Origin of the sequence: Pseudomonas sp. C8002 (genome assembly GCF_013385765.1) — a bacterium.
Classification (GTDB): Bacteria; Pseudomonadota; Gammaproteobacteria; order Pseudomonadales; family Pseudomonadaceae; genus Aquipseudomonas.
The window spans coordinates 173,015-215,551 of record NZ_JACAPJ010000015.1; the positions used below are offsets into that span (position 1 = coordinate 173,015).

Consider the following 42,537-nt stretch of genomic DNA (forward strand, 5'->3'; position numbering starts at 1 on the left):
TTTCCAGCACAAGGTGCTGTGGTTCAGCACGCTGGTGTCGAAAGCGTCGAACTTGCCGGCGATCCAGACAGCGCTGAAAAAGGCCGGTGTGCTGGAAAGCCAGGTAGTGGAGATGTCCCAGGGCCAGAAGCAGAGCCGCTTCGTCGCCTGGACGTTCCAGACCCCGAGCGAGCAACAGGTGTGGCGCCAGCGTTGGGCCCGTAAAGACTGATAAATCGCAGGCAACAAAAAACCGTGCCCGGATCGCTCCGGAGCACGGTTTTTTTTGCTGCGTCTTACTTGTTAACAGCGTCGGTCAGGCCTTTGGCCACAACCAGCTTGATAACTTTCTTGGCAGCGATTTCGATGGCAGCGCCAGTCGAAGGGTTACGGCCAGTACGGGCAGGACGCTCGGTCACTTTCAGTTTGCCAACGCCTGGCAGAGTGATTTCGCCGCCGTTTTCCAGCTGATCAGCAACGATCTGGCTCAGTTGGTCCAGCAGAGCACGCACGGTGGTTTTCGGTGCGTCTACAGCTTCAGCCAGATCAGCGATCAGTTGGTCTTTAGTAATAGCCATTGTGGTGTTCCTTCCCTATCAAATTCATTTGGATTGCAGAGTGCAGTGTCAGCCATCGAGCCCTGCCATCAAGGCCTGGCACCCAAGGGCTATAACCACGAAGATCGGGGTTATAGATACCTGAAACCGGGTTTGGTTCGACCTGACAAATGCTGAATGCACGCTTAACGCCCAGACTGCGCGTAAGACGGGGCAAAACTAGCACAGAGACGGGGAAATATCCGCCTCAACATACCCATTTGGTCAGCTTTATCGCTCTAAACCGTGAAAAAAAGGCATATGGCCCGTCGGATGGCGCTCAAAACGCCCTCCGAACAGCGCCATCCCCAGCGGGTGCGGTACACTGGCGACTTTTTCCGGGAGCCCCACCCCTCCCCTTCAACCAGCCGAGAAGCCCATGCCGATCCGTCATTGCATCGTCCACCTGATCGACAAAAAACCCGACGGCACACCCGCAGTTCTCCACGCCCGCGACTCCGAGCTTGCCGAGTCGGCCGCGATCGAGAACATGCTCGCCGACCTCAACGAGAGCTACAACGCCAAACAAGGCAAGGCCTGGGGCTTTTTCCATGCCGAGTCCGGCGCGCACCCGTTCAGCGGCTGGTTGAAGGAGTATTTCGACGGCGGCAAGGATTTCACCGCCTTCAGCCGCATTGCGGTGGAACACCTGCAGAAGCTGATGGAGGAGTCCAACCTCTCCACCGGCGGCCACGTGCTGTTTGCCCACTATCAACAGGGCATGACCGATTACCTGGCGATCGCCCTGCTGCACCACAGTGAAGGCGTGGCCGTGACCGACCAGCTGGACGTGACGCCGTCGCGCCATCTGGATCTTGGCCAACTGCACCTCGCCGCGCGCATCAACGTGTCCGAGTGGCAGAACAACAAGCAATCCAAGCAGTACATCTCGTTTATCAAGGGCAAGAACGGCAAGAAGGTCTCGGAGTACTTCCGCGACTTTATCGGCTGCCAGGAAGGCGTCGACGGCCCGGGCGAGACCCGCACCCTGCTCAAGGCCTTCAGCGACTTCGTCGAGAGCGAAGACCTGCCGGACGAATCCGCCCGCGAGAAAACCAAGACCCTGGTGGACTACGCCAGCAGCCAGGCCAAGCTCGGCGAGCCGATGGGCCTGGAAGAGCTGTCCGGGTTAATCGATGAAGATCGGCCAAAAGCCTTCTACGATCACATCCGCAACAAGGACTACGGCCTGTCGCCGGAAATCCCGGCGGATAAACGCACCCTCAACCAGTTCCGCCGTTTCACCGGGCGTGCCGAAGGCTTGTCCATCAGCTTTGAAGCGCACCTGCTGGGCGACAAGATCGAATACGACGAAGCCGCCGGCACCTTGATCATCAAGGGCCTGCCGACCCAACTGACCGACCAGCTCAAGCGTCGCAACTGATGCTGGGCGGGGTTCTGAAGAAAGTCCTGCTGGTGTTGCTGGTGGTGGTGGTTTTCCAGAACTGGGGCAAGATCGAGCGGTTGTTCAACCCCTCCCAGGTGGTGCCGGAGCAGACACGCGCGGCAGCGCGCGTGGTGCTGTATTCCACCGAGTGGTGCGGCTACTGCAAACAGATCCGGCGTTTTCTGGATTCCAAGGGGATTCCCTACCAGGCGTTTGATATCGAGAAGGACGCCCAGGCGCGCAAGGCGTACGAGGCGTTGGGGGGCGGCGGGATTCCGTTTGTGGACGTGAACGGCACGCTGATTCGCGACTACAACCCTGAAGCGATCATGGCGGCGCTGAAGTAACTCACTCTGTAAAATACCGCAGATCAAATGTGGGAGCGGGCTTGCTCGCGAATGCGCTGGTTCAGTCAATACATCTGGCGACTGACCCACCGCTTTCGCGAGCAAGCCCGCTCCCACATTGGGTTTGCGTACGCGTTAGAAATTGGCCTCCAGGGAAACCATCGCCGTACGCTCTTCACCCACGTTGTAATACGCCGAACTGGCCGCCAGGCCATTCACCGGCGCCGAGTTGAACGACACGGTGCGCGCCGAGCTCAGGTATTCCTTGTCGAACACATTGAGCATCGAGAAGCGCAGCGCGGCCGACTTGAAGACCTTCTTGTCCACCGGCAGGTAGATACCGGCGTTGAGATCAAACACGGTGCGCCCGGAGATTTTCTCGTTGTTGGTCAAATCACCGTAGAACGCCCCGACATACTTGCCGGCAATGTTGCCGTAGTAGCGCTTGTCGTCGTAACCAAACACCAGGTTGAGCATGTTTTCCGGCACGTTGGCCAACTGGTTGCCCTTGGTCGGCAACAACACGTTCTTGCTGACAAAGTCGTCCTGCTGCTCGGACTTGGTATAGGTGTACGACGCGTAGTAGTTGAAGTTGTACGGCAGCAGGCCGCTCCACTCCAACTCCAGGCCTTTGTTGGTCACGTCACCGACGTTGGCCATCACGTAGTCACCGTTCAAGTCGGTGGTCGACAGCTGACGGTCCTTGAAGGTGATGTAGAACAGGGTGGCGCTCAGGGCCATTTTCTCTTCGGTGTAGCGCCAGCCCAGCTCCTGGTTCCAGCTCAGCTCGGGGTTGAGGTTGAGGGAATCGCCCTTGTTGTACAGCACGTAGTTCTGCGGTGTGCGCATGTTGCGAGTGACGTTGTAGAACGCCTGGTTGCTCTCGTCGACCTGGTACTTGGCACTGAAGTTCGGCAGGAACTGATGGTAGCGGGCGTTACGCTTTTCCGGCTTGTCGTACAGGCTGCCCAGGTTGTCGCCGTCACGCTCGACGTACTGGTACGCCAGCCCGCCGACAAAACTCAGGTCTGGGGTGGCTTGCCAGCTGTCCTGCACCCACAGCTTCTGGGCCGGGGTCACGGTGTACTGGTGACGGCCCTGGACGGTCTTGCCGTTCTTGTCGACCACCTGGCCGCCGCTGTTGTAATCCCCCCAGATGTCGTCCGGTGCACCTTCGCTGTTGATCCCGATATACGGCTGGGTCTGGCGCTGGCGAGCGCGCTCGTACCAGTAACCGTAATCCAGGCTGTGCTCCTCGTTGATGTCCCATTTCATTTTGACCGTGACGCCAGGGCGCCAGGTTTCGGTCCACGACGGCCGGTAGTAGTTGGCCGACTGGAGGTTACCCAGGTCGTAGTTACCGGCCTTGTCGGACTTCGGCCCCAGGTTGGTCGCGGTCTGGCCGCTGAAACTGCCGCCGTTGCCCCGGTAGTAGTAAGGCGCAACTGTCAGGGCCAGGTCATCACGCAGGCGCCAGCGCTGGGTGAAGGTGGTCATGACACTTTCAAATGGGTTGCGGTTGAGCTTGTAGGAAGACGACAGCAATCCGTTCTTGTAGACCGGCGTTTCCGCGTAATCCAGGCGGCGGCCCTGTTGCTGGAACTGGCTCTTGCTCAGCGTGTTGTAGTTGTAGTTTTCCTGGGTGTTGTACTTCATGGTGAAGTTGCTGGTGTTGCCGTTGTCGTCTTCGAACAGCGTGCTCCACTCCACCTTGTCGCCCCGCAAGGTGCCCTTGCCGCGCCACTTGTCGCCTTCGGTGTGAGAGGCCGAGACCCAGGTCTTGAAGCCGCCCAGGTCGCCGGTGTTGAGCCGTGCGAAGGACTTTGTCAGGTTGTTCGAGCCGATGGATTGCTTGACGAACAAGCCTGGCTCTTTGGTCGGCCGGATCGTGACCATGCCGATATTGCCGCCGCTGGAACCAATGTGCGGGCCGTCCGCTTCGGAGGAGCCCTGGGTGACAAACACTTCACCGACGTTTTCCGGATCGCCCAGCTGGTTGGCGTACACGCCATAGCTGCCGGAGTCGTTGATCGGCACGCCGTCCATGGAAACCCCGACCTAGTCGGAGTTCATGCCGCGCATGGTGAAGCTGGTGCCGCTCATGCCGCTGGCGTCGTCGTTGGAAACGTTGATGCCCGGGGTGTACTTGAGCTTGTCGATGGCGTTGGCCGTCGGGGACATTTCGTCCATGGCTTCCTTGGTCACCGTGGACCGGGCCTTGGCACTTTCTTCCTGAATCATGTGGCCGGTGCCCAGGGTACGTTCGCCGGCGACGTGCACCGAACCGACATCCTGGGAATCGTCTGCCAGAACCAGCGGCGCAAAGCCGCCCAGGCCCGATGCTAAAAGCAGGGCATAGAGTTTGTTGTAGGTCACGAGTAGATCCCTTACATGCATCTATCTGTTGTTATGGGGGAGGTATTGGCGATCTCGGCTGGGTGAACAGCGCCGCCAATCTTCCTGACCACCTGCTCAGGAATCCGAGGATCATCCGTGCATCACGTAACGATTTGGTTACAGGTTTTGGCGATTGCGATGAAGGTTAAATGAAAGGTCCACACACACGGATGTGCCAAGGCATGGGGATTTTCAAGGGAAGGTGGTGCAAGTAATGACAGCGCCACGCCATTGCGGCGTAGCGCTCTGTATCTAGCGCAATACGATCATCCGACCGAGCAGCGAGTGTTGTTCAAACCCCAAGACCGCCTGCAACGCATTGAGCACCGCCTGGGGGTCCTTGCTCGGGAAACTGCCGCTGACACGCCGGGCGCCGAGGTCTTCGTTGAGCAGCAGAATGCGCCCCGGATAGTAGCGGCCGAGGTCTTGCACCACATCGGCCAGCGGCGCCTTGTAGTAGTTGAGCCAACCATCGCGCCAGGCCAGGCGCGACTCGCTGTCGACCGCGTGCAGCTCATCGGCGACACCGTCGGCGTAGGCCACTTGCTGGCCGGCCGTCAGAATCTGTTGCTGAGCATACTTCGACGGCGTTACCCCAACCCGACCGGACAACACCGTCACCTGCGCACCTGCCGGTTGCAGGCGCACCTCAAACTGCGTGCCGAGCACCCGTGCTTCGCCGCTGCCGGCCTCGACCACAAAGGATTCGCCAGTGTGGGTCACACTGAAAAAACCGGCGCCACGGCGTAGCTGGATATGGCGCTCGCCATGCTTGAAATCCACTGCGATCGCACTGTCGGCGTCCAGGGTGACCTGGCTTTGATCGGCCAGGGTCACGGTCTTCACCTCACCCGGCGCGGTGACGTAATCCGCGCCGAAGTCATCGACCCAGCGTGACGGCTGCCAGCCGGCGCCCATCGAGATCATCACCAGCAGGCAGGCGGCCATGGCCAGGGCACCAGACCAGCGCCGCACGCTGGAGCGTTTCGAGGTATTCATCGCGTTCAAGTAACCCTGCAGCGCCAGGGCATCCTCATCCGCCAACGTTCTGGCCGGTACTTCACTCAATTCCCACAGCACCTGGGCCTGGGCGTAGGCTTCCACATGCGCAGGATCGGCCCGCAGCCAACGGCTGAACGTGGCCTGGTCGCCACTGCTGGGTTGGTCATGCAACAGGCTCAACCAGGCCAGTGCGGCCTGTTCCTGGTCGGGCGTCGGGGTGACGCGGGCAGTGGCGTTCACGGGGCTTTCCTTGGCGATGGTTCACGAAGGCTGGCCTTGCAGGCTTCGAGGGCACGCATCATATGTTTTTCCACGGCGCTTTGGGACAGGCCCATGGCCTTGGCGATTTCCGCGTACTTGCGGCCATGGATGCGGTTGAGCAGGAAAATCTGCCGGGTACGTTCCGGCAGGCTGCGCAAGGCTGCTTCAACGTGACGCAGATCATTGCCCGCCTCCAGCGCGGCCTGGGGTTCGCAGCCCTGGTTATCCTGTTGTTCCGGCAGCCAGCCTTCGCTGCTGCGCACCCGGGCGCCTTCGCTGCGCAGGTGGTCGATGGCGATATTGCCGGCGCAGCGCAGCAGGTAGGTGCTGAGCTCCTCGACCTGCACCAGCGGCCGGCGCCAGAAGCGCAGGAACAAATCCTGCACCAGGTCCGCCGCCGTCGCACGGCAGCCCACGCGGCGGCTGACCAGCGCTTCCATCTGCGAGCGCTGGGACAGGAACACCTGCAGGAAATGCGCCCGTCCGCCCGCCGCGTCTGCGTGCTGCTCTGGATGTTCGGGGGGCGTGGTGATCATCAACGATGGACTCAAAGGGTCGCGAAGGCCGCAACCGGACTGGCCAGCAGGCCGAGGCCCGCCAGGATCAAGGCCAGCCTTGGCCGATACGGCAACAGCAACACCAGCAACAACCCGCTGAGCATCAAGACCGCGCACCACTCCACCAACCCCTGGCTCCACCCGGTCGCGAGCACCGCCGGCCAGATCGAGACAATCAACAGCAGCCAGCCGCCCACGCGCAAACCCAGGCGCCGACGAGGCGAAGGTTTACTGTGCAGCAGTTCGCCATGGTGCCGGTCCATGGACAGGCACAACGCGGTAAACCCTGCGTAACACAGCAGCAGCGCCAGGAGCATTCAGTTCACCTCGCCCTTGAGGGTCAATGGCCGGGCACGTTCGGCCTTGGGCTGAGGGACACGGCGGTGCTGCATTTTCCAGGCAGCCCAGGCGAGGAACACGCCGCTGCCCAGGCACGTCAGGTCAAAACCGGCCATGGCCCAGTCGCCGTTGGCCAGGGACACACCCAAATGCTGGGTCGTGGTCAGCGCGTTGAGCACCGGCACGCCGATAAACAGCAGCGCGCCCACACTCAATTGCTCAACCCAGCCGCGGCGCCCCTGGCGGACAATCGCGTGCAGGACGCTCAAGCCCCAGGCAATAAAGAAGGCTTGTACTTCCCAGTCCGAGCGCCCGGCAAAGCTGGCCGGCAACAGGCGGTTGGCCCAGAAGAATGCAGCGATGGCGATCATCAAGCCGGACATGCTGGCGATGTTCAGCACTTCCACCAGCCGCAGCTCAAAGGGCAGCACACCGGTTTTGGTGTGCTTGAGCTGACGCTTGCCCAGCCACATCACCAGCCCGGTGCCGATCATTGCCGTGCCCGCGAGGCCGCAGATGAAATACAGCCAGCGCAATACCGGGCCGGCGAAATGGCCCATGTGCAAACCGTAGAAGCTGCCACCAATCGCCGCCGGCAGCGACTGCTCGCCGCTCACCCGCAACAGTTCGCCGGTAGTGCCGTTGAATGAGACGGTGCTGCCAAAGTCATGCACCACTCGATCCGACCCGGCGCGGAACACATTGACCGAGGCGTTTACATCGCTTGGATTATTCACCACCAGCCGTCCGACATGCCCGCCGGCCCATTGCTCGCGCGCCTGCTCGTACATCGGACCCAGTGGCAGCAATTGCCCCGGCTGGCCGAGGGCCGGCGCATTGTCGGTGGCCGGAAACACATCGTTGAAGAACGCACGGGTATCGTTGCCGTAGGAAGCGAGGATGCTCGCCGGCATCACCATGCTCATGAAAATCACCAGGCTGCTGTAGGTGATCATCAAGTGGAACGGCAACACCAGCACGCCCACGGCGTTGTGCCCGTCGAGCCAGGACCGCTGGCCCTTGCGCGGGCGGAAGGTGAAGAAGTCCTTGAAGATTTTCTTGTGGGTGATGATCCCGGTGATCAACGCCACGAACATCACCATCGCGGCGATGGTCGACAGCCAGCGCCCCCACGGATAGGGCATTTGCAGCTGGAAGTGGAAACGATAGAAGAATTCGCCGCCCATGCTTTCCCGGGCCTGGACCTGCTGGCCGCTGACGGGATCGAGGAGTTTTTCGACGAAATTGCCGCGTTTGCCCGGGTCGACCTTGTCTTGCCACATCACCGACAGGCCCGGCTCACGGCTGCTCGGCAAGGTGATAAACCAGCGCGCGGCATTGGGCGCCTGGTGTTGCAGATAGGTTTGGGCGGCGGCCAGGCTACGGGCGTCATCGACGGGATGCGCCTGCACTTCGGGCTGCATCCAGTGGGTAATTTCGTCCTTGAAATACGACAGGGTGCCCGTCAGGAAAATCGCAAACAGCAGCCAGCCAAAGATCAGCCCGGCCCAGGTGTGCAACCAGGCCATGGCCTGGCGGAAGCCCTCTTTCATGTGCGCGCCATCCAGTACGCCAACCCGGCGAACGTGGCCATTATCGCGCTGGGCAGCAACACGCCAAACCAGGCGCGCCAGGCCGTGCGGCAGGCGAAGCACCAGATGACTGCCAACAGGTAGAACACAAACGAACTCAGCATGCCGCTGATCACCGCATCGGCGCGGCTGGTGGGCAGCCACAGCGTCATGCACACGCTGGCCAGCGAGGCCAGCAGGTAACCGCCGACCACAGCCGCCAGCACCCGCGACGTCACGGCAAGACGGTAGGAAACGGGAAGTGAGGTTTTGCGTTTCATGCACAAGGCGCCAGGTTCGTCAGTGCGCAATATTAATGATAAAGGTTCTCATAAGCAAAAGAGAACGCATCACTGGCAATTGCCGAACCCGTCTGCGCGCCCTACAATGCGAACAATTCTTGTTCTCTAAAGCATGCCCATGCTGCCGGAGTGTGCGCGTTGCAGCCGTCCAACACCGTCGAAGTCCTGTACCACGACCATCACCACTGGCTTACCGGCTGGTTGCGACGCAAGCTCGGCTGCCCGGAAAGCGCCGCCGACCTGGCCCAGGACACCTTCATCCGCGTGCTCACCGCACGGGAAACACCGACGCTGATCGAACCTCGCGCCTTCCTCACCACCATCGCCAAGCGTGTGCTGTGCAACCATTACCGCCGCCAGGACCTGGAGCGCGCCTACCTCGACGCCCTGGCGCAAATGCCCGAACACGTGGCGCCGTCGGAGGAAGAGCGGGCAATCATCCTGCAAACCCTGATGGAGCTGGACCAGTTGCTGGACGGCTTGGCGCCCCCGGTCAAACGCGCGTTCCTGCTGTCCCAGCTCGACGGCCTGACCTACGCGCAAATCGGCGCGGAACTGGGCATCTCCATCGCCACGGTCAAGCGCCATCTGAATAAAGCGGCGATGCGCTGCTACTTCGCCCTATGAGTTTCTCAACGCAAGTCGCCGAACAAGCGGTGCACTGGCTGATGGAAATGCAGCAGGGCCCGCTCAACCCACGTAAACAGGCGGCCTGGCAACAGTGGCTGGACGCCCACAGCGAACATCAGCGGGCCTGGGAGCACATCCAGCGAGTGAACCAGCGCTTGCGCGGGATGCCATCACCCCTGGCCCACGCCGCCTTGAATGCACCGAAATCCAACAGTCGTCGTCAGGCCCTGAAGTTGTTGCTGATACTCGGCGCCGGGTCGGCAGCGGCCTGGGGTTTGCGCCAGCAACATATATTGCCGCCGTTGAGTGCCGACTACCGCAGCCCCATCGGCCAACGGCGCAAGTTCCAGCTGGCGGATGGCAGCCAGTTGCAGCTCAACACCGGCAGTGCGGTGGATGTGCATTTTGAGGGCCAGCAACGCTTGATCCGCCTGCTCGAAGGCGAAATCCTGCTGACCGCCAAACCCGGCAACGCCCCGCTGCGGGTCATCACTTCCCAGGGCCTGCTCAGCGCCCAGGCCGCGCGGCTGAACGTGCGGCAATTCAACGATCACACACAACTGGCGGTGTTTGATGGGCACGTTGACGTGATGCCCAACACCTATAGCGGTTTGCCGTTGTCGGTGGAGAAAGCCCATCAGGTCAATTTCACCCGCAAAGGCTGGGACACCGCCCGCCCCACCGACGCCGGCAGCGGCGCCTGGGCCGACGGCATGCTGGTGGCGGCCCACATGCGCCTGGAAGATTTCCTCGCCGAATTGAGCCGTTATCGCCGTGGCCAGCTCAATTGCGACCCGCAGGTGGCCAACCTGCTGATTTCCGGCAGCTACCCGCTGGACGACAGCGAACGAATCCTGGACCTGCTGCAAGTCAGCCTGCCGGTCAGGGTCCGGCGGTTTACCCGCTACTGGGTCACTGTCGAAGCCCGTGCCTGAAATATTTTCAAACCCCGTGAGCCGTTTTCCGCACCTCGCGTGACAGAGAAGGAAAGCCACCTTGATCCTTCCTTCTCAGGACCGCACTTCATGCCCCAGCAACCGACTCGCCTGACGCCACTCGCCCGCACCCTGCGCCACTTGTTGCTGGGGGCCAGCCTCAGTTTCAGCACCGTTCCCTACGTAATGGCGGCCGACGCCAAGCCCTACCGCATCGCCCCTACGTCACTGGAAGCGGCGCTGAATCAATTTGGCCGGGAAGCCGGCGTGCTGATTTCATTTGGCTCGGACGTGACCGCCGGCGTGCAAAGCCACGGCCTGTCGGGCAACTACACCGCTGAAGAAGGCTTGAATGCGTTGCTCAAAGGCACCGGCCTGCAAGCCCGTGCCGAGGGCAACAACGCCTTCAGCCTGCAACCGGCGAATGCTCCGGCCACCCTCGAATTGGGCACCTCCAACGTGGTCGGCGACTGGCTGGGGGACGCGGCGCAAACCAACGTCTTCGAGCACCCTGGCGCCCGGGACGTGATCCGCCGCGAAGAATTCGAACGCCAGGGCGCCACCCAGGCCCGCGACGTGCTCAACCGCATTCCCGGGGTCAACGCCCCGGAAAACAACGGCACCGGCAGCCACGACATGGCGCTGAACTTCGGCATTCGCGGGCTCAACCCACGCTTGGCCTCGCGCTCCACGGTCTTGATGGACGGCATCCCGGTGCCGTTCGCGCCGTATGGCCAGCCGCAGTTGTCGTTCGCGCCCATCAGCATGGGCAACATGGATGCCGTGGACGTGGTACGCGGCGGCGGCGCAGTGCGTTATGGCCCGCAGAACGTCGGCGGCATCGTCAACTTCGTCACGCGCGCGATTCCCGATGCGCCAACGGTGAAAGGCGGCCTGCAAACCGAAACCAGCCCGTCTTCCAGCCACGATGGCTTCAAGACCACCGGCAACCTGCTGGCCGGCGGCACGGCGGACAACGGCCTGGGCGGCGCGATCCTGTATTCCGGCACCCGTGGTGGTGATTGGCGCGAGAACAGCGACACCCGCATCGACGACCTGATCCTCAAGGGCAAATACCAGCTGGACGACGCCAACAGCTTCAACGCCATGGCGCAGTACTACGAAGGCAAAGCCGATATGCCCGGTGGTTTGAGCACTGCGGCCTACAAGGCCGACCCGTATCAGTCCACCCGCCCCTACGACCAGTTCTGGGGCCGGCGTACCATGTTCAACGCGGGCTATCGCTACCAGGAAGATCGCCGGGAATTCACGGTCAACAGCTTCTTCACCACCACCCTGCGCAGCGGTTACCTGGACCAGGGCAACTTCCTCTCCCTATCGCCCCGCGAGTATTGGGTACGCGGCCTGGAAACCCGTTTCGCCCAAGGCTTCGACCTCGGCCCAACCAGCCACGAAGTCGGCGTGGGCTACCGCTACATCAACGAGGCCGGCCACGAACTGCGCTACCGCACGCCGATTTCCGCCAATCAGCAACTGCCGACCACCGACAGCCGCAACGACCGCGACACCCGAGGCAGCACCGAAGCCAATGCGTTCTTCGTCGACGACCGGATAGATATCGGCAAGTGGACCATCACCCCGGGCATCCGCTACGAGATGATCGAGTCCCAGCAGACCAACAACCTCAGCAACGTCAAATACAAAGGCGACTACAACACCGCCCTGCCGGCGCTGAACGTGCTCTACCACCTGACCGACGACTGGAACCTCTACGCCAACACCGAAGGTTCGTTCGGCAGCGTGCAGTACAGCCAGATGCCCAACCGCGTGACCAGTGGCGAAGTGAAGCCGGAAAAAGCCCGCACCTGGGAACTCGGCACACGCTATGACAACGGCACCTTGCGCGCCGAGATCGGCGCGTTCCTGATCAACTTCGACAACCAGTACGACAGCAACCAGACCAACGACACCGTGATCGCCCGCGGCGAAACCCGCCATCAGGGCATCGAGTCCAGCATCAACTACGCCCTCGACGGCTTGAGCCCGGCGCTCGCCGGTTTTGATGTGTACGCCACCTACGCCTACGTCGACGCCACCATCCGCGAAGACGGCCCGAACAAAGGCAACCGCGTACCCTTCTCCTCCAAGCACAAGGGCACCCTGGGTGTGGGTTACACCGAAGGTCGCTGGAAGTTGAACGTGGACAGCAGCTACCAGAGCAGCCAGTTTGCCGACAACGCCAACACTGAAGCAGAAAGTGCTGATGGCAGCACCGGACGCATTCCTGGCTACATGCTGTTCAGCAGCCGCGCGGCGTACGACTTTGGCCCGCAGCTGTCGGATTTGAACGTGGCGGTGGGTGTGAAAAACATCTTCAACAAGCAGTACTACACCCGCTCGTTTGACGATAACAACAAGGGCAAATACGTCGGCGAGCCGCGCACGCTGTATGTGCAGACGTCCATCGCGTTCTGATCAGCTACCCGCCAGGCACGACGGTGTGCCGGCCACCAACGCGTCGATGGCGCAACGGGTCTTGGCCGGCATGTGCGTCGCCGTGGGCCAGATGACATGGATCGGCATCGGTTGCTCGCGGTGGCCCGGCAGCACCGCCTGCAGTTGCCCGCGCAACACGTAGTGGGCGATCAGCCAACTGGGCAACCAGGCCAGGCCGACCCCGGCGATGGCGGCATCGGCCACGGCCTGCAGGTCATCGAGGATCAACGGCGAGGCGACTCGCTCGCGGTGCGGGGCATTGCTGCGATAGGCAATGCCCCGGTGCCCGGCCAGGTCGTCGATGGAGTCAATACGAGGTGTGCGCTGCAAGTACGCGGGTGACGCCGCCAGGGCAATCGCCTGTTCGCCGAGGCGACGTGCACTCAAGCGGTCGGTGTCAGGCAATGCGCCAATGCGCACCGCCAGGTCGAAGCCTTCCTGGGCCAGGTCGATCAGTCGGTCGGAGAAGGAAATTTCAATCTCCAGTTGCGGAAAACGGTCCATGAGCCCCCACAACGCCGGCGCCGCATAGTGATGACCGAACGCCAAAGGCAAGCTGGCCCTTAACCGTCCACGTGGCTGCTGACGGCCACTTTCCAGCACGGATTCGGCGGCTTCCAGTTCCGCCAGCGCACGCAGGCAATGCTCGTAATAGGCCTGCCCGTCCTCGGTCAAACGCTGACGCCGGGTGGAGCGTTGCAACAGCGACGTCCCCAACCGCGCCTCCAGCCGCGCCAGGCCTTTGCCCACCGCCGAGCGCGTGAGGTTCAGCCGTTCGGCGGCCTCCGTCAGATTGCCGCTCTCGACGATCTGCAAAAACAGTTCAACACCATCAAAACGCGGAGTGGCCATGGTCGTTTGTCGCCCTATATTCCCTTATCACAGGAAGAAGTATCGCTAATAAAGAATCAGATTCCCGTGAAAATGACACCTTCCCCCATTGAAAGGAAGAGGCCATGCCACCCGACGCCGTTGTATCCGCCATCAACCCGCCACGTACCGCCCGGGACGGCCTTGCGCTCACCGCCGTGTGCCTGGTGGCGCTGATGTTCGGGCTGGAGATTTCCAGCGTACCGGTCATCCTGCCCACCCTCGAGCAGCAACTGGGCACCGGCTTCCAGGACGCCCAATGGATCATGAACGCCTACACCCTGGCCTGCACCAGCGTGCTGATGGCCGCCGGCACATTGGCCGATCGTTTTGGCCGCCGACGCATGCTGGTGCTGTGCCTGTGGGTATTCGGGCTGGCTTCGCTGGCCTGTGGGCTGGCGAACGATGCGTCCACGCTGATCGCGGCGCGTTTTGTCCAGGGCGTGGGAGGCGGGGCGATGATGATCTGCCAGTTCGCGATCCTTTCGCACCAGTTCCGCGAGCCGGCGGCCCGGGCCCGGGCCTTTGCGGTGTGGGGCGTGATCGCCGGGGTGGGCCTGGGTTTCGGGCCGATGGTGGGGGCATTGATCCTGGCGGTGGCGGATTGGCGCTGGGTGTTCCTGGTGCATGTGCCGTTGACCTTGTTCACTCTGGTGTTGCTGCGCATCAGCGTGCAGGAATCCCGTGACCCGGCGGCCCATCGCCTCGATATAGCCGGTATGGCCACCCTCACCCTGGCAGTGTTCGCCCTGGTTTATTTCATCACCCAGGGCACCGAGAGCGGCTTTGCCACCCCGGCCATGCTCGGCTGGGCCGGGTTGTCGGTGGCCAGCCTGCTGTTGTTCATGGTTGTCGAGCGGCGCAGCCCGCACCCGATGTTCGACTTCTCGGTGTTTCGCATCCCGCGCTTCAACGGCGCGCTAATGGGCTCGATCGGCATGAACTTCAGCTTCTGGCCCTTCATGATCTACCTGCCGCTGTATTTCCAGGCCGGCCTGGGCTACGACACCATGCTCACCGGGCTCGCCCTGCTCGCCTATACCCTGCCCACGTTGGTGGTGCCGCCGCTGGCTGAACGCCTGGCCCTGCGCTATGGCGCCGAACGCATCATTCCATTGGGCCTGGGCCTGATGGGCGTGGGGTTTGTGACAATGGCGGCGATCAATCATAGCGGCCAGCCCAGTGTGGTATGGGTCCTGATCGCCTGTGGGATTGCCGGCAGCGGCTTGGCGTTTACCAACTCGCCCACCACCAACACCACCACCGGATCAGTTTCATCCGACCGCGCAGGGATGGCCTCGGGCATCGACTTCAGTGCACGGCTGATCACCCTGGCGCTGAATATCGCGTTGATGGGGTTGGTGTTGATACTCGGGATCGCTCATTACCTGGCTGGCATATTGCCTGGCACGGCACAGTTGGCCACCCTCAGTCAGGACATCGCCGCCGGCAAGCTGGACGTGTTGCCGCAGGGCCCACTGATCGCCCAGGCCGCGCTGCGCAACGGTGCGGGATGGGCCATGTTGTATGCCGGCGTTGGAGCGTGCGCACTGGCGGCCTTGAGCGCCTGTTTTTTCCGGCGCAGCCCGCGCTGACCTTTTGCGCATAAAAAAACGGGCCTGCATCTGCAGGCCCGTTTTCAGTGGGGTTGAAAAAAGTATCAGCTATCAGCCGTTAAGCGCAGCCTGTTCGTTTTCCAGGAATTCCTCTTCTAGCTCGGCCTCGTCGGCCTTGGTATTGGGCAGGCTTTGACCCGCGGCGCGTGGTTTGCCGCGCAGTTTGCCGTACAGATGCTCCAGGGCATGCTCCAGCTTGGTCGCTGCGCCATCGATCGCCTGTTCCAGCGTATCGGCTTTATGGAGGACCGAAAGCGGTTGATGGCCTTTTGGCCGTGCTTCCAGTCGGCAACTCAGATCGTGTGGGCCGGGCTTGTCACCGTTCTCGTCCCGCAGGTAAACCTCGACGCGGGTCAGATCTTCTTCGTAACGTTCGAGCGTGCTCTCAATGGTGGTACGTACCCACTCCTCCAGTCGGATGCTGCTTTCAATATGGTTATCGCTATTGACTTGGATTTGCATAGTTTTCCCTTATTTCAGCTAGCTCGCCGAAGGCCATTCCTGCTTCACCGGATGGGTGAAAACCATGACCTCCTGATTACACAATTGAGCAGACAGAGGAACATTTCAACCCCTTTGCAAAGATAAATCCCACATTACAAATTAACCCTGACTACAACCAAAAACGCTGTTAGGGTGGGGAGTTGGTTACATCTTCTTACCGCCAACTTCCTTACAATTGCCCCTCTCCCAACGGGTGCAATCCGCGAAAAATCTCCGCTTCCTCCACCAGCCAGTCATGCACCGCCCGCACGCCCGGATGGCTCAACGCACCCGGCGCGTACAGCAGCACATAGCGTTTGTGGTTGGGAACGGCGAGGCCGAATGGCACGATCAAGGTGCCGCGTTCCAGTTCGTCATTGAGCAAGGTTCGCCGGGCAATCGCCACGCCCATGCCCGCAATCGCCGCCTCGATAGTCAGGTGGTTGCGGTTGAAGGTATGCCCGCGCCGTACGTCGGCGGCGTCATAGCCGATGGCGTTCAGGTAGAACTCCCACTCTGCGTACTCATAACTCCCACGCCAGGCAGTGATGTCGTGCAGCAGCGGGAAATGCACCAGGTCAGCGGGGCCATGCAGTGGCGGTCGCCCCCGCAGCAGGCTCGGTGCGCACACCGGGAAAATCTGCTCGTCCAGCAAGGCTGTGGACAACAAGCCGGGATAGCTGCCGTCGTTAAGGTCGATGGCCAGGTCGAAGTCGCCCTCGTGCAGGGCGACGCTGCTGTCTTCGGCAACCATGCGCAGCTGGATATCCGGGAAGCGCTGCTGCAAACGTGGCAAACGCGGGGTCAGCCATTTGCCGAGAAACGACGGGATCGAGCGCAGGCGCAAGGTGCCGCTGATCATCCCGGCGTCCAGCCGCTGCAACTCGGCATCGATGTTGCCATAGGCCTCGCCCACGGTGATCGCCAACCGCTGGCCCTCTGCGCTCAGCTCAACCCCGCGTGCGCGCCGATGGAACAGGCGAAACCCCAGACGCTCCTCCAACTGACGGATTTGCTGGCTGACCGCGCCCGGGGTGATGTGCAGTTCCTCGGCGCAGCGGGTGAACGACAAATGCCGTGCCGCGCAGGAAAAAACGTGCAACCAGACGTAGGTCTGGCCATGAAGCGGGCGAGCCATAGGGTTTAGTCCTGCTAAAGGGTGTCTTAGGATAATTCGTTGGTCAGTGCCGATCCAGAGGCTCAGTATCGCGCCAATTCCGCTTGTCCTACAAAACATGGCAGCGATTCCTACTCCATTGCTTGTAAGGGTTTAGCATGGCTATCAGTGTTTTCGATCTATTCAAAGTGGGCATTGGTCCTTCCAGCTCCCATACCGTCGGCCCGATGCGGGCCGCGGCGACCTTCGTCCAAGCGCTTATCGACCAGCAATTGCTCGACGAAACCCGTCGCGTAGAAGTGCGTTTGTACGGCTCGCTGTCCGCCACCGGTGTCGGCCACGCCACCGACCGCGCCTGTGTGATGGGCCTGATGGGCGAATGGCCAGACAGCATCGACCCCACCAGTATCGGCCCACGCATCCAGCAACTGCGCGAGTCCGGCCAATTGCTGCTCGGCGGCCGCACGTCGATTGCCTTCAACTGGCAACACGACCTCCTGCTGCTGGACGAAAGCCTGCCCTACCACCCCAACGCCATGTCCCTGCATGCCTATGGCGAAAACGGCCTGTTGAGCGAACAGACGTACTACTCGGTGGGTGGCGGTTTCATCATCGAAGCGGCGGAAGCCGAGTCCGGTATCGCGCCTACCAGCGAAGTGCAATTGCCTTACGACTTCTCCAGCGCCGTCGAGCTGTTGGCCTTGTGCAACAAGCACGGCCTGCGGGTTTCCGAACTGATGATGGCCAACGAACGGGCCTGGCGCAGCGATGCCGAGATCCGCAGCGGCCTGCTGCATATCTGGTCGGTGATGCGTGAATGCGTCGAACAAGGCCTGCGCCACGAAGGCATCCTGCCCGGCGGTCTGGATGTGCCACGGCGCGCGGCGAAACTGCACCGCAGCCTGCTGGAAATCGGCAAACCCAACGTCATCACCTCGACCTTGTCGGCCATGGAATGGGTCAACCTGTTCGCCCTCGCCGTCAACGAAGAAAACGCCGCCGGCGGGCGCATGGTGACGGCGCCGACCAATGGCGCGGCGGGAATCATCCCGGCGGTGCTGCACTACTACATGAAGTTCAACCCGGACGCGTCCGACGATGACGTGGTGAATTTCTTCCTGGCTGCCGCCGCCGTCGGCATCCTCTGCAAGAAAAACGCCTCGATCTCCGGCGCCGAAGTCGGCTGCCAGGGCGAAGTCGGTTCCGCCTGCGCCATGGCCGCTGCCGGCCTTGCAGACGTGCTCGGCGCATCCCCGGAGCAACTGGAAAACGCCGCCGAAATCGGCCTGGAACATAACCTTGGGTTGACCTGCGACCCGGTTGGCGGCCTGGTCCAGGTGCCGTGCATCGAGCGCAACGCCATCGCCGCGGTCAAGGCGATCAACGCCACGCAAATGGCCCTGCGCGGCGACGGCAAACACTTCATCTCCCTGGACCGGGTGATCCGCACCATGCGCGACACCGGCGCCGACATGCACGACAAATACAAAGAAACTTCACGGGGCGGCCTGGCCGTCAGCTGGGTGGAGTGCTGATCGGAGCACTCCTGCCGCCCCAACGTGAGCCCGCGCAAAAATAATAACGAGGCAATAACGATGACCGATGTACGTACACCTGCTGCCGAAAATCCCGCTGTAGACCTGACGCCGACCACCGTTACACAAGGCTGGAACAAACACGACACCACCTGGATGCTCGGCCTCTACGGCACCGCCATCGGTGCCGGCACCTTGTTCCTGCCGATCAACGCTGGCGTGGGCGGCTTCTGGCCGTTGATCGTGCTGGCGCTGCTGGCCTTCCCGATGACCTTCTTCGCCCACCGTGGGCTGACGCGCTTTGTGTTGTCGGGCAAATCCGGCGACATCACCGAAGTGGTGGAAGAACACTTCGGCATCGGCGCCGGCAAGCTGATCACCCTGCTGTACTTCTTCGCGATCTTCCCGATTTTGCTGGTGTACAGCGTGGCGCTGACCAACACCCTGACCAGCTTTATGGAACACCAACTGCACCTGGCTGCACCGCCCCGGGCAATCCTGTCGCTGGTGCTGATCCTCGGCCTGATGGCCATTGTGCGCTGCGGCCAGGGCGTGATCGTCAAGGCCATGAGCGTGCTGGTGTACCCCTTCGTCGCCGCCCTGCTGCTGTTGGCGGTGAGCCTGATCCCCAACTGGAACGGCGCATTCTTCGCCTCCGCCAGCGAAGGCATGCCCGTGCCGGCCTTCTTCAAGACCTTGTGGCTGGCGATCCCGGTGATGGTGTTTTCCTTCAACCACTCGCCGATCATCTCCGCCTTCGCCGTCGACCAGAAACGCGTGTACGGCCCGCAAGCCGAACGCAAAAGCAGCGGCATCCTGGCCATGGCCCACAGCATGATGGTGCTGACGGTGATGTTCTTCTGCTTCAGCTGCGTGCTGGCCCTGTCGCCGGCTGACCTCGCCGCCGCCAAGGCGCAGAACATCTCGATCCTGTCGTACCTGGCGAACCACTTCCAGACCCCGGTCATCGCCTACGCCGCACCGTTGATCGCGCTGGTGGCGATCACCAAATCCTTCCTGGGCCACTACATCGGCGCCAGCGAAGGCTTCCAGGGCCTGATCGTCAAATCCCTGCGCGGGCGCAACCGCAGCATGTCGGCCAAGTGGCTGGAGCGCTGCACCGCGCTGTTCATGGTGCTCACCTGCTGGGCCGTGGCCACCTTCAACCCGAGCATCCTCGGCATGATCGAAACCATGGGCGGGCCGATCATCGCCTGCCTGTTGTTCCTGATGCCGATGTACGCCATCCGCCGCGTGCCATCTTTGCGCCAGTACTCGGGCCAGGCGTCCAACGTGTTTGTGGTGTTGGTCGGCTTGATTGCGCTGTCTGCGATCGTTTTTTCGGTCATGCCCTGAAACGGATCACCGAACTCAAAAACACCACCCACCCACTGTGGGAGCGGGCTTGCTCGCGAAAGCGGTCGTTCAGCTGAGCAATCATTGGCTGACACACCGCATTCGCGAGCAAGCCCGCTCCCACAGGGGAAATTTGATGGCGGGCAGATTGCTGTACGGCACGCCCCTTGCTGTACAGCTACTGAGGAAAACGGACCTTGTGAAAACCTCAGCGAGCGAATGGCCGGTGGTCAGGAAACGCGAACTAATCCCGACACCGGTCGTCAATGACTGCATGTTCTTATCAGGCGGTAACGCACCATGGACAACCCTTTTCAGATCATCACCGACACCTTCGCCCCGAAATACCGGGTCAATTTAAGCATCCAGCGGCTGGACGGCAGCATCATGCTGACCCTGTCCGATGAAGACGGCGTCGTGGCCAAACGCATGATCAGCGCCGAACAACGCAACGACCCCCAGCGCCTGAAACGGCTGGTGCAGAGTGTGCAATTCGGGATTGCGATCGAGCAGGGGCACAGCGCGATGGAGATATTGGCGGTGATGACCGATGGGGACAGCCACCAGGTACTGCAGCGGCCGCCGGTCAGCAGGCCGCCGCTCAACGCAGGGTTCTAGAGCTCGCCCTTCTCTGTTTCAAGGCTCGCTTCGCCCTTGCGGCGCGGGCCTTCGACCTTCACCGACGGAAATGCCGACGACGCATACCGCACCACCAGAATCGCGAACGCCAGCAGCAGAATCCCACCGCACAGGTAGATGATGCCGATGTCGGGCGGGTTGTGGTGGGACACGTTGGAAATCAGCAGACGGGTCAGCGCCGTGATCGCCACGTAGATCAGGAAACGCACCGGCATGTGGTTGGTCTTGACGAACACGTCCGAACATAAGTCTTTTCAATGCCAGTACAGGCAACTAGCCATTATTAATTAAAGCATGGTACCTTGCGAAAAAACCCACCTACGCAAGGATGAGTATGAGAGTAAAAAAAGTACGCTTATTCAACAACTACAAAAGGTTCCACGATACAACTATTGATCTAGGTGAGAAACCCGCCAGAATAGTTGCTCTTGTTGGTCCTAACGGTTGCGGAAAAAGCAGCGTTCTAGATGGAATGCTATATCTAAATAATGTACATGGCTCATTGGGAAACCAAGGAACTAAAGACCATACTTACCACTCCATGTCTGGAGACAGGACACTTAACCATCTTAGCATTGAGCTTGAGTTTGACAGAGGTAATTTTTACAAAATCAGAGAAGGGAAAGCCGGAAAAGAGAACACCATTTTTTCCTTTCGAAGTCCTTATAGATACAACAGCAACCTCAATGTGACAGAATCCAAATCTGTTTCCGACATAATGTTAAACAATTACGGGGCAAGCACCGCATCAGACCTTGATGACAAAATGGAGCAAAGCTATAGAAGATTAAATATAAAATTCAACAAATACTTGAATGAAACCGACTGCCGACCAAGTGAAGCAAAAGAAAAAATAATTGGAGACCTTAACAGCTCCCTCAGAAATTGCTTGGATTTAGAACTAGACAATATAGGCAACATCGAAAGCGCTCAAGGCACGTTATACTTCCGAAAAAAAGGACAAACAACCCCTTTTTCTTTTAATGTTCTTTCATCAGGAGAGAAAGAAGTAGTAGACCTACTACTTGATCTTTACCTCAGACAAGATAATTTCGACGATACGATTTTTTTGCTAGACGAGCCAGAGCTACACATAAACACATCCATACAAAAAAACTTACTCATTGAGATAAATCGTCTAGTCGGTAAAAATTGTCAAATATGGATAACCACTCATAGCATTGGCTTCATGAGAGCGCTCCAAGAAAACTTCAATGATGAATGTCAAATAATATACTTCGACCCAGAAAAAAAATATTCTTCGGAGCCAGCAACGCTAATACCAGAAGAAAAAAACCTTACAATTTGGCGTAAATTGTTCTCGATCGCTTTAGATGACTTGACACATCTCCTCTGCCCTAAAAGGTTAGTATATTGTGAGGGCCGTGACAGTCCTGGCCAAGGAGGACGAGAAAGAGGTATGGATGCTCAAGCTTTCAATAGCATCTTCAATGAAAAGCATCCCGATACTCTCTTTATTTCTAGTGGTGGCAATACCGAATTGGATCAAAGAAGCGAAATAGCAATTGCTATTCTATCCAAGGCTTTGCCTTCCATAGAAGTATTGGTTTTAAAAGATCGCGACTCTGGATCGGGAAAACCTATTACTCAAGATGACCGGAATAATTATCTTGACAACAACCCTGAAAACCACCGCATGCTCAAACGTTGGGAAATCGAAAACTACCTTTTCAGCAAGGATGCGCTACTAGCATTTTGTGAAAGCCAAGGGACAAAATTCGATGAAGACAGCTATGAAAAACTTGCGACCGATATAGATAACCAAGAGATTAAAAAGGAAGTATCAAAAATACGAAATATTTGCGGCCTATCTACCAGCATCAATGCAGAAAAACTAAAATTAAATATTGCAAAAACTCTTCCTACTGACTCAACCACCTACAATGAATTGGAAAACTGTATATTCTACTAAGTAACCGGGGCGATTAACTCGCCCCCCTTCAAATTAAAATCAACCATTTTAAAATCTTATAACCCTTAAATAAGCAACCAACAAAACCGCCCCCCAATAAAAATACAAAACACACAAATTTCAAAACCCAAAACCAACTTAAGCATTTATAGCACACAACAATATCCGCAAAGAAAACTCTTGCCTCCTCGCCAAAATATCAAAATTCATAAACCCACGAAACTCCGCCCCCTCGCAACCTTTATAATATTACTCAATTTTTTCTTTAATCGATGGAAACTTTGAGGACGAATATCTAACAACAAGAATCGAAACTGCCAAAAGCAAAACACCTCCACACACATAAATAACACCCAAATCCGGCGCATTATGATGTGAAACATCACTAATCAAAAGCCTAATCAATGCTGTCACTCCGATATATAGCAAAAATCGCAAGGGCATATGATTTGTTTTAAAATAAATGCCAGACATTGCTAGCAATTCTAGATAAATGAATAGCAACAGAATATCGTCAACGCTTATTTTTTCTTGCTCGATCATTCCCACAAAAGCACTTATTGCCGCCCAGACTGTTATCAGAGCAATGCCAAATAGGGCTAAGTAATGAAATGCCTCTACAAGGAGATTACCCAACGAATCAGCCCCACCATGCAGACTCCTGCGTAGCTTCTCAATTCCACGAATCTCGTTCATCACTCATTACCTTCAATTAAAGAAAAATCTTGCAAAGCAAGCGTCAAGCGTACTCCCCCCAGCAGACACGCGGCTTTCAGACGTTTTTTGGCCCAAGCCAAAAAATGTTAGATTCAGGTAGGTTGGTCTTGAAATAAATCCCGACCATCGCCCCCAGTTCCAGGTAGATGAACAGCAGCAAGATGTCATCGATCTTGATGTGCCCCGTCTCCAGCATCCCCAGAAATTCCATCACCGCGGCATAGGCGGTCACCGCACCAATGGCGAACAACGCCAGGTAGTGGAACGTCTCGACGAACAGATTTCCCAAGGACTCGGCCAGTTGGTGCACGGTCTTGCGCAGGTTTCAGCCCAGTTGATTTTCACGATGATGCTTCCTTAGGTCGGCTCGACCGGATAATGCGGGTTGGACGTGACGGTTTCTCTGCATGCAGAAAAAAGGCCAGGGAACAGGAAGTGAGATGGTGGCGGGGTGATATGAGGCACTTATCTTGCTGCTTGATGATCGTTCCCACGCTCTGCGTGGGAATGCCGCCCCGGACGCTCCGCGTCCCATGCCCCAGGGTTTCGGGTAGAGGTGACGCGGAGCGTCACGGTATGCATTCCCACGCAGAGCGTGGGAACGATCCAGGTGACCGGGTGATTCAGGTCAGGTCGGGGCGACTTGGTCCAACGCCTGATCAACCAACAAACCACTCATTTCCAGCAGTTGATGGATCGCCAGCAACAAGCTGCGCTGTGGCCCCTCAAGCTCAAAAGCCAAGCTACAGGCCATTTCACGGGCACTGTTCAAGGTTTCGCTGGCATTGGCGAGTAAAGTTTCCGTGTCGGCATTGGGCGTAACGCTGAAAAGAATCGAGGAGGTTTCGGGAGGTGGTTCAGGTGTTTCAGGGCGCAGATAGTGATCAATCGCGCGGTTGGCTGCGGCTTGAAGACGGGTGTCAGTGTGTGAATCGTAAGGGGGACTCGGGGTAAGCTTTTTCATGGCACAGACTCTTTCGTATTAAGGGCCGTCCCCATCTGCCGCCAAGCAGATTGGGTGACGGATTGCACAAGGTTGGCGGACCGGTACGAAAGAAGAAAACCGGCACCCCGAAGGGTCCATGCGCAACCCGTCATGACACAGGAATACAAACGCCACGAAGCGTCTGCAATCTTGTTGGGACGTTGTTACGCCTTTCGTTACCGAGCCGCCAAGCCCGTCCGCTGCATTTGCAGCGCCCGAGGAAGGTAAGCGAACGGACGAAACCGGCGCAACCCCGGCAAGTTGTCAGAAATTTCTCTTGCTGCAAACCCCCGGATTCCAACTACATTAAAAAGCCACTACCCAAAGCCCATGGATTGGCTTATGCTTTTAGCTGTATATAAATACAGTAGTCGCAAAAACGCTTGGCGACACTCGAACCAAGGGCAACTCCCTTCAATACTGCACCGATGACGAGGCCGAAAAATGGCTGTTGAAACCCTGTATCGCAGTACCCGTGACCTGGAGACTACATTCGTGGATCGCAAACTTGCCGACGCACACGACCAGATGCTTGAACTGGCAGAGTCCCTGATGGAAGTGCTGTTGAAAAACGTCGAAGGCTTGAGCGAGAAGCAGGCAGAAGATGCCGGTATTTTCATGGCCAAGAACCGCGCGGCGTTTGCGGCGGCGTTCAAGAACAATGCGAGTGCATTGGCGGAGATTGGGCAGCCAGCGGCTGAGTGATGCATTGCCAGTAGTGGCGAAAGGGCTTGCTGTGGCAGAGGGCGCTTACTTGTAGCTAGGGAGCTTGTTGTGGCGAGGGAGCTTGCTCCCGCTGGAGTGCGCAGCGCTCCCAAGCTTTTGGGTCTGCTGCGCAGCCCAGCGGGAGCAAGCTCCCTCGCCACAGGTTATGCGTTGATGCCTTTCACATGTGTCATGCCTGCCACAAGGTCTTGCCGAAGAACGTCAACGTGCGGTCCCACGCCAGTTGCGACCAGGCGGCATCGTATTGCGTGTCTGCAATCCGACCATCACCAATCGCCGTCTCGTTGGCAAACGCATGGCGCGCCAGGTAGCGATGGAAAGTCGCGTCCACACCCGCAGCATGCAGTTTTGCCTCCAGCTCCGCCACGGTGTCGATATTGAAGAAGGCATCCTGCGTGCCCCAATGCCCGATCAGCGGCGCCTTGATCTTCGAAGCATCCAGATACTCCAGCGGCGGGAAGCCGTACCACACCACGCCCGCAGCCACTTCCGGAATCGCGTTCAACGCCAGCAATGTCAACGCCCCGCCCATGCAGTAACCGGTCACACCGACTTTTTTCGAATCCGCCTGCAAGTACTGCACAGCACCCTTGATGTCCTGGGAAACCGCGTCACCAAAATCCAGCCCATCCATCAGGTGGTGAGCCTCTTCCTCTTCCACGGTCGACGCGCCGCGATAAAGGTCCGGCACCAACACGCGGTAACCGCATTCGGCCAGTCGATTGGCCACGCCCTTGATCTGATCGTTTACGCCCCACCATTCCTGGATCACCACGATCGCCGGCGCGCCTTCGAGTACCGCCGGGCTGGCCAGGTAGCCGTTGACGTCCGCGCCATCCGGGCGTTTGAAGGTGATCATGCGCCCGCTGGAGCGCCCTGCTGTTTGTTTGGACATGCCAACCTCGTTCTGATGGGTTTGAAAAAATAAGCCGATAACAGAGATATCTGTATTTGCACGTGTCCGCCACTGCGGGTGTATCAGAGTGTGTATGGATGCCCCTGAGATACACACGTACCGGCAATCGCGGCAGCGCGACACACGACAGATACACATCGGCGCTTAAGTGATGAAGCCTGTTCAACATTCAATCACCCAGGGCCCGGAAAATAAAATGAATAACCTCCCTTCTGTCGACCGTCTCACCGTCACCTCCTACACCAATGGGCTGCTCGGCCCCAGCCAGAAAATGCTCGGCCCGCTGGCCGACGGTGGCACCTTGATCACCGGCACCCCGCCCGGTTGCTGGGGCCCGATGATCACGCCGGCCTTTGAGGGTGGCCATGAAGTGACCCAGCCCGTGTTCATCGCCGGCGCCGACATCGGCGACGCGGTGGCGCTGAAGATCAAGCGCATGCGCGTCACCTCCCTGGCCACGTCCTCGGGGGTCATGAGTTTTGTCGAAGGGCGTTACCACGGCGACCCGTTCGTCGCGAAGTTCTGCTCCAACTGCGGGCAAGAGCATCCCGCCAGCCACGTCGAAGGCATTGGCGATGACGCCATTCGTTGCGATGCCTGTGGCGCCGAGGTCAGTGCGTTTCGTTTCAGCAATGGTTACGTGATCGTTCTGGATGCCGAGCATCAGGTGAGCCTGACGGTCAACCAGGCCGTGGCGGATCGCCTGGCCGGCAAGGCATCGGACCTGTCGGCGCTACCCGAACTGTCTGCCCAGCACTCGATCCTGTCCCTGGCCCGCGCCGATATCCCGGGCCTGGCCGCGCATATGCGCCCATTCCTGGGCAACATCGGCACCACGCCTTCACGGGATCTGCCGGATTCCCACAACTGCGGCGACTTCGGCCAGTACCTGGTGGGCGCGCCCCATCGCTACAGCATGACCCACGATGAACTGCACGCCGCGAAAACCGATGGCCACATGGACACCAATTCCGTGCGCGAAGGCTGCATCCTGATCTGCCCGGTGAAGGTCCCCGGCGCCGGGGTGTACATGGGCGATATGCATGCTCAACAGGGCAATGGCGAAATTGCCGGGCATGCCACCGATGTGTCGGGGGAAACCGAACTGACGGTGCAGGTGATCAAGGGCCTGAGCCTGGACGGGCCGATCCTGCTGCAAAACCTCGATGACCTGCCGCCCATGGCGCGCCCGATGACCGCGGAACAACGCCTGCGGGTGAAGGCACTGGGGGAGCGCTGGGGCCAGGTGGAGATCGAGGAGAACGCGCCCATCACCTTCATCGGCAGTGGGACCAATCTCAACGTCGCGACAGACAACGGACTGGAACGCGCCGCCGCCGTGACCGGGCTGCCGCTCGACGAAGTGCGCAACCGCGCGACCATCAACGGCTCGATTGAAATCAGCCGCCTGCCGGGAACCGTGCGGGTCACGATTCTGTGCCCGATGCACATCCTTGATCGTATGGGCGTGGGCCAACTGGCCCGGGAGAAATATCAGCTTTGACCCGCCTCAGCGGTACAGCAAGCGCTCCGCCAGCTCATCCGCTACCCGCGCGGGTGAGCGTTTTTCAGCCTGGGCATGGGCGAAGATCTCGGTCAGGCGTGTGCCGATGTTCGACAGGTGCGCGGTGATGGTTTCCAGCTCCGCGCCGCCGTGCTTGAGGGCCACGTAGATCAGCCCACCGGAGTTGATCACGTAGTCCGGCGCGTAAAGAATCCCACGCCCTTCCAACTGATCGGCCACTTGCAGGTTGGTCAGTTGCGCACTGGCGGAGCCGGCCACCGCTGCGCATCGCAACTGCGCGACCGTGTAGCGGTTGAACACCGCGCCCACACCGCAGGGCGCAAGGATATCGCACGGAGTGCTGAGCAAGGCTTCGTTGGCAATCGGGTGCGCACCCAGTTGCTCCATGGCCAGTTGCACCTTGCCGTGGTCGATGTCGCTCACCAGCAATTCAGCCCCGGCGGCGTGCAGCTGCTCGGCCAGGGCATAACCGACGTTGCCCAGGCCCTGGATCGCCACGCGCAGACCTTCCAGGTTATCGCTGCCCAAGCGAGCCATCGCGGTGGTGCGGATGCCGGCGAACACGCCCATCGCCGCGTGGGGCGAGGGATCGCCGGCCGCCGTGGTGCTGGTGACATAGCGGGTCTGCTGGGCGATGCAATCCATGTCGGCCACCGAGGTGCCGCTGTCGATGGCGGTGATGTAGCGGCCATCCAGCTGCTCGATGCAGCGGCCGAAGGCTTCAAACAATGCCGCGCGGCTTTCCACATGGGCGGGGCGGATGATCACCGCGTTGCCGCCACCCACCGGCAAACCGGCCAGCGCGGCCTTGTAGCTCATGCCCTGCGCCAGGCGCGCGGCATCCGCCACGGCACTTTCATCGTCGGGGTAAGAGAGGTAGCGGCAGCCTCCAAGGGCGGGACCCAGGCGGCTGTTGTGGATGGCAATGACCGCCTTCAACCCGGTGGCCGGGTCAACGCTCAGGTGCAGCGATTCAAGGCGGGTGCTGTGCATGAGCGCAAACATCGTCAAGCTCCCGAATCACTTCTGGTAGGCGCCAAGTATAGGACTGCCAGCAAAACCCTGCTGAAGCGCGCAGGAATAAGACCACCGGTTTTAAAGGGTTTGCGACATAAACAGGTAGGACCTGTCTTAAGGCACTGGACGAAAGTTCACAGCAAGGCTAAAACGAGACATCCGCCGGAGAACCCAATGAAGCCCCGCGACGCCTTTTTTGCCTGCCTGGAACGCTCACCGCCCGCGCTGTTTGAAGCCGCGCTGTGGATGGCGGCCGAGCACGACCCGGCGGTGGACCCCTTGGCCATCCTGCAGGACTTCAAGGTATTGCAGCAATTGGTCAGCCTCAGCATGCCGATGCTGCCGGCGGATGAACTCGGACAACCGTTGCTGCGGCGCATGAACGACCTGGGGTTCGCCCAGGATGACCACACCCCGCTGCGCCCCGCCGCCGCGCTGCTGGACAAGGTGTTGAAGCGTAAACGCGGGCAGCCGCTGGCTCTCGGGCTGATTGCCCTGGAGCTGGCGCGGCGCCTGGACATCCCCTTGGTCGGCGTCAACTTCCCGGGGCACTTCCTGTTGCGCGTGCCGGGCGCCGATCACCTGCTCGACCCCTGCGGCGGCCGACGCCTGTACCCCAACGATTGCCGCGACCTGCTGACCCGCCAGTACGGGCCCAATCTCAAGTTGCAGGCCGACCACCTGCACACCGCCGAGCCGCGATCGATCCTGCAACGGCTGTCGCGCAATCTGCGCCAGTTGCACCTGTCCAACGACGACCACCTGGCCGCTCTGGTGGATGCCGAACGCGTGCTGGAGCTGGGCAATGCCAGCGCCGCTGATTATCTGGCCCGGGCCAGTTTGTATCAGCGCCTGGATTGCCCGAACGCCGAGCGTTTTGACCTGGAACACGCATTGATGCTCAGCGAAGACCCGATCCAGCGTCTACGCCTGACCGAACGGCTGGGCCATTTGCCGCCGAACTCTGTGGTGCATTGACTGGCGAGCGCACCTGGATAATCAACAACGCCGCTATCACCGCCGGAATCGCGCAGAAGAAGAAAATCTGCTGCACCGGTATGTGCATCGCCAGCAGCAGGCTGCCGAACAGCGGCCCGAGGATCGACCCGAACCGCCCGACACCCAGCGCCCAGCCGGTACCGGTGGCCCGCACGTGAGCCGGGTAGAAGTTACTGGCGAACGCGTTCAGGGTCAGTTGACCGCCGATGATGCAGAAGCCCGCCGCAAACACGCAGGCCACCAGATAGCGCGGATTGTCGTGATTCAGCCCCAGCAGGATGGTGCACACCGCAGCCGCTGCCAGCACGCCGGACAGCAGGCGCACTTTGCTTTTGAGCCGGTCGGCAAACCAGGCCATGCCGATGGCGCCCAAGGTCCCGGCGAACAGGAACATCGAGGTCACCAGATTGGCTTCGTTCAGGCCCAAACCGCTTTCCAGCAACAGCGAAGGCAGCCAGCTGATCATGAAATACAGCAGGATCAGGCTGACAAAAAACGTCGCCCACAGCAGCAAGGTCGGGCGCGCATAACCATGGCGGAACAGCTCCACCACCGTCAGTTTGCTGCCTTGCTCCTGGCGGTTTTCAGCCTCGCTCGCTGGCGGCGGTTGCCAGCCTGGCAGCATTCGCGCGGTGACTTTCTGCAGGCGCGCATACGGCGGTGCATCACGCAGCAGGCGTGGCAGGGATTCGGGCAACATCCAGGCAAGAAACGGAAACAACAGCAATGGCGTCACACCACCGGCGAGGAACACCGCCTGCCAGCCGAAACTGTCGATAAACCCGGCCGCGACAAAACCACCGGCCGCACCGCCGAAAGAAAAGCCACAGGCGGCGAGCGTCACCATCAATGTTCGCAGGCGGGGTGGTGAGTATTCCGACATGAGGGCCATGGCGCTGGGCATTGCACCGCCCATGCCGATGCCGCAGATAAAGCGGGCGGCCATCAAGGTATTGAGAGAGTTGGCGAACACCATCAGCACCGTGAGGCTGGCGTAGATCAGCACGCAGCACAGCAGGATGCGCCGCACCCCGAAGCGATCCGCCAGCGGCGTGACGGCCAGGGAGCCCAGCGTCAGCCCCAGCAGGTTGGCGCTGAACACCGGGCCGAACGCGGCTTTTTCCAGGCCCCAGTCCTTGGCCAGCGCCGGTACTACGTAGCCCAGGACCTGGGCGTCGTAGCCGTCGGTGACCAGCAACAGTGCCAGCAACAGGAGAATCAACCACTGATAGCGCGACACCGGACGGGCGTCGAGTGCCGCACGAAAGCTGGCAATCTGATTGTGCATCGCAAGGGACCTGTATTGTTTTTATATATTTTGGACACGCTGAAGATCACATGTGGGAGCGGGCTTGCTCGCGAAAGCGGTATGCCAGTCAATACATCTGCTGACTGATACACCGTATTCGCGAGCAAGCCCGCTCCCACATTTGGCCGGTGTGAGCCTGGAGATTTATGGGGTATCCGGTTGGTTGGCGGGATGAGCCGCCATGAACGCCGGATGCTGCGCCGCCAACCCCGCCACCCGCTGAATGCGCGGGTATGCCGCCAGCGACACCTTGAACCGCTCGGCCGCATACAACTGAGGAATCAAGAACGTATCCGCCATCCCCGGCTGCTCGCCAAAGCAGTAACCCTGATCACCGATCAACTGCTCAACCGCCGCCAGGCCCTGGCTGATCCAGTGCCCAATCCACTCCAGCACCTGCGCTTCATCGTGCCCCCATTGCTTGAGCAGATTCTGGGTACTGGAGTTGTGCAGCGGGTGGATGTCGCAACCGATGATCGACGCCACCGCGCGCTCATGGGCACGGGTTGCCAGATCCGTGGAGAGCAACGGCGCCTGTGGATAACGTTCCTCCAGGTATTCGATGATTGCCGGCGACTGGATCAACACATCACCCTCATCGGTGCGCAAGGCCGGCACGCGACCTTGCGGGTTGATCGCCAGGTACTCCGGCTGATGGTTGGCGCCGCCCTTGGGCACCAGCAGGTTGACCGCCACGGCGGTGAAGTCCAGGCCCTTGAGGGCCAGCGCGATCCGCACCCGGTAGGACGAAGTGGAGCGGTAGTAGGTATAGAGTTCCATGGCCCTGCCCTCTCAGCGCGCCGCGACCACGGTACCCCGGCATTCGCCGAAGCCGATGGAGGCAAAACCGTCGCGGGTGCAGCGGGCACGCAGGATGATTTCGTCGCCGTCTTCGAGGAACTTACGCACTTCGCCGGAGGCCAGTTCGATCGGCTTTTTACCGCCCTCGGTGATTTCCAGCAGGCTGCCGAATTGTCCGGCTTCCGGCCCCGACAAGGTGCCCGAACCAAACAGGTCACCCGCCTGCAACTGGCAGCCATTGACGCTGTGGTGCGCAACCATCTGCGCGACGGTCCAGTACATGTGTTGGGTGTTGCTCAGGGTCAAGCGATGGGCCGGCAGGTTCTGCTCACGCATCGAGGCGGTGGTCAGCAGCACTTCCAGTTCGATATCAAAACCACCGGCAGCCTGGTCGCGCTTGTCCAGCAGGTACGGCAGGGGTTGCGGGTCGCCTTCAGGGCGCGCCGGTTGTGCCTTGCGGAACGGTTCCAGGGCTTCAGCCGTCACCACCCATGGCGAAATGCTGGTGATGAAACTCTTCGACAGGAACGGGCCCAGCGGCTGGTATTCCCAGGCCTGGATATCCCGCGCCGACCAGTCGTTGAGCAGGCAGAAACCGGCGATGTGATCAGCCGCGTCGCCGATGGCAATCGAGTCGCCCATGGCATTGCCCTGGCCGATCCAGATGCCCAGCTCCAGCTCGTAGTCCAGGCGTGCGCAGGGGCCGAAGGTCGGCTCGGTCTGGCCGGCTGGCAGGGTCTGGCCTTTCGGGCGGCGGACCTCGGTGCCCGACGGGCGAATCGTCGACGCGCGGCCGTGGTAGCCGATCGGCACATACTTGTAGTTGGGCAGCAGTGGGTTGTCCGGGCGGAACAGCTTGCCGACGTTTTGCGCGTGCTCGATGCCCACGTAGAAGTCGGTGTAGTCGTTGATCCTGGCCGGCAGGTGCATCTGGCAATCGGCAGCCGGGTGCAGCGCAGCTTGCAGTTTGCCTTGCTGGTCGCTGCCTTCGGCCAACAGTTCCAGCAGGCGTTCACGCAAGGCCACGCGCGGGCCACGGCCGAGTTCGAAAAATGCGTTCAGTTGGCCGCCAGCGGTGGCTTCAACGGCCCGGCGGGCTTCGCCTTCAAAGCATTCCAACGCGGCGTGCAGATCAAGAATCTGCTCGCCAATCGCCACGCCACTGCGCGGTGCCGAGCCATTAACGCTGAACACCCCCAACGGCAGGTTTTGCAGCGGGAAATCCCGGTGACCGTTGGCGGAAACCACCCAACTGCGGGTGAGATTAGGCTGAGTCATGGGTTATCTCCGATTCGGGTTGAAGGTTGCAGGGAGCGAGGCCCAGCAAGCGTCGTAGGAAGGTTGCAGTTGCGGGCATTCCAGCGCGAACTGTGTAGGACGCAGCACTTGGCTGGTCTCGAACATGAACGCCATGGTGTTATCAATCTTGTGGGGCTCAAGCGTCGCGTTGATGGCTTTGGTGCAAGTCTCGCCATCCGGGCCGTGGGCGCTCATGCAGCTGTGCAACGACGCGCCGCCGGGCACGAAGCCTTCGGCCTTGGCGTCGTAGGCACCCTGGATCAGGCCCATGTATTCGTTCATCAGGTTGCGGTGGAACCACGGTGGCCGGAAGGTGTTTTCGGCGACCATCCAGCGGGGCGGGAAGATCACGAAGTCGAGGTTGGCCAGGCCGTGCACGCTGGTGGGCGAGGTCAATACGGTGAAGATCGACGGGTCCGGGTGATCGAAGCTCACGGTGCCGATGGTGTTGAAACGACGCAGGTCGTATTTGTACGGCACGTTGTTGCCGTGCCACGCCACCACGTTCAGCGGCGAATGGTCGAGCTGGCAGCCCCACAGTTCACCGAGGAATTTCTGCACCAGCGTGGTCGGTTGCTTGAGGTCTTCGTAATGGGCGACGGGGGTGAGGAAATCCCGTGGGTTGGCCAGGCCGTTGCTGCCGATAGGACCAAGGTCCGGCAGGCGCAGTGGCGCGCCATGGTTCTCGGCGACGTAACCGCGGGCCTGGGCATCCAGCAGTTCGACGCGGAATTTCAGGCCGCGGGGCAGCACGACGATTTCCAGTGGCTCGACTTCCAGCACACCCAGCTCGGTCGCAATGCGCAGGCGGCCCTGCTCGGGAACGATCAACAGTTCGCCGTCCGCGTTGAAGAACACGCGGTCCATCGAACGGTTGGCGCGGTAGTTGTAGATGCTGATGCCCGAGGGTTTTTCCGATCCGGAATTGGCGACCATGCCTACAAGGCCATCGATGAAATCTGTCGGCTCACCCGGAATATCCAGCGGGTTCCAGCGCAGGCGGTTGGGCGTCACAGCGCCCAGCGGTCCACCGGCCAATTGCCGTTCCAGCTTGACGAACGCCGGGTGATTGGCCGACGGCTGGATGCGGTACAACCAGGTGCGCCGGGCTTCGCTGCGGGCCATGGTGAAGGCGGTGCCGGAAAAGAGTTCGGTGTACAGCCCGTAGGGCGCTTTCTGCGGGGCGTTCTGGCCGACGGGCAATGCACCGGGCAAGGCTTCAGTGGCAAATTCATTGCCAAAACCCGATTGGTATTCGAGGGTCATGGATCATCCTCTGAGCGGAAGTTGTTTTTATCGTAATCCAGTTACGCATAACGTAATTTGATACCTGTTGACCGTCAAGCTATAAAGACGCCCATTCGTCTTTCGGATTCATGCCTTCCATGGAAAAGCCGCCCGCCCCCCGCGACACCGGTAAACAGAAAGTCCGCTCGGCTGAAGTGGGCACCGACATCCTCAAGGCCCTGGCTGAACTGTCGCCGGCCACCTCGTTGTCGCGCCTGGCCGAGCACGTGCAAATGCCGGCGAGCAAGGTCCACCGCTATTTGCAGGCGCTGATTGCCTCGGGTTTTGCCGAACAGAACACCGCCACCAACCATTACGGCCTGGGCCGCGAAGCCTTGCGCGTGGGGCTGGCCGCGCTGGGCAGCATGGACGTGCTGAAAGTCGCCGCCCTGCCCCTGGCGGAACTGCGGGATGAGTTGAATGAAACCTGCTTCCTGGCCGTCTGGGGTAATCAGGGCGCGACCGTGGTGCACATCGAGCCGGCGGTGCGCGCGGTGACGGTGGTCACGCAATTGGGCTCGGTGTTGCCGTTGCTCAGTTCGTCCACCGGGCTGGTGTTCAGTGCGTTCCTGCCGTCGCGGGAAACCGTGGAGTTGCGCGAGCGGGAGATTCAGGCGGGCGTTGCCCATGCGTTGGCGGATGACCAGGAATACGCGACCACCTGTGAGCAGATCCGCCAGCGCGGCTTGCACTTTGTGCATGGTTTGCTGATGCCGGGTGTGGACGCGTTGTCGGCGCCGGTGTTCAACGCGGTCGGGCAAGTGGCGGCGGTGTTGACCGTGGTGGGACCGACGTCGCTGTTCCATGCCGATGAAGACGGCCCGGCGGCGAAGCGTTTGCTGGCGGCGACCCAGGCGGTGAGTTGGCGCATGGGTTATCAGCCCTGACGCTCAGTATCAGGCACACAACAGAACAAAATGTGGGAGCGGGCTTGCTCGCGAATGCAGTCTGTCAGTTAAAGCATCAGTGACTGATACACCGCATTCGCGAGCAAGCCCGCTCCCACATTTGATCTTCATTGTTTGACGAATAGTGCATGGCTTCAAGCCATCAAGCCCAGCGTCTTGGCCTTGGCCACTGCCTGGGTGCGCCGCTCCACCCCCAATTTGCTGTGAATCCTCCGCGCATGGGTTTTTACCGTGTGCAGCGAGATAAACAATTGGCTGGCAATTTCCAGATTGGAATTGCCCTGGGCAATCAGTTGCAGCACCTCAAGTTCGCGCTGGCTCAGGGGATTTTCCCCCGCCGCCGCCGGGCATTCCTGCGGTTCCAGCCCCAATGCACTCAACAACCCCGGTTGCCTGAGACGCAGCTCGCGAATCGCCTGCTGTACCTGGCAACGCCCCGCCAGTTCCAATCCGGCTTCCAGCGAGCGCACGGCCAACGGGCGATCGCCGACTTCCCAGGCCACTTCCCCCAGCACCAAGTGCAACTCCGCTTCCAGGCACAGCATGCCCCGCTGACGGGCGGCCTCCAGTAACGCACTCAGGCGGGCGACAGGCTCTTCGGCGCGATGCAATTTCACTTCGGCCAGCACCTGCAAATATTCAAGCCTGGGGATCAACTCCAGGGTGGCCGGCGGTGCTTGTTTCGCCTTGGGGCCACGGTAGTGCCGCAGCACCCGGGTCACCGCCTCCAGGGTCAGTTCGGCGCGACCCTGTTGCAGCCAGAAATGCCCGCTGAGCAACAGCAATACGGCGCGATAGACGGTGTCGGGCACCTGGCGTTGCTGCATCAGGCGCTCAGCGTCGCGCAACTGGATAAACGCCTGGGCGTAATCGCCCTTGTTGGCGGCCAATAGCGCCAGTCCCAGGTAGCCGTAGAGCACGCGTTTGTCCTGGCTGTGCAGGCACATGCCCAGGCCGGATTCGAAGCATTCGGCGGCCACGGCGTCGTGGCCCTGGCGCAGCGCCAGGTGCCCACGTCGCAAGCAAATCCGTCCCATCAACGGCCCAGCTTTAAGCCGCTGTTGCACCAGCATGCGCTGCACATTCTCCAGCAGGCTTTGGGCCCGATACGGCGCGCCGCGCTGCTCCAGCAACTGCGCATGATCGAGCTCCAACAATGCCTCCAACAGCAGTGAGCCGTGGGAGCGCGCCAGGCACAACGCCTCGCGGTTCAGCGCCTGGGCCACGTCCAGCTCGCCACGCAGCAAGGCTTGCTGGGTCAGGCCCGACAGGCACATCAGGCGCGACGTCCAGGCGCTCTCGGGCAAGTCTTGCAGGGCTTCGAGAAAATGCTCCCGGGCCCGTGCGGCTTCGCCGCCCAGATGCAACAGCCAGCCCCATTGCGCCTGCCAGCGGGCCAGCAGATAACGCTGCAGGTGTGCGGTCGGTTGCGGAGTGAAACGCGCCAGTTGGTCAATGCACAACGCCGCCTGGTCGAAACGCCCGGCAAACAGCAACGCCGCCGTTACCAAGCCCACCAGTTGCGCCGAGCCCAGCATCAATTCATCGCCATGCTGCTCATGCAGGCGCAACAACAGCACCGCATTTTGCTGGCGGAACAGGTCTTCAAAACTGAAGTGCTGCAACAGGCTCACGGCCACTTCGTACTCTTCGGCCTGCAACGCTTGCTCAAACGCTGCTTGCCAGTCCTCGGCGGCGGTAAACCATTGGCACGCGCGCCGGTGCCAGGAGCGCCTGGCCGGCCAGGGTTCGGCGCGCATCAGTTGGGCCAGTGGCGGGAAGACTTGCAGCCAGTCGGTGGACTCTTCCCAGGGCTCGATAAAGGCGCCCAGCGTCTGCAAGTCTCGCAGGTAGTCGCCACCGTCACCAAAGCCGAACAGGTGGTCACACAAGCTCGGGTTGAAGCGTGGCAGGTGCGCGAGCACGCGCCAGGCCTCAGCCAATTCCGGCGCCAGGCCCGTGAACAGTTCGTGTTGCAGGTAGTCGAGCAAGGTTTTGTCCGGGTGCCCGTCGCCTTCAAGCAATCCGATACGCACTCCGGCGCACCAGCCGGCGCTGAACTGCAATACCTTGTCGGCGCTGGGGCCGGCCAAGTGCTGGATTTCGCTGGGGTCAAACGCCAACTCGGCAGCGCTGCATTCCCACAGCTCATCATCAAGCAACAACCGGGGCCAGTTGCAGGCCGGCCGCCGCCGCGCGCCGATCCACCAGGTCAAGGCCGGGCTGCTGGCCGCCAGAATGCGGTCAAGCAACCCATCCAGTTCAGGCGCCGGCACGCGGCAGAAGTCATCGAGAAACAACCAGGCCGGCGCTTGCCAGCGGTTCAGGGCCAGCAGCAAGGTGGGCTCATCAACAAAGTCGAGGCCAAGGCTTTGCGCCAGGCGCTGACACAAATCCGAGGCCACGCCATTCAGCGGCAACCAGTACACCTGGCACTGCGAAGGCGCCTGCAACGCGCACTCGGCGAGCAATGCACTCTTGCCACTGCCGGCCGGGGCGCAGAGCAACTTCACCCGCGCGGTGGCGTTGAGCAGCGGCACGGCCAGGCGCGGGCGCAACAGATGATGGGGAGACAAGCGTGGCATGAATCCAGGACGATCCAGACAACGGGTCATGGCGGTCATTACTGCGTCCCTGTTTTTTATTATTAGGCGGCGTGCGCCCTACCCTAGTCCTGTGGCTGGCGGTTGTTGAGGAGTATTCAGCAGGCTGATTGGCGGGCATAAAAAAGCCGGGAGCCAAAAGGCCACCCGGCACTCGTTCTAAAGGTGGAACACCGTAAATGTGGGAGCGGGCTTGCTCGCGAAGGCGGTGTATCAGTCACTGATGCTTTAACTGACAGACCGCCTTCGCGAGCAAGCCCGCTCCCACAGTTTCATCGCATTTCAATCAGGTTTTAGCGCACGCCTTCCGAGCGCAATGCTGCCGGCGTGTAGTCGGCCGCCTTGGCCGCAAAGCCGAACACAAAGCTGCTCTTCTCTTCGTTCTTCATGCCCAGGGCGATGTAGCGCCCGGCGATGATGTCGTACAGGGTTTCGACGGTGTAGGCCGGCACCTGATGGTCGTAGTAGAACTGCGCGTGACCTTCAGCAACACGCCACAGCTGGCCGCGGCCGTCGTAGTGGTCCACCAGCGCCACCTGCCAGCTGTCTTCGTCGATGTACATGTGGCGCTTGGCGTAGATGTGCCGCTCGCTCGGCTTGACCGTGCCGATCACTTCCCAGACCCGGTGCAGCTCGTAGCGGGTCAGGTCCTGGTTGATGTGGCCGGCCTTGATGATGTCGTCGTACTTGAGAGTCGGCGAATCGAGCTTGTAGCTGTTGTAGGGAATGTACATCTCCTTCTTGCCCACCAGCTTCCAGTCGTAGCGGTCGGGGGCGCCGGAGAACATGTCGAAGTTATCCGAGGTGCGCAGGCCGTCGGCCGCAGTGCCCGGCCCGTCGTAGGCCACTTGCGGCGCACGGCGTACCCGGCGCTGGCCGGCGTTGTAGACCCAGGCCAGGCGCGGTTCCTTCACCTGGTCGAGCGTCTCATGCACCAACAGTACGTTGCCGGCCAGGCGCGCCGGGGCGGTCACCGATTGTTTGAAGAAGGTCAGTACGTTGGCGCCCTTGACCGGGTCCATGTCCGGGATCAGTTGCGGCACGGCCACTTCTTCCTCGAAACGGATCGGCGTGTAGCTGCCGTTGGTCTGCGGCGTGGCCTGGGTGATGATGCGGCGCAGGTTGCCGCCGTGGTAACGGGTGATGTGGTTCCACAGCACTTCCACGCCATTTTTCGGAATCGGGAAGGCGTAGTAGCGGTTGCCGGTGAAATTTTCCAGGCCATTGCCGTCGTTGATCGCGTGTACGTTGAGCGCGCTGCGCTTGATCGACTCGTAGATCTCCGGCGGCAGGTTGACCGTGCGGTGGGTCGGGTACACCGGAATCTTGTAGGTTTGCGGGTAGCGCTTGAACATCGCCACCTGGCCTTCGGAGAGTTTGTCCTTGTATTTGTCGACCGTGGCGGCGGTGATCACGAACAGCGGCTTTTCATTGGCGAACGGGTCAGCGAGGAAACCCTTGCTGTCCACCGCCCCGGCGTTTTTCGGGATGCCACCGGTCCATGCCGGGATCGAACCATCGGCGTTACCGGCCTTCTCGGCGCCCACCGGGGTCAGGGTAGTGCCGAGCTTGGCCGCTTCTTCCGGCGACACTGCGGCCATCACGTTGGCGGCCAACAGGCTCAGGGCCAACACCCCGCATTGCAGAATCATTTTGCGCATAGTCTCTTGTCCTTACTTAAGCCAAATCAGAAGTTCACGCCAAAGCTGAGGGCGATGAAGTCGCGGTCGGTGAGGGTGTTGTAGTCACCGCCAAAAAAGTCGGTGTAGCTCAGGCTCGCGGTGTAGGTGTTGCGGTAGTCCGCATCCACGCCGACGCTGATGGCCTTGGCGCCTTCGTTGAACAGGCCGTTGGGGCCGTAGCCGCTGACGTCCTGGGACCACGACACGTTGGGCTTGAGGTTGACCCCGGCGAATACGTTGTTGTAATCGAGGATGGCCCGGGCGCGATAACCCCAGGAGTTGGCCGTGACAAAACCATCGGTGTCGCCGCCGAACCCGTACTGGCCGTAGACCGAGTCACGGCCATAACGCAGCTTGGATTTCGCCTCCAGCCCGCCGACGTGCACAAAGGCCGCCTCGCCCACCAGGGTCAGGCGTTCGGCGCCCAGTACCTGGTCGAAGAATTGGGTCATGGTGCTCTGGATCTGGGTGATTTCCTTGCGGCGGTAGCCGGCGTTGTCGGCACCGAAGGAACTGCTGATCGGTGAAGCGGCGTTGCCGGCAATCGGGTTGACCAGGGCCAGCGTCAGGTCGGTGGTGTTGAGTTGTACGGGGGCATTCGGGCGGTAGCTGATTTCGCCGGTCCAGGCGGTGCCGGTGGGCAAGGTGGTGGAGAAACTGGCACCGAACAGGCGGATATTTTCCGGGTAGTCGAGGTAATACTGGCCGCGACCGAGCATCGTGCTTTGCGCCAGGCCGGCCCCGGTACCCGGGGCGATCCCGTTGGCCGCGTTGGCAATAGCGCCAATGGTTGCCAGGTTGGTGTTGGCGGTGATGGTACCGACGGTGGGCGTGCGGCTGTGATAGTTCATGAAGTACAGGCCGTACTCGGTGTCATCTCCCAGCCAGCGCAACGCCATGCCGAACTGGCCGCCATCGCGCGCCTCGCGGTCTTTTGCACGCTGCACCACTACGCCTTCTTTCGTAACCTGGAAGCCCTGGCCAAACGCCGCCGCTACCGGTTGCAATGGTGCAATCGCCGGGCTGCCGACGGTGTAGTTGCCGTTGCAGCCATGGGCCACCACGTCGTTACCGAAGAAGGTGCCGCAGTTGTCCACCACGGTGTTTTCCCAGTTCAACTGGTAGAAACCTTCCACGCTCAACTGGTTGGTGAGGCTTTGGGAGGCGAACACCATGTTGACCGGAATCAGGCCTTCCTTGATCTCGGCGCCAGGGCGGCGGAACGCGGAAACGTCGATGGGGTTGATGCTGTTGATGGAGTTGCCGATGAACGTACTTTCCCCCCAACTGACCACCTGTTTACCGACGCGCACGTTGCCCGGCAAATCGCCGATGGAATAGTTGTGATAGACAAATGCATCGAGTAATTCGTAGCCGGAAGAGCGCGCGCCTTCGTCGCGGTGGTTATTGCTGATCTGCTTGAATTCGCGGTCTTCGTCCTGCAGTTCGAAGTCGTACCAGTACTTGCCGCGCACGAACACGCCGCTGTCGCCGTACTTGAGTTCCAGGTCGTGGATGCCCTTGAAGATCTTGGAGAAGGTCTCGCCCTTCTTGAAGTTCAGGCGACCATCATCGCCGGTGGAAGCCTGGCCCGTTCCGCCGTTGGGAATGCCCACCAGCTTCTTGTCGGCATCGCGCATGCCCCAGCTGGCACCGACCGACAGCGAGGAATCGAATTGCCCTTCGATCTCGCCGATGTTGAACGAAACAGCGTGCGCCTGGGCACAGCAACCCAAAGCAACCGCAGCGGCCAGCGCCTGTGGCCTGAAGATGGCGCGCATTGTTGTTTTTGTCATGCGTCTTCCCCGGTGGTGTGACAGAAGGCCCCACCCTACTGCCCGCGATCAGGAGCGATAAGCGCACCAAGGAGGTATTCGTGTTGTCGCTCGAAAGGATGAGAGGGCGCTCTGGCCGGGGTCTTGGAGAGGCCATGGACGAGATGGATGAAGGATTATCAGGAGGATGGATGAAGTGTTATTGCCACTGTTGCGGGTTTGGTAACAGTCCTTGTCTCGAATCGCTATTTTTCATTTTGTAACAAAAGCCTATTCTTGCCTGGCTTTCAGGGCAAACCGCCCGCTTCCAGAACCTGGAAGAACAGCCAGTTTTTTATGGATTGATCAATATTTTCAATCTGTTACCGGTGTTCACTGACGTTGATTTATTGCTCCTTGATCAAACGTCTTACTTCAGCCGCTGCCTTTGCAGCGGCTTTTTTTATGCCTGAAATAAAGCGGGGCGCCATGGCGCCCCGCTTGATTAAAACTTTTTCACGTAATGATCACAGGCTGTACTTCTGCAGGTTGGCCATCATCTCCTTCAAGGCCTCGATGTTGTCCTTGGGGTGAGCGGCCCCGTCGAAGTCACAGATTTGCTGCCAGTGGGCGGCGACATCATCCGGGGAGAACCCGGCTTCAGGATCAAACCCAACCCCCAGGCTGCGCTCCCAGCGGGTCTTGCCGATCCAGCCGCCGCCCACCTCAAACAGCCCGGAGGTTTCCTGACACGCCTCGCTGCCCAGGTACACCACCAGCGGGCTGATCAATTCCGGCTTGAGGCGTTCGAAGACTTGCGGCGGGATCAGGCCTTCGGTCATGCGTGTACCACCGGTGGGGGCGATGGCGTTGACCAGGATGTTGTTCTTGCGGCCTTCCAGCGCCAGGGTGCGGGTCAGGCCGTACAGGCCGAGCTTGGCCATGCCGTAGTTGGACTGGCCGAAGTTGCCGTAGATACCGGAAGTGGAGGCGGTGAAGATCACCCGGCCGTAGGCTTGTTCACGCAGGTGGGGCCAGGCGGCGCGGGTGACTTTGTAGGCGCCTTCGACGTGCACGCGGTAGACCAGGTCCCAGTCGCTGTCTTCCATTTTGTGGAAGGTTTTGTCCCGCAGGATCCCGGCGTTGTTGACCACGACGTCGATGCGGCCGAAGGCGTCGAGGGCGTTCTGGACGATCTTGTCACCGTCGGTGACGGAGTCGTGGTTGGCCTCGGCAATGCCGCCGGCTTCGCGGATTTCGGCCACTACGCGGTCGGCCGCCGAGGCGTTGGCGCCTTCGCCCTGGGTTGAGCCGCCAAGATCGTTGACCAGCACTTTGGCGCCGTGTCTGGCGAACAGGAGTGCGTGGGCGCGGCCTAGTCCGCCGCCGGCACCGGTGACGATCACGACCTTGTCTTGGAACTGCACAGGCTCACTCATTGGGGACTCCAGGGGTGGTTAGGGGTGGATGGGTTGAGTGTCAGGCACGGGGCCTGGGGTCACAATAAATACGGTTGGGGGTGAATGGTGCGCGATAAGGCTGGGGGATGATTGGTGTGGGTTAGATGGGGGACATATCCGTTATTTAGGTAACGGCTTCGATTGGTTCCGCTCTTACAGCGGCTCACTTTTGAACAGCGCAAAAGTAAGCAAAACGCTCTTGCCCCACCACTCGGCACCTCGCTTAGGCTCGGTGTGCCC

The 42,537-nt window shown here is 60.3% G+C and carries 36 protein-coding genes and 3 pseudogenes (1 of these 39 running past the window's edge); 15 read left to right on the forward strand and 24 right to left on the reverse strand.

All coding sequences use genetic code 11. The annotated features are described in order from the left end of the window. Positions 1-211, forward strand: partial view of a 23S rRNA (adenine(1618)-N(6))-methyltransferase RlmF gene (gene rlmF / locus HX814_RS21990; RefSeq protein WP_003212741.1) — the 3' portion only. It extends 812 nt beyond the left edge of the window; the window shows 211 of its 1,023 coding nt (coding positions 813-1,023); its start codon lies beyond the left edge, outside the window; its stop codon occupies positions 209-211. A gap of 64 nt (positions 212-275) precedes the next feature. On the opposite strand, the gene HX814_RS21995 is transcribed toward rlmF, so the two are convergent. After that, on the reverse strand, positions 276-557 hold the full coding sequence (locus HX814_RS21995) for an HU family DNA-binding protein (protein ID WP_003212743.1): 282 nt from the start codon (positions 555-557) through the stop codon (positions 276-278). A gap of 397 nt (positions 558-954) precedes the next feature. Here HX814_RS21995 and yejK point away from each other — a divergent pair, with 397 nt between their 5' ends. Both yejK and HX814_RS22005 read left to right on the forward strand, forming a co-directional pair. After that, the gene (yejK, locus tag HX814_RS22000) at positions 955-1,959 is read left to right on the forward strand and encodes a nucleoid-associated protein YejK (protein ID WP_003212745.1); all 1,005 of its coding nucleotides are present in this window, start codon (positions 955-957) and stop codon (positions 1,957-1,959) included. Beyond that, on the forward strand, positions 1,959-2,309 hold the full coding sequence (locus HX814_RS22005) for a glutaredoxin family protein (RefSeq protein WP_003212747.1): 351 nt from the start codon (positions 1,959-1,961) through the stop codon (positions 2,307-2,309). The genes yejK and HX814_RS22005 overlap by 1 nt, the downstream gene beginning before the upstream one ends. A gap of 135 nt (positions 2,310-2,444) precedes the next feature. Here the strand turns inward: HX814_RS22005 and HX814_RS22010 are convergent. The 6 genes and pseudogenes from HX814_RS22010 to HX814_RS22035 all read right to left on the reverse strand — a co-directional run bounded on the left by HX814_RS22010 (position 2,445) and on the right by HX814_RS22035 (position 8,717). Continuing rightward, a pseudogene (locus HX814_RS22010) lies at positions 2,445-4,685 on the reverse strand (TonB-dependent receptor). Between the two features lie 273 nt (positions 4,686-4,958). Next, positions 4,959-5,948 (reverse strand): FecR family protein, encoded by a 990-nt coding sequence (locus tag HX814_RS22015; protein ID WP_003212751.1) that lies wholly within the window; start codon positions 5,946-5,948, stop codon positions 4,959-4,961. After that, a complete protein-coding gene (locus HX814_RS22020) occupies positions 5,945-6,505 on the reverse strand; it encodes an RNA polymerase sigma factor (RefSeq protein ID WP_003212753.1) in 561 nt (186 codons plus the stop codon). Before HX814_RS22020 ends, HX814_RS22015 begins: the two co-directional genes overlap by 4 nt. Before the next feature lie 11 nt (positions 6,506-6,516). Beyond that, positions 6,517-6,843 carry a DUF3325 domain-containing protein gene (locus HX814_RS22025; RefSeq protein WP_003212755.1) on the reverse strand — a complete coding sequence of 109 codons (327 nt, stop codon included), beginning with the start codon at positions 6,841-6,843 and terminating at the stop codon, positions 6,517-6,519. Then, positions 6,844-8,418 carry a PepSY domain-containing protein gene (locus HX814_RS22030; RefSeq protein WP_177008185.1) on the reverse strand — a complete coding sequence of 525 codons (1,575 nt, stop codon included), beginning with the start codon at positions 8,416-8,418 and terminating at the stop codon, positions 6,844-6,846. Beyond that, positions 8,415-8,717 carry a DUF3649 domain-containing protein gene (locus HX814_RS22035; protein ID WP_003212759.1) on the reverse strand — a complete coding sequence of 101 codons (303 nt, stop codon included), beginning with the start codon at positions 8,715-8,717 and terminating at the stop codon, positions 8,415-8,417. The genes HX814_RS22030 and HX814_RS22035 overlap by 4 nt, the downstream gene beginning before the upstream one ends. Positions 8,718-8,876: 159 nt before the next feature. On the opposite strand from HX814_RS22035, the gene HX814_RS22040 reads away from it, so the two are divergent. From HX814_RS22040 to fecA, 3 genes are all read left to right on the forward strand, one after another. Next, a complete protein-coding gene (locus HX814_RS22040; protein ID WP_008438527.1) occupies positions 8,877-9,365 on the forward strand; it encodes a sigma-70 family RNA polymerase sigma factor in 489 nt (162 codons plus the stop codon). Then, positions 9,362-10,303, forward strand: a complete 942-nt coding sequence (locus HX814_RS22045) for a FecR domain-containing protein (protein WP_177008186.1) — start codon at positions 9,362-9,364, stop codon at positions 10,301-10,303. The genes HX814_RS22040 and HX814_RS22045 overlap by 4 nt, the downstream gene beginning before the upstream one ends. Before the next feature lie 90 nt (positions 10,304-10,393). Continuing rightward, a complete protein-coding gene (gene fecA / locus HX814_RS22050) occupies positions 10,394-12,739 on the forward strand; it encodes a TonB-dependent Fe(3+) dicitrate receptor FecA (protein WP_102605177.1) in 2,346 nt (781 codons plus the stop codon). On the opposite strand, the gene HX814_RS22055 is transcribed toward fecA, so the two are convergent. After that, on the reverse strand, positions 12,740-13,612 hold the full coding sequence (locus HX814_RS22055; protein WP_008438547.1) for a LysR family transcriptional regulator: 873 nt from the start codon (positions 13,610-13,612) through the stop codon (positions 12,740-12,742). It abuts the gene before it with no gap. Positions 13,613-13,716: 104 nt separating this feature from the next. Between HX814_RS22055 and HX814_RS22060 the strand changes: the two genes are divergently transcribed. Beyond that, complete coding sequence (locus HX814_RS22060; RefSeq protein ID WP_177008187.1) at positions 13,717-15,225, forward strand: MFS transporter; 1,509 nt, start codon at positions 13,717-13,719, stop codon at positions 15,223-15,225. Between the two features lie 72 nt (positions 15,226-15,297). Here the strand turns inward: HX814_RS22060 and HX814_RS22065 are convergent, their stop codons facing one another. After that, positions 15,298-15,708 (reverse strand): HPF/RaiA family ribosome-associated protein, encoded by a 411-nt coding sequence (locus HX814_RS22065; RefSeq protein ID WP_003212772.1) that lies wholly within the window; start codon positions 15,706-15,708, stop codon positions 15,298-15,300. 211 nt (positions 15,709-15,919) lie between these two features. Next, a complete protein-coding gene (locus tag HX814_RS22070) occupies positions 15,920-16,867 on the reverse strand; it encodes a LysR substrate-binding domain-containing protein (protein WP_177008188.1) in 948 nt (315 codons plus the stop codon). 137 nt (positions 16,868-17,004) lie between these two features. Here HX814_RS22070 and HX814_RS22075 point away from each other — a divergent pair, with 137 nt between their 5' ends. From HX814_RS22075 to HX814_RS22085, 3 genes are all read left to right on the forward strand, one after another. Further along, positions 17,005-18,381, forward strand: coding sequence for an L-serine ammonia-lyase (locus HX814_RS22075; RefSeq protein WP_177008189.1), 1,377 nt, complete (start codon positions 17,005-17,007; stop codon positions 18,379-18,381). A 60-nt stretch (positions 18,382-18,441) separates the two neighbouring features. After that, positions 18,442-19,737 (forward strand): serine/threonine transporter, encoded by a 1,296-nt coding sequence (locus HX814_RS22080; protein WP_177008190.1) that lies wholly within the window; start codon positions 18,442-18,444, stop codon positions 19,735-19,737. A gap of 300 nt (positions 19,738-20,037) precedes the next feature. Beyond that, complete coding sequence (locus tag HX814_RS22085) at positions 20,038-20,355, forward strand: DUF3509 domain-containing protein (RefSeq protein ID WP_003212781.1); 318 nt, start codon at positions 20,038-20,040, stop codon at positions 20,353-20,355. On the opposite strand, the pseudogene HX814_RS22090 reads toward HX814_RS22085, so the two are convergent. After that, positions 20,352-20,612 (reverse strand): annotated as a pseudogene (locus HX814_RS22090) (phosphate-starvation-inducible PsiE family protein); the annotation flags it as partial. The gene HX814_RS22085 and the pseudogene HX814_RS22090 sit on opposite strands and share 4 nt — an antisense overlap. A 98-nt stretch (positions 20,613-20,710) precedes the next feature. Between HX814_RS22090 and HX814_RS22095 the strand changes: the two are divergent. Then, positions 20,711-22,309 (forward strand): AAA family ATPase, encoded by a 1,599-nt coding sequence (locus HX814_RS22095; protein WP_177008191.1) that lies wholly within the window; start codon positions 20,711-20,713, stop codon positions 22,307-22,309. 249 nt (positions 22,310-22,558) lie between these two features. Here the strand turns inward: HX814_RS22095 and HX814_RS22100 are convergent, their stop codons facing one another. The 3 genes and pseudogenes from HX814_RS22100 to HX814_RS22110 all read right to left on the reverse strand — a co-directional run bounded on the left by HX814_RS22100 (position 22,559) and on the right by HX814_RS22110 (position 23,990). Then, complete coding sequence (locus tag HX814_RS22100) at positions 22,559-23,005, reverse strand: phosphate-starvation-inducible protein PsiE (protein ID WP_177008192.1); 447 nt, start codon at positions 23,003-23,005, stop codon at positions 22,559-22,561. Positions 23,006-23,126: 121 nt separating this feature from the next. After that, positions 23,127-23,371 (reverse strand): annotated as a pseudogene (locus HX814_RS22105) (phosphate-starvation-inducible PsiE family protein); the annotation flags it as partial. Between the two features lie 283 nt (positions 23,372-23,654). After that, positions 23,655-23,990, reverse strand: a complete 336-nt coding sequence (locus tag HX814_RS22110) for a DUF6124 family protein (RefSeq protein ID WP_177008193.1) — start codon at positions 23,988-23,990, stop codon at positions 23,655-23,657. 465 nt (positions 23,991-24,455) lie between these two features. Between HX814_RS22110 and HX814_RS22115 the strand changes: the two genes are divergently transcribed. Further along, complete coding sequence (locus HX814_RS22115) at positions 24,456-24,716, forward strand: YebG family protein (protein WP_003212789.1); 261 nt, start codon at positions 24,456-24,458, stop codon at positions 24,714-24,716. 190 nt (positions 24,717-24,906) lie between these two features. Here HX814_RS22115 and HX814_RS22120 read toward each other — a convergent pair whose 3' ends face one another. Continuing rightward, positions 24,907-25,632, reverse strand: a complete 726-nt coding sequence (locus HX814_RS22120; protein WP_023659147.1) for a dienelactone hydrolase family protein — start codon at positions 25,630-25,632, stop codon at positions 24,907-24,909. 217 nt (positions 25,633-25,849) lie between these two features. Between HX814_RS22120 and HX814_RS22125 the strand changes: the two genes are divergently transcribed. Then, positions 25,850-27,157, forward strand: coding sequence for an acetamidase/formamidase family protein (locus HX814_RS22125; RefSeq protein ID WP_087695181.1), 1,308 nt, complete (start codon positions 25,850-25,852; stop codon positions 27,155-27,157). A gap of 6 nt (positions 27,158-27,163) precedes the next feature. Here HX814_RS22125 and HX814_RS22130 read toward each other — a convergent pair whose 3' ends face one another. Further along, positions 27,164-28,183, reverse strand: a complete 1,020-nt coding sequence (locus HX814_RS22130; protein ID WP_010176963.1) for a Glu/Leu/Phe/Val dehydrogenase dimerization domain-containing protein — start codon at positions 28,181-28,183, stop codon at positions 27,164-27,166. 186 nt (positions 28,184-28,369) lie between these two features. Here HX814_RS22130 and HX814_RS22135 point away from each other — a divergent pair, with 186 nt between their 5' ends. Further along, positions 28,370-29,173 (forward strand): SirB1 family protein, encoded by an 804-nt coding sequence (locus HX814_RS22135; protein WP_003212796.1) that lies wholly within the window; start codon positions 28,370-28,372, stop codon positions 29,171-29,173. On the opposite strand, the gene HX814_RS22140 is transcribed toward HX814_RS22135, so the two are convergent. The 4 genes from HX814_RS22140 to hmgA all read right to left on the reverse strand — a co-directional run bounded on the left by HX814_RS22140 (position 29,097) and on the right by hmgA (position 33,869). Then, the gene (locus HX814_RS22140; RefSeq protein WP_177008194.1) at positions 29,097-30,482 is read right to left on the reverse strand and encodes an aromatic acid/H+ symport family MFS transporter; all 1,386 of its coding nucleotides are present in this window, start codon (positions 30,480-30,482) and stop codon (positions 29,097-29,099) included. The genes HX814_RS22135 and HX814_RS22140 overlap by 77 nt on opposite strands. 165 nt (positions 30,483-30,647) lie before the next feature. Continuing rightward, on the reverse strand, positions 30,648-31,283 hold the full coding sequence (gene maiA / locus HX814_RS22145; protein WP_177008195.1) for a maleylacetoacetate isomerase: 636 nt from the start codon (positions 31,281-31,283) through the stop codon (positions 30,648-30,650). Between the two features lie 12 nt (positions 31,284-31,295). Continuing rightward, on the reverse strand, positions 31,296-32,582 hold the full coding sequence (fahA, locus tag HX814_RS22150) for a fumarylacetoacetase (RefSeq protein ID WP_102368145.1): 1,287 nt from the start codon (positions 32,580-32,582) through the stop codon (positions 31,296-31,298). 3 nt (positions 32,583-32,585) lie between these two features. Further along, entirely contained in the window at positions 32,586-33,869 is a 1,284-nt protein-coding gene (hmgA, locus tag HX814_RS22155; RefSeq protein ID WP_177008196.1) for a homogentisate 1,2-dioxygenase, read from the reverse strand. Positions 33,870-33,988: 119 nt separating this feature from the next. Between hmgA and HX814_RS22160 the strand changes: the two genes are divergently transcribed. After that, entirely contained in the window at positions 33,989-34,777 is a 789-nt protein-coding gene (locus HX814_RS22160; protein ID WP_008438587.1) for an IclR family transcriptional regulator, read from the forward strand. A 155-nt stretch (positions 34,778-34,932) separates the two neighbouring features. Here the strand turns inward: HX814_RS22160 and HX814_RS22165 are convergent, their stop codons facing one another. From HX814_RS22165 to HX814_RS22180, 4 genes are all read right to left on the reverse strand, one after another. Further along, positions 34,933-37,422, reverse strand: coding sequence for a LuxR C-terminal-related transcriptional regulator (locus tag HX814_RS22165; RefSeq protein WP_177008197.1), 2,490 nt, complete (start codon positions 37,420-37,422; stop codon positions 34,933-34,935). 272 nt (positions 37,423-37,694) lie between these two features. After that, entirely contained in the window at positions 37,695-39,062 is a 1,368-nt protein-coding gene (locus HX814_RS22170; RefSeq protein WP_003212808.1) for a DUF1329 domain-containing protein, read from the reverse strand. A 26-nt stretch (positions 39,063-39,088) separates the two neighbouring features. Next, positions 39,089-40,879 carry a DUF1302 domain-containing protein gene (locus HX814_RS22175; protein WP_177008198.1) on the reverse strand — a complete coding sequence of 597 codons (1,791 nt, stop codon included), beginning with the start codon at positions 40,877-40,879 and terminating at the stop codon, positions 39,089-39,091. A 485-nt stretch (positions 40,880-41,364) separates the two neighbouring features. Next, complete coding sequence (locus HX814_RS22180; RefSeq protein ID WP_008438591.1) at positions 41,365-42,276, reverse strand: SDR family oxidoreductase; 912 nt, start codon at positions 42,274-42,276, stop codon at positions 41,365-41,367. Positions 42,277-42,537: the final 261 nt, after the last annotated feature.

What these genes read in the sequence shown, in the direction of transcription:
- HX814_RS21995 (WP_003212743.1), bottom strand. Translation starts at nt 557, where the DNA reads ATGGCTATTACTAAAGACCAACTGATCGCTGATCTGGCTGAAGCTGTA.
- HX814_RS22055 (WP_008438547.1), bottom strand. Translation starts at nt 13,612, where the DNA reads ATGGCCACTCCGCGTTTTGATGGTGTTGAACTGTTTTTGCAGATCGTC.
- HX814_RS22035 (WP_003212759.1), bottom strand. Translation starts at nt 8,717, where the DNA reads ATGAAACGCAAAACCTCACTTCCCGTTTCCTACCGTCTTGCCGTGACG.
- HX814_RS22030 (WP_177008185.1), bottom strand. Translation starts at nt 8,418, where the DNA reads ATGAAAGAGGGCTTCCGCCAGGCCATGGCCTGGTTGCACACCTGGGCC.
- HX814_RS22065 (WP_003212772.1), bottom strand. Translation starts at nt 15,708, where the DNA reads ATGCAAATCCAAGTCAATAGCGATAACCATATTGAAAGCAGCATCCGA.
- HX814_RS22140 (WP_177008194.1), bottom strand. Translation starts at nt 30,482, where the DNA reads ATGCACAATCAGATTGCCAGCTTTCGTGCGGCACTCGACGCCCGTCCG.
- HX814_RS22165 (WP_177008197.1), bottom strand. Translation starts at nt 37,422, where the DNA reads ATGACCGCCATGACCCGTTGTCTGGATCGTCCTGGATTCATGCCACGC.
- fecA (WP_102605177.1), top strand. Translation starts at nt 10,394, where the DNA reads ATGCCCCAGCAACCGACTCGCCTGACGCCACTCGCCCGCACCCTGCGC.
- HX814_RS22170 (WP_003212808.1), bottom strand. Translation starts at nt 39,062, where the DNA reads ATGCGCAAAATGATTCTGCAATGCGGGGTGTTGGCCCTGAGCCTGTTG.
- HX814_RS22120 (WP_023659147.1), bottom strand. Translation starts at nt 25,632, where the DNA reads ATGTCCAAACAAACAGCAGGGCGCTCCAGCGGGCGCATGATCACCTTC.
- HX814_RS22095 (WP_177008191.1), top strand. Translation starts at nt 20,711, where the DNA reads ATGAGAGTAAAAAAAGTACGCTTATTCAACAACTACAAAAGGTTCCAC.
- fahA (WP_102368145.1), bottom strand. Translation starts at nt 32,582, where the DNA reads ATGACTCAGCCTAATCTCACCCGCAGTTGGGTGGTTTCCGCCAACGGT.
- HX814_RS22080 (WP_177008190.1), top strand. Translation starts at nt 18,442, where the DNA reads ATGACCGATGTACGTACACCTGCTGCCGAAAATCCCGCTGTAGACCTG.
- HX814_RS22160 (WP_008438587.1), top strand. Translation starts at nt 33,989, where the DNA reads ATGGAAAAGCCGCCCGCCCCCCGCGACACCGGTAAACAGAAAGTCCGC.
- HX814_RS22175 (WP_177008198.1), bottom strand. Translation starts at nt 40,879, where the DNA reads ATGACAAAAACAACAATGCGCGCCATCTTCAGGCCACAGGCGCTGGCC.
- HX814_RS22075 (WP_177008189.1), top strand. Translation starts at nt 17,005, where the DNA reads ATGGCTATCAGTGTTTTCGATCTATTCAAAGTGGGCATTGGTCCTTCC.
- hmgA (WP_177008196.1), bottom strand. Translation starts at nt 33,869, where the DNA reads ATGACCCTCGAATACCAATCGGGTTTTGGCAATGAATTTGCCACTGAA.
- HX814_RS22085 (WP_003212781.1), top strand. Translation starts at nt 20,038, where the DNA reads ATGGACAACCCTTTTCAGATCATCACCGACACCTTCGCCCCGAAATAC.
- HX814_RS22005 (WP_003212747.1), top strand. Translation starts at nt 1,959, where the DNA reads ATGCTGGGCGGGGTTCTGAAGAAAGTCCTGCTGGTGTTGCTGGTGGTG.
- HX814_RS22115 (WP_003212789.1), top strand. Translation starts at nt 24,456, where the DNA reads ATGGCTGTTGAAACCCTGTATCGCAGTACCCGTGACCTGGAGACTACA.
- HX814_RS22045 (WP_177008186.1), top strand. Translation starts at nt 9,362, where the DNA reads ATGAGTTTCTCAACGCAAGTCGCCGAACAAGCGGTGCACTGGCTGATG.
- HX814_RS22135 (WP_003212796.1), top strand. Translation starts at nt 28,370, where the DNA reads ATGAAGCCCCGCGACGCCTTTTTTGCCTGCCTGGAACGCTCACCGCCC.
- HX814_RS22180 (WP_008438591.1), bottom strand. Translation starts at nt 42,276, where the DNA reads ATGAGTGAGCCTGTGCAGTTCCAAGACAAGGTCGTGATCGTCACCGGT.
- yejK (WP_003212745.1), top strand. Translation starts at nt 955, where the DNA reads ATGCCGATCCGTCATTGCATCGTCCACCTGATCGACAAAAAACCCGAC.
- HX814_RS22020 (WP_003212753.1), bottom strand. Translation starts at nt 6,505, where the DNA reads ATGATCACCACGCCCCCCGAACATCCAGAGCAGCACGCAGACGCGGCG.
- HX814_RS22130 (WP_010176963.1), bottom strand. Translation starts at nt 28,183, where the DNA reads ATGTTTGCGCTCATGCACAGCACCCGCCTTGAATCGCTGCACCTGAGC.
- maiA (WP_177008195.1), bottom strand. Translation starts at nt 31,283, where the DNA reads ATGGAACTCTATACCTACTACCGCTCCACTTCGTCCTACCGGGTGCGG.
- HX814_RS22125 (WP_087695181.1), top strand. Translation starts at nt 25,850, where the DNA reads ATGAATAACCTCCCTTCTGTCGACCGTCTCACCGTCACCTCCTACACC.
- HX814_RS22100 (WP_177008192.1), bottom strand. Translation starts at nt 23,005, where the DNA reads ATGAACGAGATTCGTGGAATTGAGAAGCTACGCAGGAGTCTGCATGGT.
- HX814_RS22060 (WP_177008187.1), top strand. Translation starts at nt 13,717, where the DNA reads ATGCCACCCGACGCCGTTGTATCCGCCATCAACCCGCCACGTACCGCC.
- HX814_RS22025 (WP_003212755.1), bottom strand. Translation starts at nt 6,843, where the DNA reads ATGCTCCTGGCGCTGCTGCTGTGTTACGCAGGGTTTACCGCGTTGTGC.
- HX814_RS22070 (WP_177008188.1), bottom strand. Translation starts at nt 16,867, where the DNA reads ATGGCTCGCCCGCTTCATGGCCAGACCTACGTCTGGTTGCACGTTTTT.
- HX814_RS22110 (WP_177008193.1), bottom strand. Translation starts at nt 23,990, where the DNA reads ATGAAAAAGCTTACCCCGAGTCCCCCTTACGATTCACACACTGACACC.